At 59.7% G+C, this 55578-nt stretch carries 58 protein-coding genes and 1 pseudogene (1 of these 59 only partly in view); 28 read left to right on the top strand and 31 right to left on the bottom strand.

Going from position 1 to position 55578, the window contains the following annotated elements; all coding sequences use genetic code 11:
• Positions 1 to 218: the 3' portion of a hypothetical protein gene (locus D8U82_RS06670; protein ID WP_016775076.1), read on the top strand. The gene continues 55 nt to the left of window position 1, outside the view; 218 of the gene's 273 nt are visible here — the last part of the coding sequence; the start codon falls outside the window, past its left edge; the stop codon is at positions 216 to 218.
• A 44-nt stretch (positions 219 to 262) separates the two neighbouring features.
• On the opposite strand, the gene D8U82_RS28065 is transcribed toward D8U82_RS06670, so the two are convergent.
• Positions 263 to 406 (bottom strand): hypothetical protein, encoded by a 144-nt coding sequence (locus tag D8U82_RS28065; RefSeq protein WP_024013238.1) that lies wholly within the window; start codon positions 404 to 406, stop codon positions 263 to 265.
• A gap of 129 nt (positions 407 to 535) precedes the next feature.
• On the opposite strand from D8U82_RS28065, the gene D8U82_RS06665 reads away from it, so the two are divergent.
• Positions 536 to 922, top strand: coding sequence for a DUF2784 domain-containing protein (locus D8U82_RS06665; RefSeq protein ID WP_041480792.1), 387 nt, complete (start codon positions 536 to 538; stop codon positions 920 to 922).
• On the opposite strand, the gene D8U82_RS06660 is transcribed toward D8U82_RS06665, so the two are convergent.
• The gene (locus D8U82_RS06660; RefSeq protein WP_130901916.1) at positions 919 to 1446 is read right to left on the bottom strand and encodes a DUF3087 domain-containing protein; all 528 of its coding nucleotides are present in this window, start codon (positions 1444 to 1446) and stop codon (positions 919 to 921) included. The two genes, D8U82_RS06665 and D8U82_RS06660, sit on opposite strands and share 4 nt — an antisense overlap.
• A gap of 222 nt (positions 1447 to 1668) precedes the next feature.
• Here D8U82_RS06660 and ppnN point away from each other — a divergent pair, with 222 nt between their 5' ends.
• Entirely contained in the window at positions 1669 to 3042 is a 1374-nt protein-coding gene (ppnN, locus tag D8U82_RS06655) for a nucleotide 5'-monophosphate nucleosidase PpnN (RefSeq protein ID WP_073471165.1), read from the top strand.
• A gap of 202 nt (positions 3043 to 3244) precedes the next feature.
• Here ppnN and D8U82_RS06650 read toward each other — a convergent pair whose 3' ends face one another.
• Together D8U82_RS06650 and D8U82_RS06645 are read right to left on the bottom strand one after the other, a co-directional pair.
• A complete protein-coding gene (locus tag D8U82_RS06650) occupies positions 3245 to 4648 on the bottom strand; it encodes an FAD/NAD(P)-binding protein (protein WP_130901915.1) in 1404 nt (467 codons plus the stop codon).
• Positions 4649 to 5212 (bottom strand): XRE family transcriptional regulator, encoded by a 564-nt coding sequence (locus D8U82_RS06645; RefSeq protein WP_024013243.1) that lies wholly within the window; start codon positions 5210 to 5212, stop codon positions 4649 to 4651. It abuts the gene before it with no gap.
• An 85-nt stretch (positions 5213 to 5297) separates the two neighbouring features.
• Here D8U82_RS06645 and D8U82_RS06640 point away from each other — a divergent pair, with 85 nt between their 5' ends.
• From D8U82_RS06640 to D8U82_RS06610, 7 genes are all read left to right on the top strand, one after another.
• Positions 5298 to 6233, top strand: a complete 936-nt coding sequence (locus D8U82_RS06640; protein WP_130888762.1) for a DMT family transporter — start codon at positions 5298 to 5300, stop codon at positions 6231 to 6233.
• 170 nt (positions 6234 to 6403) lie between these two features.
• Positions 6404 to 9322, top strand: coding sequence for a monovalent cation/H+ antiporter subunit A (locus D8U82_RS06635; protein ID WP_130888763.1), 2919 nt, complete (start codon positions 6404 to 6406; stop codon positions 9320 to 9322).
• Positions 9322 to 9666, top strand: a complete 345-nt coding sequence (locus tag D8U82_RS06630; RefSeq protein ID WP_016775082.1) for a Na+/H+ antiporter subunit C — start codon at positions 9322 to 9324, stop codon at positions 9664 to 9666. The genes D8U82_RS06635 and D8U82_RS06630 overlap by 1 nt, the downstream gene beginning before the upstream one ends.
• The gene (locus D8U82_RS06625) at positions 9663 to 11342 is read left to right on the top strand and encodes a monovalent cation/H+ antiporter subunit D (protein WP_130901914.1); all 1680 of its coding nucleotides are present in this window, start codon (positions 9663 to 9665) and stop codon (positions 11340 to 11342) included. The genes D8U82_RS06630 and D8U82_RS06625 overlap by 4 nt, the downstream gene beginning before the upstream one ends.
• Positions 11339 to 11827, top strand: a complete 489-nt coding sequence (locus tag D8U82_RS06620; RefSeq protein ID WP_130901913.1) for a Na+/H+ antiporter subunit E — start codon at positions 11339 to 11341, stop codon at positions 11825 to 11827. Before D8U82_RS06625 ends, D8U82_RS06620 begins: the two co-directional genes overlap by 4 nt.
• Positions 11824 to 12102 carry a K+/H+ antiporter subunit F gene (locus tag D8U82_RS06615; protein WP_016775085.1) on the top strand — a complete coding sequence of 93 codons (279 nt, stop codon included), beginning with the start codon at positions 11824 to 11826 and terminating at the stop codon, positions 12100 to 12102. Before D8U82_RS06620 ends, D8U82_RS06615 begins: the two co-directional genes overlap by 4 nt.
• On the top strand, positions 12099 to 12461 hold the full coding sequence (locus tag D8U82_RS06610) for a Na+/H+ antiporter subunit G (protein ID WP_130901912.1): 363 nt from the start codon (positions 12099 to 12101) through the stop codon (positions 12459 to 12461). The genes D8U82_RS06615 and D8U82_RS06610 overlap by 4 nt, the downstream gene beginning before the upstream one ends.
• Positions 12462 to 12575: 114 nt before the next feature.
• On the opposite strand, the gene D8U82_RS06605 is transcribed toward D8U82_RS06610, so the two are convergent.
• From D8U82_RS06605 to D8U82_RS06590, 4 genes are all read right to left on the bottom strand, one after another.
• Positions 12576 to 13016, bottom strand: coding sequence for a DUF3995 domain-containing protein (locus D8U82_RS06605; protein WP_130901911.1), 441 nt, complete (start codon positions 13014 to 13016; stop codon positions 12576 to 12578).
• Positions 13017 to 13108: 92 nt separating this feature from the next.
• Positions 13109 to 14125, bottom strand: a complete 1017-nt coding sequence (locus D8U82_RS06600) for an ABC transporter substrate-binding protein (protein WP_076562406.1) — start codon at positions 14123 to 14125, stop codon at positions 13109 to 13111.
• 125 nt (positions 14126 to 14250) lie between these two features.
• Positions 14251 to 14448, bottom strand: a complete 198-nt coding sequence (locus D8U82_RS06595; RefSeq protein ID WP_016775089.1) for a hypothetical protein — start codon at positions 14446 to 14448, stop codon at positions 14251 to 14253.
• Entirely contained in the window at positions 14445 to 14894 is a 450-nt protein-coding gene (locus D8U82_RS06590) for a hypothetical protein (protein ID WP_024013252.1), read from the bottom strand. Before D8U82_RS06590 ends, D8U82_RS06595 begins: the two co-directional genes overlap by 4 nt.
• 418 nt (positions 14895 to 15312) lie before the next feature.
• On the opposite strand from D8U82_RS06590, the gene D8U82_RS28395 reads away from it, so the two are divergent.
• Positions 15313 to 15585: a hypothetical protein gene (locus tag D8U82_RS28395; protein WP_076562404.1), complete on the top strand. Its 273-nt coding sequence runs from the start codon at positions 15313 to 15315 to the stop codon at positions 15583 to 15585.
• Positions 15586 to 15635: 50 nt separating this feature from the next.
• Positions 15636 to 15875, top strand: coding sequence for a DUF2789 family protein (locus tag D8U82_RS06580; protein WP_016775092.1), 240 nt, complete (start codon positions 15636 to 15638; stop codon positions 15873 to 15875).
• 6 nt (positions 15876 to 15881) lie between these two features.
• Here D8U82_RS06580 and D8U82_RS06575 read toward each other — a convergent pair whose 3' ends face one another.
• The 3 genes from D8U82_RS06575 to D8U82_RS06565 form a co-directional block, all read right to left on the bottom strand.
• Entirely contained in the window at positions 15882 to 16085 is a 204-nt protein-coding gene (locus tag D8U82_RS06575) for a hypothetical protein (RefSeq protein ID WP_130888768.1), read from the bottom strand.
• Positions 16086 to 16194: 109 nt separating this feature from the next.
• Complete coding sequence (locus D8U82_RS06570; RefSeq protein WP_130888769.1) at positions 16195 to 17799, bottom strand: methyl-accepting chemotaxis protein; 1605 nt, start codon at positions 17797 to 17799, stop codon at positions 16195 to 16197.
• Positions 17800 to 18027: 228 nt separating this feature from the next.
• The gene (locus tag D8U82_RS06565; RefSeq protein WP_016775095.1) at positions 18028 to 18432 is read right to left on the bottom strand and encodes a TraR/DksA family transcriptional regulator; all 405 of its coding nucleotides are present in this window, start codon (positions 18430 to 18432) and stop codon (positions 18028 to 18030) included.
• 405 nt (positions 18433 to 18837) lie between these two features.
• Here D8U82_RS06565 and D8U82_RS06560 point away from each other — a divergent pair, with 405 nt between their 5' ends.
• From D8U82_RS06560 to D8U82_RS06550, 3 genes are all read left to right on the top strand, one after another.
• Positions 18838 to 19746 (top strand): MurR/RpiR family transcriptional regulator, encoded by a 909-nt coding sequence (locus D8U82_RS06560; RefSeq protein ID WP_130888770.1) that lies wholly within the window; start codon positions 18838 to 18840, stop codon positions 19744 to 19746.
• A gap of 61 nt (positions 19747 to 19807) precedes the next feature.
• The gene (locus D8U82_RS06555; RefSeq protein ID WP_130888771.1) at positions 19808 to 20413 is read left to right on the top strand and encodes a glutathione S-transferase; all 606 of its coding nucleotides are present in this window, start codon (positions 19808 to 19810) and stop codon (positions 20411 to 20413) included.
• 2 nt (positions 20414 to 20415) lie between these two features.
• Complete coding sequence (locus D8U82_RS06550; protein ID WP_130901910.1) at positions 20416 to 21519, top strand: DNA alkylation repair protein; 1104 nt, start codon at positions 20416 to 20418, stop codon at positions 21517 to 21519.
• A 108-nt stretch (positions 21520 to 21627) separates the two neighbouring features.
• Here the strand turns inward: D8U82_RS06550 and D8U82_RS06545 are convergent, their stop codons facing one another.
• From D8U82_RS06545 to D8U82_RS06520, 6 genes are all read right to left on the bottom strand, one after another.
• Positions 21628 to 22281: a DUF2931 family protein gene (locus D8U82_RS06545; protein ID WP_073471173.1), complete on the bottom strand. Its 654-nt coding sequence runs from the start codon at positions 22279 to 22281 to the stop codon at positions 21628 to 21630.
• Entirely contained in the window at positions 22281 to 23822 is a 1542-nt protein-coding gene (locus D8U82_RS06540; protein WP_125926949.1) for a DUF2235 domain-containing protein, read from the bottom strand. Before D8U82_RS06540 ends, D8U82_RS06545 begins: the two co-directional genes overlap by 1 nt.
• A gap of 148 nt (positions 23823 to 23970) precedes the next feature.
• Positions 23971 to 24669 (bottom strand): arsenical resistance protein ArsH, encoded by a 699-nt coding sequence (gene arsH / locus D8U82_RS06535; RefSeq protein ID WP_071172766.1) that lies wholly within the window; start codon positions 24667 to 24669, stop codon positions 23971 to 23973.
• A gap of 9 nt (positions 24670 to 24678) precedes the next feature.
• Positions 24679 to 25149: an arsenate reductase ArsC gene (locus D8U82_RS06530; RefSeq protein ID WP_130901909.1), complete on the bottom strand. Its 471-nt coding sequence runs from the start codon at positions 25147 to 25149 to the stop codon at positions 24679 to 24681.
• A gap of 27 nt (positions 25150 to 25176) precedes the next feature.
• The gene (locus tag D8U82_RS06525; protein WP_130901908.1) at positions 25177 to 25524 is read right to left on the bottom strand and encodes a metalloregulator ArsR/SmtB family transcription factor; all 348 of its coding nucleotides are present in this window, start codon (positions 25522 to 25524) and stop codon (positions 25177 to 25179) included.
• A 196-nt stretch (positions 25525 to 25720) separates the two neighbouring features.
• A complete protein-coding gene (locus D8U82_RS06520; RefSeq protein ID WP_016775104.1) occupies positions 25721 to 26605 on the bottom strand; it encodes a LysR family transcriptional regulator in 885 nt (294 codons plus the stop codon).
• A gap of 133 nt (positions 26606 to 26738) precedes the next feature.
• Between D8U82_RS06520 and D8U82_RS06515 the strand changes: the two genes are divergently transcribed.
• Complete coding sequence (locus tag D8U82_RS06515) at positions 26739 to 28400, top strand: GMC family oxidoreductase N-terminal domain-containing protein (protein WP_130901907.1); 1662 nt, start codon at positions 26739 to 26741, stop codon at positions 28398 to 28400.
• Here D8U82_RS06515 and D8U82_RS28390 read toward each other — a convergent pair.
• Positions 28354 to 28452, bottom strand: a pseudogene (locus D8U82_RS28390) (metal ABC transporter ATP-binding protein); the annotation flags it as partial. The gene D8U82_RS06515 and the pseudogene D8U82_RS28390 overlap by 47 nt on opposite strands.
• A gap of 80 nt (positions 28453 to 28532) precedes the next feature.
• On the opposite strand from D8U82_RS28390, the gene D8U82_RS06505 reads away from it, so the two are divergent.
• Positions 28533 to 30155, top strand: coding sequence for an MFS transporter (locus D8U82_RS06505; RefSeq protein WP_024013261.1), 1623 nt, complete (start codon positions 28533 to 28535; stop codon positions 30153 to 30155).
• A gap of 51 nt (positions 30156 to 30206) precedes the next feature.
• Here the strand turns inward: D8U82_RS06505 and D8U82_RS06500 are convergent, their stop codons facing one another.
• Positions 30207 to 30569: a DUF427 domain-containing protein gene (locus D8U82_RS06500; protein WP_039763140.1), complete on the bottom strand. Its 363-nt coding sequence runs from the start codon at positions 30567 to 30569 to the stop codon at positions 30207 to 30209.
• Between the two features lie 191 nt (positions 30570 to 30760).
• On the opposite strand from D8U82_RS06500, the gene D8U82_RS06495 reads away from it, so the two are divergent.
• Positions 30761 to 32704, top strand: a complete 1944-nt coding sequence (locus D8U82_RS06495; protein WP_130901906.1) for a DNA topoisomerase III — start codon at positions 30761 to 30763, stop codon at positions 32702 to 32704.
• Positions 32705 to 33247: 543 nt separating this feature from the next.
• Positions 33248 to 33577, top strand: a complete 330-nt coding sequence (locus tag D8U82_RS06490) for a hypothetical protein (RefSeq protein ID WP_041480831.1) — start codon at positions 33248 to 33250, stop codon at positions 33575 to 33577.
• Positions 33578 to 33749: 172 nt separating this feature from the next.
• On the opposite strand, the gene cynR is transcribed toward D8U82_RS06490, so the two are convergent.
• Positions 33750 to 34631, bottom strand: a complete 882-nt coding sequence (cynR, locus tag D8U82_RS06485) for a transcriptional regulator CynR (protein ID WP_130901905.1) — start codon at positions 34629 to 34631, stop codon at positions 33750 to 33752.
• Between the two features lie 120 nt (positions 34632 to 34751).
• On the opposite strand from cynR, the gene cynS reads away from it, so the two are divergent.
• Both cynS and D8U82_RS06475 read left to right on the top strand, forming a co-directional pair.
• Positions 34752 to 35219 (top strand): cyanase, encoded by a 468-nt coding sequence (gene cynS / locus D8U82_RS06480; protein ID WP_130900439.1) that lies wholly within the window; start codon positions 34752 to 34754, stop codon positions 35217 to 35219.
• Between the two features lie 58 nt (positions 35220 to 35277).
• The gene (locus D8U82_RS06475; RefSeq protein ID WP_130901904.1) at positions 35278 to 35937 is read left to right on the top strand and encodes a carbonic anhydrase; all 660 of its coding nucleotides are present in this window, start codon (positions 35278 to 35280) and stop codon (positions 35935 to 35937) included.
• A 119-nt stretch (positions 35938 to 36056) separates the two neighbouring features.
• Here the strand turns inward: D8U82_RS06475 and D8U82_RS06470 are convergent, their stop codons facing one another.
• Together D8U82_RS06470 and glsB are read right to left on the bottom strand one after the other, a co-directional pair.
• Entirely contained in the window at positions 36057 to 37559 is a 1503-nt protein-coding gene (locus D8U82_RS06470) for an aldehyde dehydrogenase family protein (protein WP_130901903.1), read from the bottom strand.
• A 182-nt stretch (positions 37560 to 37741) separates the two neighbouring features.
• Complete coding sequence (gene glsB, locus D8U82_RS06465; protein ID WP_024013269.1) at positions 37742 to 38650, bottom strand: glutaminase B; 909 nt, start codon at positions 38648 to 38650, stop codon at positions 37742 to 37744.
• 138 nt (positions 38651 to 38788) lie between these two features.
• On the opposite strand from glsB, the gene D8U82_RS06460 reads away from it, so the two are divergent.
• On the top strand, positions 38789 to 39277 hold the full coding sequence (locus D8U82_RS06460; protein ID WP_130901902.1) for a GFA family protein: 489 nt from the start codon (positions 38789 to 38791) through the stop codon (positions 39275 to 39277).
• Between the two features lie 99 nt (positions 39278 to 39376).
• Here D8U82_RS06460 and D8U82_RS06455 read toward each other — a convergent pair whose 3' ends face one another.
• The 3 genes from D8U82_RS06455 to miaE all read right to left on the bottom strand — a co-directional run bounded on the left by D8U82_RS06455 (position 39377) and on the right by miaE (position 42115).
• The gene (locus D8U82_RS06455; protein WP_130901901.1) at positions 39377 to 40663 is read right to left on the bottom strand and encodes an ATP-binding protein; all 1287 of its coding nucleotides are present in this window, start codon (positions 40661 to 40663) and stop codon (positions 39377 to 39379) included.
• Positions 40664 to 41371: a winged helix-turn-helix domain-containing protein gene (locus tag D8U82_RS06450; protein WP_130901900.1), complete on the bottom strand. Its 708-nt coding sequence runs from the start codon at positions 41369 to 41371 to the stop codon at positions 40664 to 40666. It lies immediately after the preceding gene.
• Positions 41372 to 41512: 141 nt separating this feature from the next.
• Entirely contained in the window at positions 41513 to 42115 is a 603-nt protein-coding gene (gene miaE, locus D8U82_RS06445) for a tRNA isopentenyl-2-thiomethyl-A-37 hydroxylase MiaE (protein ID WP_016775115.1), read from the bottom strand.
• Between the two features lie 159 nt (positions 42116 to 42274).
• Here miaE and D8U82_RS06440 point away from each other — a divergent pair, with 159 nt between their 5' ends.
• On the top strand, positions 42275 to 43138 hold the full coding sequence (locus D8U82_RS06440; protein WP_016775117.1) for a universal stress protein: 864 nt from the start codon (positions 42275 to 42277) through the stop codon (positions 43136 to 43138).
• Positions 43139 to 43238: 100 nt separating this feature from the next.
• On the opposite strand, the gene D8U82_RS06435 is transcribed toward D8U82_RS06440, so the two are convergent.
• A complete protein-coding gene (locus D8U82_RS06435; RefSeq protein WP_024013275.1) occupies positions 43239 to 43709 on the bottom strand; it encodes a DUF1289 domain-containing protein in 471 nt (156 codons plus the stop codon).
• Positions 43710 to 44176: 467 nt separating this feature from the next.
• Between D8U82_RS06435 and acnB the strand changes: the two genes are divergently transcribed.
• Complete coding sequence (gene acnB / locus D8U82_RS06430) at positions 44177 to 46786, top strand: bifunctional aconitate hydratase 2/2-methylisocitrate dehydratase (RefSeq protein WP_130901927.1); 2610 nt, start codon at positions 44177 to 44179, stop codon at positions 46784 to 46786.
• 166 nt (positions 46787 to 46952) lie between these two features.
• On the opposite strand, the gene D8U82_RS06425 is transcribed toward acnB, so the two are convergent.
• From D8U82_RS06425 to D8U82_RS06420, 3 genes are all read right to left on the bottom strand, one after another.
• Positions 46953 to 48233, bottom strand: coding sequence for an HAAAP family serine/threonine permease (locus D8U82_RS06425; RefSeq protein WP_024013278.1), 1281 nt, complete (start codon positions 48231 to 48233; stop codon positions 46953 to 46955).
• Positions 48234 to 48484: 251 nt separating this feature from the next.
• On the bottom strand, positions 48485 to 48655 hold the full coding sequence (locus tag D8U82_RS28060; RefSeq protein WP_016775119.1) for a hypothetical protein: 171 nt from the start codon (positions 48653 to 48655) through the stop codon (positions 48485 to 48487).
• Positions 48656 to 48707: 52 nt separating this feature from the next.
• Complete coding sequence (locus D8U82_RS06420) at positions 48708 to 48902, bottom strand: hypothetical protein (protein WP_016775120.1); 195 nt, start codon at positions 48900 to 48902, stop codon at positions 48708 to 48710.
• Positions 48903 to 49128: 226 nt separating this feature from the next.
• Here D8U82_RS06420 and D8U82_RS06415 point away from each other — a divergent pair, with 226 nt between their 5' ends.
• The 4 genes from D8U82_RS06415 to D8U82_RS06400 all read left to right on the top strand — a co-directional run bounded on the left by D8U82_RS06415 (position 49129) and on the right by D8U82_RS06400 (position 52673).
• Entirely contained in the window at positions 49129 to 49512 is a 384-nt protein-coding gene (locus D8U82_RS06415) for a tautomerase family protein (RefSeq protein ID WP_016775121.1), read from the top strand.
• A 156-nt stretch (positions 49513 to 49668) separates the two neighbouring features.
• On the top strand, positions 49669 to 50637 hold the full coding sequence (locus D8U82_RS06410; protein ID WP_024013281.1) for a 2-hydroxyacid dehydrogenase: 969 nt from the start codon (positions 49669 to 49671) through the stop codon (positions 50635 to 50637).
• A gap of 163 nt (positions 50638 to 50800) precedes the next feature.
• The gene (locus tag D8U82_RS06405; RefSeq protein ID WP_130901899.1) at positions 50801 to 51868 is read left to right on the top strand and encodes a phosphotransferase family protein; all 1068 of its coding nucleotides are present in this window, start codon (positions 50801 to 50803) and stop codon (positions 51866 to 51868) included.
• A gap of 37 nt (positions 51869 to 51905) precedes the next feature.
• Positions 51906 to 52673 carry an SDR family oxidoreductase gene (locus D8U82_RS06400; RefSeq protein ID WP_024013283.1) on the top strand — a complete coding sequence of 256 codons (768 nt, stop codon included), beginning with the start codon at positions 51906 to 51908 and terminating at the stop codon, positions 52671 to 52673.
• Positions 52674 to 53717: 1044 nt separating this feature from the next.
• Here the strand turns inward: D8U82_RS06400 and D8U82_RS06390 are convergent.
• Together D8U82_RS06390 and D8U82_RS06385 are read right to left on the bottom strand one after the other, a co-directional pair.
• Complete coding sequence (locus tag D8U82_RS06390; protein ID WP_024013284.1) at positions 53718 to 53975, bottom strand: DUF1652 domain-containing protein; 258 nt, start codon at positions 53973 to 53975, stop codon at positions 53718 to 53720.
• 140 nt (positions 53976 to 54115) lie between these two features.
• A partial coding sequence (locus tag D8U82_RS06385; protein WP_130901897.1) for a helix-turn-helix transcriptional regulator occupies positions 54116 to 55578 on the bottom strand: 1463 nt, incomplete at its 5' end.

The following is a 55578-nucleotide window of genomic DNA, read 5'->3' as shown; positions in this document are numbered from 1 at the left end:
CCAAGACAGAACGCCTGGAACTCGACTGTTTTATCGGCCATTACATCAAGACCCGAAACCTGCACAGCGTGCCCGATATCGAACGCACCCTGCGCAGCACCCTCGAGGGTTATCCCGGCCATCCGCCGGTGATGGTCAATGAGCTCAATGCGTGGATCGATCGAACGTTGGGGTATCGCGCGACCTACCCGGACTTCACGCAGCTGGCAGACCTCTGAAACGCGAAGAGCCCCGCTGCTGCGGGGCTCTTCGTATGGGTTGTTCAAGGTTTCAGCGGACGCTCCTGATCGCGGTCCGACAACTCGCGGCTGTCATCGTGCTTCCAGGTTTTTTCCTGCCTCTTTTGCCGCTCGATTTCTTCTTCTGTTGGCTCATCATCTTCCGCACGCGTTTGCTCAGTTGCCATGTGCACCTCACCTCAGAACAGTTGATGATCGTTAAAGGGTAGAACACTTTTGCGCGCCCGAATTCACCAAGGAATTTTGTCCCGCGCGGCGTACCATAGCGCCATCCACCCTTACGTCAGGAAGACGCCATGCTCTACCGAATCGCCGCCGACGGGCTGGTGCTGTTTCACTTGTGTTTCATCTTGTTCGTACTGTTCGGCGGGCTGCTGGTGCTGCGCTGGCCACGTTTGATGTGGTTGCACTTGCCGGCGGCCGCATGGGGCGTGGCGGTCGAGGTATTGCACCTGACCTGTCCGTTGACCTACTGGGAAAACCTCATGCGCCACGCGGCCGGGCAGACCGAATACGCCGGCGGCTTCATTGAGCATTACATCTGGCCGATCATCTACCCGGCCGGTCTGACGCCGCAGATTCAACTGGCCCTCGGCAGCGTGGTACTGGCGGTCAACCTGTTGGTGTACGCACGACTGCTGCGCTCGTGGAAACTGCGCCGCGCCCGGCGCATTCCGTTTTAACGCGAGGCCGGTTTCAACGTTTCCAGCCACTGCGGATCGAAGCGTGGCTGGTCAGAATCAAGGCCCTGCGCCTGCATCCGCGCCTTGTGCTGTTCGACTTCATCACGCAGTTGTCCATGATCGCTGGAGTTGCCGTCCAGCTCATGCATCTGCAGCAGTCCCACGTGGTAGAAACGCAACACCTTCATCGCCGTCGGATCGTTGGTCTGCACCGCCGCTGTTACCTGATGCATCACATTGGTGATGCTCATCAGATTGCGCTTGAGGCGCCAGCTGTACACCGCCGGGGCCATCCAGGTCTGATGCCAGAAACGCCCGCGCAACAGCGCCGCCGTCAGCAGAAACGCCACGAATACGCCGCCGACATTGAAACGCAGGTTATCCCCGTCGGGTTCACCGAACACTGCCACCGCAACCGACGAAAACAGCATGGCCAGCAGCAGAAACAGCACGGCGATGATGATCGTGCTGCGGCGGGTCTGCTGACGAAAGGTAGCGGGGTCCATCGGCTGAATCTCGAACATCGAAAATGACTTCCTTGAGTGGCAAAACGCGCAACGGAAAAAACTCGCCAGCGCATTATCGCATCGCACCGGGTTTTAGCTATGCTGGGGCTCCTTTTCATCTTTTCAAAGTCCAACGGGACATGGCGGTATAACGCAGATCGTGCCATCTTCATTCATGGATACACACTATTCGGATGCCATCCGCTGCGTTGTGGATGACATCGTTTTAAGGATCACTGCATGACCCAACGACACGTAATCAATGCCTCGGTCAGCCCGAAAGGCAGTCTGGAAACCCTTTCTCAACGTGAAGTTCAGCAACTGAGCGAAGCCGGATCCGGCAGCACCTATACCCTCTTCCGCCAGTGCGCCCTGGCCATCCTCAACACCGGCGCGCATGTCGACAATGCCAAGACCATCCTCGAAGCCTACAAGGACTTCGAAATCCGTATTCACCAGCAGGATCGCGGTGTACGCCTGGAGCTGCTGAACGCTCCGGCTGACGCGTTCGTCGACGGCGAGATGATCGCCAGCACCCGCGAAATGCTCTTCAGCGCCCTGCGCGATATTGTCTACACCGAGAACGAACTCGACAGCCAGCGCATCGACCTGAGCAATTCCCAAGGCATCAGCGACTACGTGTTCCATCTGCTGCGCAACGCGCGCACCCTGCGCCCGGGCGTCGAGCCGAAAATCGTGGTGTGCTGGGGCGGCCACTCGATCAATACCGAAGAATACAAATACACCAAGAAAGTCGGCCACGAACTGGGCCTGCGCAGCCTCGACATCTGCACCGGTTGCGGCCCTGGCGTGATGAAAGGCCCGATGAAAGGCGCAACCATTGCCCATGCCAAACAACGCATTCACGGCGGTCGCTACCTCGGCCTGACCGAGCCAGGCATCATCGCCGCCGAAGCGCCGAACCCGATCGTCAATGAGCTGGTGATCCTGCCGGACATCGAAAAGCGTCTGGAAGCCTTCGTCCGTGTCGGCCACGGCATCATCATTTTCCCGGGCGGCGCCGGTACGGCCGAAGAGTTCCTGTACCTGCTCGGCATCCTGATGCACCCGGACAACGCAGGCCTGCCCTTCCCGGTCATCCTCACCGGGCCGAAGCATGCCGCGCCGTATCTGGAACAGCTGGATGCGTTCGTCATCGCGACCCTCGGCGAAGCGGCGAAGCAGCATTACGAGATCATCATCGACGACCCGGCCGAAGTGGCGCGGCAGATGACTCAAGGCCTGAAAGCGGTGAAGCAGTTCCGCCGCGAGCGTAACGATGCGTTCCATTTCAATTGGCTGTTGAAGATCGATGAGGGCTTCCAGCGTCCGTTCGATCCGACCCACGAAAACATGGCCAACCTGAAACTGCATCGCGACCAGCCACCCCATGAACTGGCCGCCAATCTGCGTCGGGCGTTTTCCGGGATCGTCGCCGGTAACGTCAAGGACAAGGGCATTCGCCTGATCGAAGAGCACGGGCCGTATCAGATCCGTGGCGATGCGGCGATCATGCAGCCGCTTGATGCACTGCTCAAAGCCTTCGTCGCCCAGCACCGGATGAAGTTGCCAGGTGGCGCGGCGTATGTGCCGTGCTATCGCGTCGTCGCGTAATTTCAAGTCGTAACGCACACCCAATGTGGGAGCTGACTTGCCAGCGATAGCGGTCTTTCATTCAACAGAGACGTTGAATCAGATGACGCTTTTCGCGAGCAAGCTCGCTCCCACAGGATTTGTGGTGTGGCGCAAATTGTAGTCACAACCTCAATCCCCCTGTGGGAGCGAGCCTGCTCGCGAAGAAGCCCGAAAGAACACTTCAATCTTTCGAGCTATCCACCAACCGCCGAGCCAACGCTTTAGCCTGCGCAGCGACGTCCGTCACTGCCGTACTCTCCCACCACATCCCGCGCAACGGCGGGCCCATGGCAAACAACCGAGCGCTCACCTGCCCTTCGGCATCCACCACTGCGCCGTCCTTTGCTGTGATCCCCAGCGCCAGCGGCCCCGGCTGTACCAGCCCCCGCGCCAGCAATTGCTGCGGCAACGGTCGTGCAACACGCCGCCAGTCGTATTCAATGCCGCTGGAATTGATCAGCGCCGCACCGCTGACCACGCCTGTTTCAGTCTCACCCCGCGGACGGATGCGAATGGTCACAGCATCGCCCGCGCCGGGCTCAATGCCCTTGAAAGACGCGGCGTGAATGCGCAAGCGCCCTTGCTTGTGCAGCCGTTCGATCAACTCGGCGCTCAGTGGCGGCGAACGATGGTGATGACTCTCCCACCATGGCCGTACATGCCGTACGAATTGTCGACGCTGCACGTCAGTCGACTGACTCCACAACCGCGCGATGTGCGCGCGAACCGTATCCAGCGGCGCCTGCCAGTCGATGCCTTGGGCGACTGCGTCGCGACAATGTCGACGCAACTCGCGCAGCAACTGGCGGGGCGTACGAATGTTGTGATCTGCTGCCAGAAAATCCACCCACGCCGGCGGTTGACGGCGCACGTGCGGCAGCAGGCCATGCCGGGAGAACACCTCAATCGGCCCGCGATGCCCGGCCTGCTCCAGCGACACCACGGCATCGACCATGGTCAGACCGGAGCCGATGATCAGCACGGTGGACTGCGGGTCGAGTTCGCGCATGGCCGCCACATCCCAGGGATCGAGCGCTGCGGCGTTAAGGCCACTGGACTGCGTCTGCGGCGTGCGAGCGGCGGGAAACATGCCGGTGGCCAGCACTGCCTGCGCTCCACGCAAAACCTTGCCATCGCTCAGGGTGAGCTGCATTGAGCCGGTCCCGCTTTGCAAGTCAACGGCTTCAGCACAGATGTGTTCTACGCTCGAACCTTGCAGCGCGCCCACCGCCCGGGCCTCAGCCAGACGCTGTTGCACATAGACCCCGAACAGGCCACGCGGCGGAAACAGCTCACTGACCGGCACGTCCTGCTCAGCCGATTCCGGCCAGCCGCCGCCGGCAATATGCGCGGTCAGCCACTGCGTCAGATCATCAGGATTATCCGGGTCGACGCTCATCCGCGCCGCGTTGCCGTTCAGCGTATGTCCCAACTCAACTGCGCTGTAAGCCTCACCACGACCCAGTTCAGCACGCGGCTCGATGATCGCAATTCTTCGTTGCCCAGGCAGGCGTAACAATTGCACCGCCAGCATGGTGCCACTGAGGCCGCCGCCGATGATCAGGATGTCCGCAGGCTGCTCCATTCAGATCACCACATTACGCACGAACCGCGCAGCCACATCGCCATCGTTGCGGTAGGCATGCGGTTGATTGCTGGCGAACATGAAAAACTCTCCTTTATTGATGTGCTGCGCCTGATCGCCGAGCATCAGTGTCAGGCATCCTTCAAATACGTAAATCTGCTCGCTCCAGCCATCGGCGTCCGGTTGCGACGGGTAGACCTCGCCCGGTTGCAGACACCATTCCCATTGTTCGACTTCGCGGCTCGCGGTGGCTTTGGACAGTAGCACGGCTCTGCTGCCGGGAATCGTGCCCGCCCAGGCAACCTCATTGATCCGGCTCGGGTCGCGCGCATCGTGCGCCTGGATCAGATCACTGAAGGCAACGTCAAGCGCTTCGGCGACGCGATCAAGCGTGGTCAGGCTGACATTCTTTTCGCCTGCCTCGATTGCTACCAGCATCCGTCGGCTCACCCCGGATTTTTCCGCCAGTGCGGTCTGGCTCATATCCGCAGCATGGCGCAAGCGTCGAACGTTCTGGCTGACGTGTTGCAGAACGGAGGCTCGCTGAGTCAAATCTTTGTGCACTATATTGCTCACTCAGTGGGGTTGGGCAGTATACTGCGCAACGTTGGCGGCATTGTGCGGCCTCCCTTTTAATGTGCGCAAGGTCATGATGTCGCCAAACAATTCTGCGTCCCCAATCCGCTTCTCCCGCTTCAGCAAAGCCGAGTGCGTGCTGGTGCTGATCACCATGATCTGGGGCGGCACGTTTCTGATTGTGCAACATGCCATGACGGTCAGTGGCCCGATGTTTTTCGTCGGCTTGCGCTTCGCCGCAGCGGCGGCGATCGTGGCGATGTTTTCCTGGCGGCACCTGCGCGAGTTGACCTTGTTCGAAGTCAAGGCAGGGTCGTTCATCGGTGTAGCGATCATGCTTGGTTATGGCTTGCAGACGGTCGGGCTGCAAAGCATTCCGAGCAGTCAGTCGGCGTTCATTACCGCGCTGTACGTGCCGTTTGTGCCGCTGCTGCAATGGCTGGTGCTGGGACGGCGTCCGGGGTTGATGCCAACTATCGGGATCATGCTGGCGTTTACCGGTTTGATGTTGTTGTCGGGTCCCTCAGGGGCGGCGCTGAATTTCAGTCCCGGAGAAATTGCGACATTGATCAGCGCCGTTGCGATTGCTGCTGAAATCATTTTGATCAGCACTTTCGCCGGGCAGGTGGATGTGCGGCGAGTGACTGTGGTGCAACTGGCGGTGACGGCGGTGTTGTCATTCTTGCTGGTGGTGCCGACCGGTGAAGTGATTCCGGAGTTTTCCTGGTTGTTGCTGGTGACGGCTTTGGGCCTGGGCGCGGCGAGTGCGGCGATTCAGGTAGCGATGAACTGGGCACAGAAGAGTGTTTCGCCGACTCGGGCGACGTTGATCTATGCCGGTGAACCGGTGTGGGCCGGGATTGTCGGACGGATTGCCGGGGAGCGCTTGCCGGCAATTGCGCTGGTTGGGGCCGGGTTGATTGTTGCGGCGGTGATTATCAGTGAGCTGAAGACCAAGGGAAGGTCCACCGAGGCAGAAGCTGAGCTGGAGCGGGAAACGCAGGGGTGACCCGCAATCTCTTCTGGCTGCTCGCGAAAGCGCCGCACCATCGTTGCCCCTGAAACAGCGCCAAACACAAATTTCCAGACTACTTTGTAGGATTCTGAGACATCCTCGCGTTTGGTGATCAGGGAGCTGGCACGTATGATGCTTCACAAACTTCCGCAGATTAGAAGCCTATGTCCCTGATAGTTCTACTGCTTCTGCCGTTCATTGGCAGCTGTCTGGCAGCGGTGCTGCCGCACAATGCGCGTAATGCCGAATCCCTGCTGGCGGGCCTGGTCGCTTTGATCGGTACCGTTCAGGTCGCGATGCTGTACCCGCAAATCGCCTACGGCGGCGTGATCCGCGAAGAATTCATGTGGTTGCCGAGTCTGGGGCTGAACTTCGTTCTGCGTATGGACGGCTTCGCCTGGCTGTTCTCGATGCTGGTGCTCGGCATCGGTACACTTGTCTCTTTATATGCCCGTTATTACATGTCGCCGGACGACCCGGTGCCGCGCTTTTTCGCATTTTTCCTGGCGTTCATGGGCGCCATGCTCGGGCTGGTGATCTCCGGCAATCTGATTCAGATCGTGTTCTTCTGGGAGCTGACCAGCCTCTTCTCGTTCCTGCTGATCGGCTACTGGCACCACCGCGCCGATGCGCGGCGCGGTGCTTATATGGCGCTGATGGTCACCGGTGCCGGCGGATTATGTCTGCTGGCGGGGGTCATGATTCTCGGCCATGTCGTAGGCAGCTATGACCTCGACAAGGTCCTGGCCGCCGGCGATCTGATTCGCGCACATGCCCTCTACCCCGTTCTTCTGCCACTGATCCTGATCGGCGCGCTGAGCAAAAGCGCGCAGTTCCCGTTTCACTTCTGGCTGCCCCACGCGATGGCGGCACCGACGCCCGTCTCGGCCTATCTGCACTCGGCGACCATGGTCAAGGCCGGGGTTTTCCTTTTGGCACGTCTGTGGCCGTCGCTGTCCGGCAGTGAGGAATGGTTCTACATCGTCAGCGGAGCGGGCGCCTGTACGCTGTTGCTCGGCGCGTACTGCGCTATGTTCCAGAACGATCTCAAAGGTTTGCTGGCCTACTCGACCATCAGCCATCTCGGTCTGATCACTTTGCTCCTGGGCCTGAACAGTTCACTGGCCGCGGTGGCGGCGGTGTTTCACATTCTCAATCACGCGACGTTCAAAGCTTCGCTGTTCATGGCCGCCGGCATCATTGACCACGAAAGCGGTACCCGTGACATTCGCAAACTCAGCGGCCTGATCAAGCTGATTCCCTATACGGCAACACTGGCCATGGTCGCCAGTGCCTCGATGGCCGGCGTGCCGCTGCTCAACGGTTTCCTGTCGAAAGAAATGTTCTTCGCCGAAACCGTGTTCATCAACGCCACGGCGTGGGTCGAAACTACTCTGCCGATCGTCGCGACCATCGCCGGCATGTTCAGCGTGGCCTACTCCCTGCGTTTCACCGTCGACGTGTTCTTCGGCCCCACCGCCACTGACCTGCCGCACACGCCGCACGAGCCGCCACGCTGGATGCGCGCACCCGTCGAGTTGCTGGTCTTCACTTGCCTGCTGGTGGGGATTTTCCCGGCGCAGATCGTCGGGCCATTGCTCGCCGCTGCAGCGCTGCCCGTAGTTGGCGGGGAGTTGCCGGAATACAGCCTGGCCATCTGGCACGGCTTGAACGCGCCGATGATCATGAGCCTGATCGCCATGTCCGGCGGCATCCTCCTATATCTGTTGTTGCGCAAGCAGTTCAAGCTGGGCCGTTTCAAGTACCCGCCGTTGGTGGGCCGCTTCAACGGCAAGCGTTTGTTCGAGCGCAGTCTGGTCGTAATGATGCGCATCGCCCGGCGCGTCGAGCGGCGACTGGGCACCAAGCGCTTGCAGATGCAGCTGTTCCTGATGGTTTCGGCCGCCGTGCTCGCCGGTCTGATCCCGATGCTGCACAGCACGCTGACCTGGGGCGACCGGCCGAAAATCCCCGGATCCATTGTCTTCGTGACCCTGTGGCTGCTGGCGATCGCCTGTGCGCTTGGCGCCGCTTGGCAGGCGAAATATCACCGTCTCGCCGCGCTGACCATGGTCAGCGTCTGCGGCTTGATGACCTGCGTGACCTTTGTCTGGTTCTCGGCGCCTGATCTGGCGCTGACGCAACTGGCAGTCGAAGTGGTGACCACGGTGTTGATCCTGCTTGGCCTGCGCTGGTTGCCGCGACGTATCGAAGAAGTCTCACCATTGCCGAGCAGCCTGCGCAAGGCGCGTATTCGTCGTCTGCGCGACTTGCTGCTGTCGATTGCCGTCGGCGCCGGCATGGCCCTGCTGTCCTACGCCATGCTCACCCGGCAGACGCCGAACCATATTTCCTCGTTCTACCTCAGTCGCGCCCTGCCCGAGGGCGGCGGCAGCAATGTGGTCAACGTGATGCTGGTGGACTTCCGTGGTTTCGATACCCTCGGCGAAATCACCGTGCTGGCCGCCGTGGCGCTCACCGTGTTCGCCCTGCTGCGGCGCTTCCGTCCGCCGAAGGAAAGCTTGCAGTTGCCGGCCCAGCAACGTCTGCTGGCACCGGACGTGGTCACCGATCTGGTCAACCCGCGTTCGGCCAGCGACACCGCGCTCGGCTTCATGATGGTGCCGGCGGTACTGGTGCGCCTGCTGCTGCCTGTCGCCCTGGTGGTCTCGTTTTATCTGTTCATGCGCGGGCACAATCAGCCGGGCGGCGGTTTTGTCGCCGGGCTGGTGATGTCGGTGGCCTTTATCCTGCAATACATGGTTGCCGGCACGCAGTGGGTCGAAGCACAAATGAGCCTGCGGCCATTGCGCTGGATGGGCACCGGGCTGCTGTTCGCCACTGCCACCGGTCTCGGTGCGCTAGTCGCCGGTTATCCGTTCCTGACCACTCACACTTGGCACATCAGCGTGCCGTTGCTCGGTGATATCCATATTGCCAGTGCGCTGTTCTTCGACGTCGGCGTGTACGCCGTGGTGGTCGGATCAACGTTGTTGATCCTCACCGCCCTCGCCCACCAATCGGTGCGCGGCCACAAGACGGCCTCGCTGCCCAAGTCCGTCGCCAGCAAAGGAGCCGTCTGATGGAAGAAGTCATCGCAATCGCCATCGGCATTCTTGCCGCGTCCGGGGTCTGGCTGATCCTGCGCCCGCGAACCTTTCAGGTGGTCATGGGCCTGTGCCTGCTGTCATATGCAGTCAACCTGTTCATTTTCAGCATGGGCAGCCTGTTCATCGGCAAGGAACCGGTGATCAAGGACGGCGTGACCCAGGACTTGCTGCATTACACCGACCCGCTGCCCCAGGCGCTGGTACTGACGGCGATCGTCATCAGCTTCGCCATGACCGCACTGTTCCTCGTCGTATTGCTCGCCTCGCGCGGCCTGACCGGCACCGACCACGTCGACGGCCGGGAGCCTAAAGAATGATGGCGATGACTCACCTGATCGCCGCACCGATCCTGCTGCCGCTGCTGACGGCTGCGATCATGCTGATGCTGGGCGAAAAGCATCGGCCGCTGAAGGCGAAAATCAACTTGTTCTCCAGCCTCCTCGGCCTGTTCATTTCAGTGATGCTGCTGCAATGGACGCAGACCACCGGCGTACCCGGCTCCATCGGCGTGTATCTGCCGGGCAACTGGCAGGCACCGTTTGGCATCGTCCTGGTGGTAGATCGCCTGTCGGCACTGATGCTGGTGCTGACCGGCGTCATCGGCGTCAGCGCGTTGCTGTTTGCCATGGCCCGCTGGGACGGCGCCGGCTCAAGCTTTCACGCTCTGTTTCAGATCCAGCTGATGGGCCTGTACGGCGCGTTCCTGACCGCGGATCTGTTCAACCTGTTCGTGTTCTTCGAAGTGTTGCTCGCCGCGTCCTACGGTTTATTGCTGCACGGCTCTGGCCGGGCGCGGGTATCGTCGGGGTTGCATTACATTTCGATCAACCTGCTGGCATCGTCACTGTTTTTGATCGGCGCTGCGTTGATCTACGGGGTGACCGGCACGCTGAACATGGCCGATCTGGCGATGAAGATCCCGCTGGTGCCGGAAGCCGACCGTGGCTTGCTGCACGCTGGGGCAGGGATTCTAGCGGTAGCGTTTCTGGCCAAGGCTGGCATGTGGCCGCTGAACTTCTGGCTGGTGCCGGCATATTCATCCGCCAGCGCGCCGGTGGCGGCGATGTTTGCCATCATGACCAAGGTCGGCGTCTACACCCTGCTGCGCTTGTGGACCCTGTTGTTTTCCGGCCAGGCCGGCGCCTCGGCATTCTTCGGCGGCGACTGGCTGATTTACGGCGGCATGGCGACCATGGCTTGCGCAGGGCTGGCGATTATCGCCGCGCAACGCCTGGAGCGCATGGCCAGCCTGAGCATTCTGGTGTCGGCGGGGATCCTGCTCTCGGCGATCGGCTTCGCCCAGCCGAACCTGATCGGCGCTGCGCTGTTCTATCTGGTCAGCTCGACCCTGGCGCTGAGCGCATTGTTCATGCTCGCCGAACTGATCGAGCGCTCGCGCTCGGCCAACGAAATTCCGCTGGAAGACGAAAGCGAACTGCTGCCGCGTCCACAGGAATCGCTGCAACCGCCCAAGGGCATCAACCTCGACGACGAGCAGAAAGCCGTGGTCGGCCAAGTCATCCCGTGGACCATGGCCTTTCTTGGTTTGAGCTTTATTGCCTGCGCGCTGTTGATCATCGGCATGCCACCGCTGTCCGGATTTATCGGCAAGCTCAGCCTGATCGGGGCATTGCTCAACCCGTTGGGACTTGGCACTGCGGCGCCGCTGCCTCCCGGCGCATGGGGATTGCTGGCGCTGTTGATCCTGACCGGTCTGGCCTCGCTGATGGCCTTCTCGCGCCTCGGCATTCAGCGCTTCTGGACGCCGGAAGAGCGCCCGTCACCATTGCTGCGCAAACTCGAATGCGCGCCGATTTTCCTGCTGCTCGGGCTGAGCATTGCCCTTACGTTCAAGGCTGAACCGCTGCTGCGCTACACCCAGGCCACGGCCGATGCGCTGAACAATCCGCAGCAATATGTGTTCGCAGTTCTAGGCACTCGGGCGGTGCCGAGCCCGCAAGCCAGAGCCGACATGCTCGAGGTGCAGCCATGAATCGATTGTTCCCGGCACCGTGGTTATCGCTGGCCCTGTGGATTCTGTGGCTGACCCTGAACCTGTCCGTCAGCCCGGGCAATCTGCTGCTCGGTGCCGCGCTGGGTTTCGCTGCGCCGCTGATGATGCGCAAATTGCGGCCGAAACGTGCGCGCATCCGCAACCCCATGGCCATCCTGCGTCTGTTCTTCCTGGTCGGCCGCGACGTCATCATGTCCAACCTGATCGTCGCCTGGGGCGTAGTCAACGCCGGACGTCGTCCGCCCAACTCATGCTTTATCAAGGTGCCTCTGGACTTGCGCGATGCCCACGGTCTGGCGGCACTGGCGATGATCTGCACCGTGGTGCCCGGTACTGTATGGTCGGAACTGGCGCTGGACCGCAGCGTTCTGTTGCTGCACGTCTGGGATCTGCACGACGAAGCGCAGTTCATCGAGCACTTCAAAAGCACTTACGAGCGACCGTTGATGGAGATTTTCGAATGAGCCCATTGCTGTCGAATGCGATTCTGCTGACGCTGTTTCTGTACTGCGTGGCGATGGCGCTGACCCTGGTGCGCCTTTTCAAAGGCCCGTCAGCTCAGGATCGGGTACTGGCGCTGGATTACCTGTATATCGTCGCGATGCTGATGATGCTGACCCTGGGCATTCGTTACGCCAGTGATACCTACTTCGAAGCGGCGCTGCTGATCGCGCTGTTCGGCTTCGTCGGCTCGTTTGCCCTGGCAAAATTCCTGCTGCGTGGCGAGGTGATCGAATGAATACCGAATTGTCTTTATGGGTCGAGATTCCGGTGGCGGTGCTGCTGGTGCTCAGCGGCGTGTTTACCCTGCTGGGCGCAACCGGATTGCTGCGCATGAAGGATTACTTCCAGCGTATGCACCCGCCAGCGCTGGCCTCGACAATCGGTGCCTGGTGTGTGGCACTGGCGTCGATCATTTGCTTTTCAGCGCTGAAGTCCGGGCCAGTGGTGCATGCCTGGCTGATTCCGATTCTGTTGGCGATCACCGTGCCGGTGACCACCCTGCTGCTGGCGCGGGCGGCGTTGTTCCGCAAACGTATGGCCGGGGATGATGTGCCGGCCGAGGTGAGCAGTCGTCAGACTGAAAGTGGTAACTGATGATTTTGTGGCGCCTGTGATGGCGCCATCGCTACAGTAGGAACGCGCCCTCGATTGTGGGAGCGAGCCTGCTCGCGAAGAGGCCAGTCGGGGCGTCGCCAATTCCGGATCGGCTCAAACCCACGCTACTGCCAACAACCCCGCCCCCAGCAGCGCACACAACGGCGAATACACCCAGGTATCCAGCCGCGCAAATCGCGAATCCTTCACTTCCTTGAAGAACCCGACCAGATTCGAATCACCGATCGCCCGAGCGAACATCAGCAACGCGATCGCGCTGATCACCCATTGCAGTGCCTTGTGCTGCACCGCCGGCACGCCCCAACCGACCCGCATACAAACCAGCGCCGCAATTATCAGCAGCGCAGCGGCGACTGCCAGCGTCAGCCAGCCTGAGGGCTTGAAGGCCGGGCGTACCGTGGCGACGAGGCCCGACACCGGCACCTGCGGCACCACCACCGCAGCCGCCCATTGCCCACCCAACGCCCAATACACATGCATCAGGCCGATTGCCGCGAACACAGTCACCAGCCATTGAGCCAACACAAAGGTCATGGTTGAAATCCTTCAAAGGGATTTGAACAAACCATCGTAGTCGGATTTTTTGGCCGTGCACGACCGGTCGGCGGTGCACGGCGTTGACCGCGTTATTTCAGATCAGCCGTCACCTTGTCGGCCACATCCTTGGGCAGCCACGCCTGCCACACATCCGGATGCGCCTTCATGAACGCGACCGCCGCCTCACGAGGCGCGGTGTGCTTGTCACTCATATCCGCCAATGCCTTGTTCAGTGGCTCGATGGGAAAATCGACCTTGCTGAAGAATTCGGCAATTTGCGGGTTCTGCTTTTGAAACGGCGTAGACACGCCAATCGACAGTTTCGATGCCAGCGAGCGGGTTGGTTTCGGATTGGGATTATCGGCGTCTGTCAGCGTCTTCCACGCCTCGGCATCGAACGGCGGCTCTTCCAGTTGCACCAGTTTGAATTTGCCAAGCAGTGGCGTCGGCGACCAGTAATAGAACAGCACCGGTTTGCCGCGACGGATCGAAGAGCTGATCTCGGCATCCAGCGCAGCGCCGGAACCGCTGCGGAAGTTGGTGTAGTCGTCCTGCAAGCCATACGCCGTGAGCTTCTGCTTGTTTACCACTTCCGAGGTCCAGCCGATCGGGCTGTTGAGGAAACGCCCTTTGCCCGGGCTTTCCGGGTCCTTGAATACGTCCTTGTATTTCTTCAGATCAGTGACACTGCGCAGATCCGGCGCCAACGGTTTGATGCCTTTGGCCGGGTCGCCCTTGATCACGTATTCCGGCACCCACCAGCCTTCAGTGGCGCCCTTTACCGTATCGCCCAGACCGACGACCTTGCCCTCGGCTTCGGCCTTGACCCAGACCGGACTGCGCCCGGCCCACTCCTCGCCAATCACCTGGATGTCATTATTGGCCAGCGCGGTCTCAAGGGTAATCGTGGTACCCGGCAAGGTATCGGTCGGCAAGCCGTAGCCTTTCTCGACGATCACCCGCAGCACCTCGGTGATCAGGCTGCCGCTTTCCCAGTTCAGGTCGGCAAAGTGGATCGGCGCCTGTGCCGCCTGCAGCGATTGCGCTGACGTCAGCAAACCAAAGGTGGCCACGCTGGCGGCCAGTAACCGTCGAAATCCGTTCATGCATCACACCTCGTGCTGTTCACAGCAATGGCAGTTGGCCTGACAGAAACGCAAGCCTCTGAATGACTCAGTCAACTGACTTTAGCCGAGGTTCCTGCTTTTTCCGGGGTCCGCTGCGTGCGAGGTTACGTTTCAGACTTTTCCTGCAGGCTTTGCAGCTCACGTCTGACCATGCTGGCGTATGCCGCCGGTTGCAATGCGTAGAGCTGCGAAGCCACCCAACTCAGCCAGGCACCTTGCAGTTCGGCCTTGCGGGCGAACAGGCGCTGAGCGTCTTCGCGTGCGCTGTCGAGATTTTGCGAATGGAAGTGCGCGCGGCTCACTCGCTGGCCTTGAAGGAAATCAGTTCACCTTTGCGCCATTTGGCAGCCTTGGCGGTGACGGCTTTCAAGGTTTTGGTCAGGCCTTCCTGCAATTGTTCATTGGCGGCGAACACCGTGACGACGCTATGACCTTCCTTGAACAGAATCGCGTGACCGTCGGCCGTACTGACAAATGCGTAGTCGCCCAAGCCGTAAACCGTGAGTTTGATGTCGCGAAAGCGAATGTCCATCTTGCCGCCTTCACGGCTGGGCAACACTGACGCGATGAAATGGTCGCCAACCTTGAGTTTGAGCCCCGGTTTGTCATCGACTACCAATGCACTTTCGGTATCGATTTCGGCGATGTAAATGCCTTCGGCGTTTTGCTCGGTGATGTAAACAAAACGTGATTGGAATTGCTTGACCAGCTTTGCACGCAAATCACCCAGCACGAACAAAGCATGCATATCGAGGTTACTGACTGCCAAAGAAACATCCCCACATTTGAAAAACCGTGCAGCGGAAAACACGCACGGCAAAAAACGGCAATGCCGATGAAAACTGCAAAATCACTCAAAAACCCGAAGCGAGCGAAGCGCTCTTGATCGCAAGGTTCGTAGACTACTGGATTGTCATTAGTGAAACCCGCTCCGAAATCGGCAAACCTTGAAGGAAAAAGCCTCAAGTGCGACTGGAGCAAATCTGACTACGAACTTCAGGGAAATTTCTCACGAAAAAAAGCACTTTTCCGACATATCGCTGGCGAAAAATTGCTTTAGATAAGCCCGGTCGTCAACAGGTACTGGCGATTCTAGAGCAGCGATGCTCCTTACGACTACCCGCAACGGCCGTTAAATCCCGGCCGACTGATGAAAAGGACTTCATATGTGCACTTTGACTCATTTTGCCACGTCGGCCGACGCGCGAATCAACACACCTCTGACGATGAAGGTTGCCGACCTAGACAACCTTCCGACATCTTCTAACAATCATCGAACCCCACACTTTCAAGTGGTGCCAGCGGGTATTGCGTTCTTTCACATCAAGGAGATATCCACGGGACGTGTCAGAGGTTTCCGTGGCAATCACAACGAAGCCTGCGCCCTCGCCCGCTCGCTTGAATCAAAAATCGAACTCCACGCCAGCGCCTGCCTCTGATAAGGGGAGTGAACGAACAAGCCGCACCGGCACCGACCCAGGAGTAGATGATGGAACTGCCAACCGAGCTTAACCTGACCACCCTTTTCGAACAGCTGGGCCTGCCCTCGGATGAAGCGTCGATCAATGATTTTGTCGAAGCACATCCGCTGGATCCGGACACTAAACTCATCGATGCCGACTTCTGGTCACCCCAGCAGGCGCAATTACTCAAGGAATGGCTGCGGGCCGATGGCGAAGAAGCGCCGATCGTCGATGAGCTGAACGTACGTTTGCATCGCGGCAAGTAAGTACGATCAGTGCAGGCTGTCGCCGGGCTCGATGTTCAATTGTTCGAGCCAGGCAGCCTTGCACTCCTCCGCTTCATCGCGACTGGCGAAGGCTGTGCCGCGTCGCTCCCCGTTGAGCAAAACTACCCAGCAAACACTGCGCCCCATCGCACGTAAGCCGGCCGGAACACCGCTGCCGATCATCACTGCCACGTCTATCCTGCACTGCATGTGCCCTCCGAAATAATTAGCTACCTAACTAAGTCGTCAGATTAATGCTTTCCGTCGAGAGGAAACAGCAACCGCCGTGCACAGATTCATTGCGTCACCGGTAATAATCTCAGCGCGGATTCTCAGGTTTATAGCCCAGACGCAACCCGCCCCAGTGTCGGCCATTGATCATGATCGGCACCGATAAATCATGCATCAGCTCACCCGTATCGCGCGTGTAAGTCTGCAACAGCACCGGTTGCTGATGGCTGCCGCAGCGGATACCGGTGCGGTCAGCGAATTTGCGTTTGGTGCGATTATTTACCGTGTCGACCTGCACATCGCCGGTCAATGGCTGGCTGAATGCCTGGTTGTGCGTCGGTACATAACCCTGCTGCGTGCAGGCAATCGCAAAAACCAGCCCTTCATGACGCGCCAATAAAGGTTCTTGAATCGCCGGCAAGACCTGATCGGTGTATCGATCAAAGCGGGTTTGAAATTTGGCTGGTTCGGTGCCCGAAATCAGCTGGTAGCTGCGATCGAACAGGTCATCCAGGCTGATCCGCCCCTGCTCGACATCCGCCTCGAAGCGCGCCGCGATCTGGCTCGCACCTTCGCGCGCCAAGTCATAAATGCGCTGGTGATAGTCATCCAGGCCGACCTCGGCCAGGCGTTCGCTGATGGTTTCCGCCTGTCCTTCCATCTGCACAGCGGCCTCGGCGAGGCGGCGGGTCTGCTGATCGCTGATTGCCAGATCGCTGCGCATTTGCTCGATGGCGATGAACAGCGCATCAAGCTGCTCGCGATTGGTTTGCGCACCACGGGCGATTTCGCTGACCTGGGTTTCCACTCCGGCGGCAAGTCGCGCGATATTTTCCAGATGCTGACCGGTGTGCTCGACCTGTTCGACGCCGGTGTGCAGATCGCTCGACAACTCGCGAATCTGCGCCACCACTTGCGCGGTGCGTTGCTGAATGTCAGCAACCATCTCACCGACCTCACCCGTGGCCGCCGCCGTACGCGCGGCCAGTCCGCGCACCTCGTCGGCGACCACAGCGAAACCGCGACCATGCTCACCGGCCCGGGCTGCTTCAATCGCAGCGTTCAACGCCAACAGGTTGGTCTGGCTGGCAATCGACTGGATCACCAGCGTCACCCGCTGAATGTCGTCGCTGCGCACACTCAGGGCCTCGATCAATTCGCGGCTGGCGTTGGCGCGCTGACTGAGTTGCTGCATGCGCGAAATCGAGTCGAGCAGTTCGCTGCGCCCCGCCGCGCTGCTGTGATGCGCTTCGCTGGCGGCATCCAGCGCGTCGCGACTGAGCTGTGAAGTCGCCTGTTCGGTGGCGATCATCACTTCGGCATTGCTGACGATCTGCGCTGCCGCGTCGAGTTGCGATTCAAGTTTGCTGGCGAGCGCTTTGACCGAAAACGCCACGCCGGCGGCAGACAGTGCGTTGTGACTGGTGGTGTAGGAGAGATCGCGAGTCAGTGCGGACAATGCGCTCGCACTATCGACCGGGACGGCAACAGGAGCGCTGCGCGAACGCAGGCGCGGTAGCCAGACAATCAGTATCGCCAGCGGCATGCCGAGGTAGAGCGACCACTCGGCCATAGCCATGCCGGCCAGCAACAGCATCAGGGCGATGCTTTGCAGGGTCGGCGCGATCCAGCGGTTTTTCGGCAAAAGCACTGGTGCAGGCAGCGCCGCAACCAGAGATCCATCTCTCGTCATCTTGATCACCCCACGTTTGTTCTCATTGTTGTGACTGCATTAAACGCCACTACAACGCCATTATCCATGGTCCGTTAGTCGTGGGGTCTGTGGCAGGTCAATGGAACAACGGGGGAAATAGCGCAGACGAGCAAAAACAAAGATCGCAGCCTCCCGCAACTCCATGTAGAAGCTGCCGAAGGCTGCGATCTCTTGCAGGCGCCCCCCTATTCAGGGGCCGCCATGGAATCAGGCCTGACGCTGGTGCTTGTCGATCTGCTCGTGACGCTCTTGAGCTTCGATGCAGTACTTGGTGGTCGGGCTGATCAGCAGGCGCTTCAGGCCGATGGCCTCGCCGCTGTCGTCGCACCAGCCAAAGCTGTCGTCCTTGATGCGCTCAAGGGCTTGTTCCAGTTGCGGCAGCATGCGCTGGTCGCGATCGATCGCGTTGACCAGCCAAGTGCGCTCTTCTTCAACCGAAGCCGCGTCCGCCGGGTCAGCCGGGGTATCCAGGCTTTCGATGGCGATACGATTTTGCTCAATGCGCTCGTGGGTTTCGACTTTCATGTTCTGCAACAGCTCAGTGAAGAAAGCGTGTTGCTCTGCATTCATGTAGTCATCTGCCGGCATAGCCAGCAACTTGTCCTTTGTCATTGATATCTCTATAAAAAAACGTGCATTAAGGCGAATAAGGGAGCGTTTCGGCGAACCGTGTCGGCCGTCGAAAAGGCATCGTTTTATTGCAAACGCCACCCGGCACTCAATTTACGAGGGGCGGCAGTCTAAGGCCCGATCAAAACCTCAGCAACTGTAAATACAGGGAATTTGTCCGACAGGACCTGGAAACTGCTCTGACACAGGCTTCACACGGCCATCGGAGTGCGTTTATAGCAAGAAATTCAGTCCAGCGGCTGTATATAGAAGACAAACGGCTAACCAACCCGCCAGCGACAGCCGGGATTATTCTCGCAAGGTGCATCGTTTCAGCCCGGCAGAGCTTACGCAGCCCTTCTATTATCAGGCCCACTGCGTGCTCAACTCGCCTGAAGGATGCTGCCCATGCCCCGCCCCGCTCTGCCGGCCACAGACGAAATTTCCTTCGCCAGCCCGCCGGTCAACGCCGAGCGCCTGCTGCAAATGATCAGCGAAGAGTACGACGCCCTGCCGCGCCAGCTCAAACGCGTCGCCAGCTACATCAGCCAGCAGAGCGAGCGAATCATGGTCGAGCGCATCAGCGATATCGCCCGCGAGTGCGAAGTGCATCCGTCAGCCATTGTGCGTTTCTCGCAACGTTTCGGGTTCAGCGGCTTCAGCGAGATGCAGGCGCTGTTCCGCAAGGCCTGGACGCACAAAACCACGCCAGCGCAAAACTATCAGCAACGCATCCGCAGCCTGATCGCCAACAACTCGCAGACCGCCAACAGCGGCGACCTGGCCCGCGAATGCATCGACGCAACGCTCTCGGGCATCGAACGCTTGGGCCGCGAACTGGACGAGGTGACGTTCGATACGGCCGTCGATCTCATCGTCAATGCCGACGACATTTACGTTGTCGGGGTCCGCCGTTCGTTCGCCGTCGCCGATTATCTGGTTTACAACCTGCAGCACACGCAGAAGCGCATTCATCTGGTTTCCGGCATCGGCGGCAGCTATCGCGAACAAATGCGCAGCGTGCGCGCCAACGATCTGGTCATCGCCATCAGTTTTGTGCCCTACGCCAAGGAAACCCAACACTGCCTGCGCTTCGCACAGCAGCAGAACGCCAATGCCCTGATCATCACCGACAGCCCTCTGTCGCCACTGGCAAAACTTGCCAACAGCGTGTTGCTGGTCAATGAAGGCAGTGCGCTGGCCTTTCGTTCGCTGAGTGCGACGCTGTGTTTGTGCCAGGCGCTGTTTGTGGCGGTGGCCTATCGGCTGGAACTGAATGTCGATGAGATTCACGAACAACCCGGATTCGACGACTGACAATTGCCTCTCGCTCGGCTAGGTTATGCGTTCCCACCGGTTCGACTTGAAGGAACGCGTCATGAAACTGATCGGCATGCTCGACTCCCCCTACGTGCGCCGCGTAGCGGTATCCGCCAAATGCTTGGGGATCGACCTCGAACACGAGTCGGTCTCGGTGTTCCGCCACTTCGAACGATTCCAGCAGATCAACCCTGTGGTCAAGGCGCCCACATTGATCCTCGACGACGGCGTGGTCCTGATGGACTCGACCCTCATCCTCGATTACCTCGAAGCCAGCTGCGGCAAAAGCCTGCTGCCAAGCGATCTCAAACAACGCGCTAAGGCCCTGCGCCTGATCGGCCTGAGCCTCGCCGCCTGCGAAAAAGCCGTGCAGCTTTACTACGAACGCAACCTGCGCCCGACCGACATTCAATATCAGCCGTGGGTCGAACGCGTCGAAGGCCAGCTCGCCGCCGCATTTACCGCGCTGGAAAAAGAACTTGAACACAGTGACTTGCCTGTCGACGGCTCCCTCGCCCAGGCCGGCATCAGCCTGGCGGTTGCCTGGAGCTTCACCGAACTCGTCGTACCCGATCAGATCGACGCAACACGCTTTGCGCGTATCGCCGAGTACACCGCCTACGCAGAAGGCACCGATGCGTTCATCAACACACCGATGAACTGATCATGAGCTCCACCGACACCGCCGCCCCGGCGTTAAAGGAAATCTTCAACGCCGAGCGCTTGCAGCACATCGCTGACGAAATGAGCGCGGTGTACCCGGCGTTCAAGGCCAAGGCGTTTCTCAAACACGCCCAGGACGGACTCGCTGAACTATCAGTGATGCAACGCATGGCGCGTGTCAGTGAAAGCCTGCATGCCGTGCTGCCGCTGGACTACGAAGATTCCCTCGAAGTGCTGTTCGAACTCGCGCCACGGCTGAACAGCGGCTTCGTCAGCATGTGCCTGCCGCATTACGTCGCGAGCTACGGCGCCCACGCGTTCGACCCCTCAATGGACGCGCTGAAGTACTTCACCACCTTCGGCTCCTCCGAATTCGCCATCCGCTACTTTTTGCGCAGCGACCTCGAGCGCTCGCTGGAACGAATGCACGACTGGACCCGAGACGAAAACCACCACGTTCGACGCCTAGCCAGCGAAGGCAGCCGCCCTCGCCTGCCATGGTCGTTTCGCCTGGAAGCGGTGCAGGCGGATCCGCTGTTGGCCGCCGGGATACTGGATCGGTTGAAGGCGGACGAGAGCTTGTACGTGCGCAAGTCGGTGGCGAATCATTTGAATGACGTGACGAAGGTGCATCCGGAGTGGGTGCTGGACACGATTGAAGGTTGGTCGCTGGACAACAAGCATACGGCCTGGATTGCCAAGCATGCGCTGCGCAGTTTGATCAAACAGGGCGACGTGCGCGCGCTGACGGTGATTGGCGCAGGGGCGAAGGCTGAGGTTGAGTTGTTGGATGTGCGGGTCGAGCCGGCGGTGGTGAGGTTGGGGGAAGCGATTACTTTGTCGTTTACGGTGAAGTCCATGGTGGCGCACGAGCAAAGGCTGGTGATTGATTATGCGATTGAGTATGTGAAGGCGAATGGCGGGGTTTCGAGGAAGGTTTTCAAGTTGAAGACTCTGGGATTAGCGGGTTTCGGGACTGAGGTAGTGCGACGGAATCAAGTCATCAAGGATTTTACGACGCGCAAGCATTTTGCCGGGCGACATGGGGTGCAGGTGATGGTTAATGGGGAGGTGTTGGGGAGTGCGGCGTTTGAGGTTTTGATTTGAGGCGTGAGTTGTTTATTCACCAAAACAGCCGGTAGCGGATCAGTGCACTGGCAGCCGTGCATCGATATTGAGCGCGGCGGCACAGTGGACGACTAACGGCTTCAGCGCTTACCAACTTCCGTATGGAATGCCGAATTTCTCGATATAGCGCTTGGACTTTTCGCTGACGGGATAGGCGTAGCGTCCTTGGTTCTTACCTTGGCTAGGTCCTAGCGGTTCGATCTCCGCCTGTGCTCTCGCGACTTTTACAGGATGGTGGCATGAGTCTCTGACCCAAACCTGCACAACGCCGCCAGGCGCCAGGCCCAGATAGACCGATGAAATATAGGTACTTCGCCGCTCTGGTGTTTTCGCGCAGCGCTGCGCGACCGAAGTCCGCATCATTTGCCTGGCTTCTTCGGGTATATCTACCCAAGCCCGATAAGTTTGAGGCTCTACGATGGACTGCCAGCGAACAAAAATTCTTTTTGGGAGATCAGCGCCGACCACGGCTTTTGCGGACGCGCCCACTCCGTCCCAACCACGGGCCGATTCGGTGCCGTCTTCAGGTTGCCCGCCCGATGCCGATCCACCACCGGTACGCAGAAATGTTTTTCCCTTTATATCTTCCACAGCAGTGTCTTCAACCCAGACCTTCATGTAGTTGGGTTCGGTGAAACCGAGTTCCCACCAAGGGGATTTAGGGTCGTTTTTTGCTGACAGCGGGTCGGCATTACAACCAGCCACAAAAAGCGTACACAGCAGTACTGTAAATAACTTCATTACCAAAGCGTCCAGTCCGGTACGTGTGGGTGCTTTACTCGGATTGCATCTTCCGTGGGGGCGTTGATGTAAACAGCTCTGATGCCACTCCCATCTCTCCTGCCAAGCGGATGGTTCCAGTTGGCGGATGTGTGAATGTACTTGAGTTTGAGTATTTGCTCCTCCTCTGGCGTGGTGCTGTAGTCGCCGGAGACAAAACGATCACACATGGGCTTGAGTTCTTCAGGAACGGCGAAGTCTGGCGTCTCGGGAATGTCTTCGAAGAGAACGCCTTTGGCTCTGGCGAGTTGATGCATCACGCGCAGGCTCACTCTCGACAGTAATCCACTCACCGGACGCTTGAGTTGGACGGCCGCATAGACTCGCTTGACTCGAGGACTAAGTCGATCCTGAGGGCTGACCGGTAGCAGTAATGGCGGTGGCGTAACGATTTCGAGATTTTCGAGCGGCCAACCCTTGGCTAGCCACTGATTTCTCACATTGATCGCATCCTGGTAGATCGATGTGGTAGCGACGTCAGTATACGTACCGACCTCTAGCGTCTGCATTGGGCTAACGAGAACACACTCTTCAGCGTCCTCAAGGTAACCTCCACCCACATCGGAATGCACACCCGGCAAGACGATTTCCGGATGATCCATCGCTACTCGATTGAGAGCAAAGTTAGCCCTGCATTCATCCCGCGCAGCCAACTGCACAACGTCGGTGAAATAACGTCGGTCGAGATAGAGTTTGACCCCCGTTGCGACGGCGCTTTTTATGTTGCCCAGATTGGACCATCCAGCAATCGACGGTACCGTGTCGAACAGCCCAATGAAGCCCACGTTGATGTCGCTGTGATACTGATCAACAAAGGTCGAACTGAGGGCATCGGACATACTGCGGAGAATGTCGCCTAAAGGCCCTTGTTTGCCACGCACTATCTCGTTGGCGAAATGTCTGGCGGCTGCGGCACCGCGACTGAAGCCAAACGTGTCGAAAGTCAACGAAGCAATTTCACTACCGGGATTTTTGTCCAATACTTCAGTGATACGCTGCTCGATCACCGCGAAACAGGATTGGACTCGCCCTGCAACGCCGGTTTCACCACGTCCTGTACCGGCGCCGAATTTACTGTCTTCTTCACCTGAACGGGTACCTATACCTTCGACGTAGACCATACCGAAAGCTCTCTTTCGTGGCCCTTCTCCCTCAGCGAGTCGTGTTGCTCCATACAGTTCGCTCAGCTTCTTCACATTGCTGACATCGTTACCATAACTACTATCCGGATCACCCATATAAGGCTGGCAACTGGCGGGAATATCTTCAGGCGCAATCGGATGCTGAGCGCCACACAACAACCCCGCAGCAGAGTTGTTCGCATTGTTGCCCGTGCCATCAAAGAACACCCCGATCCTCAACGCAATCCCGATTTTCTCAGGCGCGCGCGCAGGCTCTTTCCCATGCTTCTCATACTCGGCCCAATGCTGGGCGTGTATGTCGACGGGTTTGGCTTCTTCGTAGCGATAGTTTTTCGGCGGGTTTGGAACGTAGCCACTCAATCCTTGATTCCTTCTGATCCTTGAAGAACGGCCAGAAGGGTGACAGCCGGGAGGGGGCGGTGCAAGCCGTGGCGGTGTGCCAGCCACGGAGCGTCAGTGCGAGCAGGCTCACTCCCAAAGGGGAATGAGCCTGGCTGGGGATGGCGGGTCAAATCGACCGCTGATTCACCCGCGCCATCAACTGTTCAGCGCTTTCCTTGCGCTCGGAATAACGATCGACCAGATGCGCCTGCTGCCCCCGCAGCAGCACGGTAAACTTGACCAGTTCTTCCATCACATCCACCACACGGTCGTAGAACGGCGAGGGTTTCATCCGCCCTTCTTCATCGAACTCCATGTAGGCCTTGGGTACAGAGGACTGATTGGGGATGGTGAACATGCGCATCCAGCGGCCGAGGACGCGAAGTTGGTTGACCACGTTGAACGACTGCGAGCCGCCGCAGACTTGCATCACCGCCAGGGTTTTGCCTTGGGTCGGGCGCACAGCGCCGAGTTCCAGCGGGATCCAGTCGATCTGCGCTTTGAACACGGCGGACATCGCGCCGTGGCGTTCCGGCGAGCACCAGACCTGGCCTTCCGACCACAACACCAGATCGCGCAATTCCTGCACCTTGGGATGGTCGACCGGGACGTCGTCGGGCAATGGCAAACCGGATGGGTTGAAGATCCGCGTTTCGGCGCCAAAGTGTTCGAGCAGGCGCGCGGCCTCCTCGACCAGCAAACGGCTGAACGAGCGCTCGCGGGTCGAGCCGTAGAGAAGAAGGATGCGCGGTTTGTGTTCGCCGACATTCGATGGCTTAACAGCGTCGATCAGGCTTGCGTCGAGGTTGGGCAAATGATTTGTCATGAAGCCTCCTTACAGCGTGCCGATGCGATCGAGTTCGGCTTTCAGTTGCTCACGACTGAGCGAGTGAAACGGCAGATCGAAGAAGGCTTGGCAGCGTTCACCGATGCGCATCAGAGTGGCTTGGAATGCAGCGTCGATTGCCGCTTCGTCGCCCTGCACTTCGGACGGATCTTCCAGTCCCCAATGCGTTTTCAGTGCGGGACCGAAATACACCGGGCAGGTTTCGCCGGCGGCTTTGTCGCAAACAGTGATGACGATAGCTGGCGTTTTTTTTGCGAAGGCATCGTTGCCTTTACTGTGCAACCCGTCGATGGCGATACCGTGCTTTTGCAACGTCGACAGGCTGCGCGGCAGGACCTGGCCTTTGGGAAAACTGCCGGCACTCACCGCTTGGAAACCAGCGGGAGCCAGGTGATTGAACATGGCTTCGGAAAGAATGCTGCGGCAGCTATTGGCCGTGCACATGAACAGGACTCGCATCGATGCGCTCCGTAGATAGTGGAAGATTCAGCAGCAGGCGCGTTCGCGCACGGGACGGCCATCCATGTTTTGCAGGCGCGCGGCGTTGTCCTTGAGCCAATCGGCATTGGCCTTGGATGTCAGCTGAAGGATTTCGCCAATCCATGCCGGCAGTTGCGGATTGAGGCGGTAATACACCCACTGGCCCTGACGGCGGTCGAGCAGCAAACCGTTACTGCGCAGCTGCGCGAGATGGCGGCTGATTTTCGGCTGGCTGTCGTCAAGCGCACACATCAACTCGCAAACGCAGAGTTCACCTTGCTCGGCGATGAGCAGGATGGCGCGGACACGGGTTTCGTCGGCGAGGCTTTTGAAGACTTCGGTGGGGGTGATCATGGTGATCGGCTCGCCATATACGGGAAATCGAATATACGGATATCCATATATTTATCAACCCGCGAAAGCAGCCACGGTGAGTAAACGTGTGGGAGCGAGCCTGCTCGCGAAGGCGGTGGGTCAGGCGAGGTTTGCGTATCAGATACACCGCTTTCGCGAGCAGGCTCGCTCCCACAGGGAGACGGGATGCATCTGGTTAACCGCGCAATAGGCCCTGCTCGGCCTCACACAATCCCACCACATAATCCCAGACCACCCGCAGCCGCACGGATTTGTGCAGCTCCCGGCGGGTGCTGATCCAGTAGCTGCGCTCGATGCTTTCATCCGGCAACAGCGCCACCAGATCCGGGTCGGAAGCGGCCATGTAGCAAGGCAACACCGCAATGCCCAATCCTGACCGAGCGGCTTCCTGTTGGGCGATGACGCTGGTGCTGTGAAACACCACGCGCGGGCTGCGGCAGAAGCTGTTGAGGAACATCAGTTCCTGACTGAACAGCAGGTCGTCAACGTAACCGATCCACGCATGCCGGCCCAGGTCTTCGCGGCTGTGCAGTGGCGGTGCGTTGTCGAGGTAGGTTTGGCTGGCGTAAAGCGCGAGCCGATAGTCAGTGAGCTTGCGCGTGACCAGCATGTCGGCGGACGGCCGTTCGAGGTGGATGCTGATCTCCGCTTCACGGTTGAGGATGCTGACAAAGCGCGGCACGGCGACCAGTTCTACTTCCAGCCCCGGATAACGCTCGAACAAGCCAATCATGCGACTGGCGAGAAACTTGATGCCGAGGCCTTCGGTGACGCCGACGCGGATCTTGCCCAGCGGCGCGGTGGACTGGGTGATTTCTTCCTGCGCCAGCAGCGCGACGTTTTCCATCGCCTCGGCGTGCTTGAGCAAGGCCTCCCCCGCCGGGGTCATTTCATAGCCTTGGGCGTGCTGGACGAACAGCGCCGTGCCGAGGCTTTTCTCGATCGATTCAATATGCCGCGCCACCGTCGCGTGGGTGGTATTGAGACGGCGCGCGGCAGTGAGCAGGCGGCCGCTGCGTTGCAGCTCGAGAAAAAAGCGCAGGTCGTTCCAGTCGAACATGGCAGGTCCTTGTCAGCTATCGTCACTTCGGGCTGTTTGAAAACGCACAGCGGGTGCGCAAAAACTAACATTCTTTTAACGAAAGCTAACAACTAGAGTGTCCGACAATAAAAACAAAAAGCGAGGTCAGGGCATGCACACGTCCCTGGATGAATTCGACTACATCGTGGTCGGCGCCGGCCCCGCCGGTTGCTTGCTGGCCAACCGGCTCTCAGCGGATCCCCAACAGCGGGTGTTGCTGCTCGAAGCCGGCGGACGCGACAACTACGCCTGGATTCATATTCCTGTGGGTTACCTGTTCTGCATCGGTAACCCGCGCACTGATTGGTGCTTCAAAACCGAACAACAACCCGGCCTCAACGGTCGCGCGCTGAGCTATCCGCGGGGCAAGGTGCTGGGCGGCTGTTCGTCGATCAACGGCATGATCTACATGCGCGGCCAGGCCGGCGACTATGACGGTTGGGCGGCGGCGGGCAATCCGGGCTGGGCCTGGAAAGACGTGCTGCCGCTGTTCAAACAGAGCGAAAACCACTTTGCCGGCGGCGCTGAATTTCATGGCGATCAGGGTGAATGGCGGGTCGAACAGCAGCGCCTGTCGTGGCCGATTCTGGATGCCTTTCGCAGCGCTGCCGAGCAGAGCGGCATCGCCAGCATCAATGACTTCAACCAGGGCGACAACGAGGGCTGCGGCTACTTTCAGGTCAACCAGAAAGCCGGGGTGCGCTGGAACGCGGCCAAGGCCTTTTTGAAACCGCTGCGCAGCCGAGCGAACCTGACCGTGCTGACCGGCGTCGAGGTTGATCGTGTCTTGCTGGAGGACGGCCGCGCGGCGAAAGTCAGCGCGCAGCATGAAGGCCAGACCAGACAGTTCAAGGCGCGCAAGGAGATTGTCTTGTGCGCCGGCTCGGTCGGCTCGCCGAGCATTTTGCAGCGCTCCGGGATCGGTCCGCGGCCGCTGCTCGAACACTTAGGTATAGGCGTGATTCATGAGCTGCCGGGCGTCGGCGGCAACCTGCAGGATCACCTGCAACTGCGCCTGATCTACAAGCTGGAAAACGCCCGCACCCTGAACCAGATCGCCGGCAGCCTGTGGGGCAAGATGGGCATGGGCCTGCGTTATCTGTACGACCGCAGCGGGCCGTTGTCGATGGCGCCGAGTCAGTTGGGCGCGTTTGCCCGCTCCGGCCCCGAGCAAACCTCGGCGAACTTGCAATATCACGTGCAGCCGCTGTCGCTGGAGCGCTTTGGCGAGCCGTTGCACAGCTTCCCGGCGTTCACCGCCTCGGTGTGCGACTTGCGCCCGCAGAGCCGTGGGCGCATCGAGATCCGCTCCGCCGATCCGCAAGCGGCGCCGCTGATCCAGCCCAATTACCTCAGCCATCCAGAAGACCTGCGCGTCGCCGCCGATGCGATTCGCCTGACCCGGCGCATCGTCAGCGCCCCTGCCCTGCAAGCGTTCAAACCGGTCGAATACCTGCCCGGCGACAGCTTGCAAAGCGAAGAACAATTGCATGAAGCGGCGGCGAAAATCGGCACGACGATTTTCCATCCGGTCGGCACCTGCCGCATGGGCAACGACGGTGACGCAGTGGTCGATGCGCAATTGCGCGTGCATGGCGTGCCGGGTCTGCGCGTTGCCGATGCGTCGATCATGCCAAGAATTACCTCGGGCAATACCTGTTCGCCTACGCTGATGATTGCCGAGAAGGCGGCACAACTGATTTTGTCCAGATCTGCAGATATCTCCCCTGTGGGAGCGAGCCTGCTCGCGAATGCGGTAGCTCACTCAGCCTAGAAGTTGACTGACAAAAAGCTTTCGCGAGCAGGCTCGCTCCCACAGGAATCATCACCAGACTCAGGCATCGCGCATCACCGGACACGCAACACCAGTGGAACAACAAAAACAATCACTGTGAGGGATACCGATATGTCAGAACACGTTCAGCCGCTGGACGCTGCGGGCAGCGCCGAGACCAGCAACGCCACGCAGAAAGTCATCTTCGCCTCGTCACTCGGGACGGTGTTCGAGTGGTATGACTTCTTCCTCTACGGCGCCCTCGCGGCGGTGATCAGCAAGCAGTTTTTTGCCGGGGTCAACGACACCACGGCATTCATCTTCGCGCTGATGGCGTTCGCCGCCGGCTTCATCGTACGGCCGTTCGGCGCGTTGGTGTTCGGCCGCCTGGGCGACATGATCGGGCGCAAATACACCTTTCTGGCGACGATCATTCTGATGGGCGTGGCGACGTTCTGCGTCGGCCTGCTGCCGACCTACGCCAGCATTGGCATCGCCGCGCCGATCATTCTGGTGGTGCTGCGCATGCTTCAGGGCCTGGCGCTCGGTGGGGAATACGGCGGGGCGGCGACCTACGTGGCCGAGCACGCGCCCATCGGCAAACGCGGCTTCCACACCAGTTGGATTCAATCCACCGCGACCCTCGGCCTGCTGCTCTCGCTGCTGGTAGTGCTCGGTTGCCGCTACTTCACCGGCGACCAGTTTGAAGTCTGGGGCTGGCGCATTCCGTTCCTGCTGTCGATCGTGCTGCTGGGTATTTCCACCTGGATTCGCCTGAGCCTGCACGAGTCGCCGGCCTATCTGAAAATGAAGGAAGAAGGCAAAACCTCGAAGGCACCGATCCGCGAATCATTCGGCAAATGGGAAAACCTCAAAGTAGTGCTGATCGCGCTGTTCAGCATCAACGCCGGGCAAGCGGTGACCTTTTACGCCGCGCAGTTCTACGTGCTGTTCTTCCTCACCCAGTTCCTGAAAATGGACCCGGCGGTGGCCAACAGTCTGCTGATCATCAGCGTGGTGATCGGCGCGCCGTTCTTCATCTTTTTCGGCTGGCTGTCGGACAAGGTCGGGCGTAAACCGGTGCTGATGCTCGGCCTGCTGCTGGCGACCGCACTGTACTTCCCGATCTTCAAGTCCTTGGCCCACTACGCCAACCCGGCGATCGATCAGGCCAGCCGTCAGGCGCCGATCACCGTCCTCGCCGACCCCGCCACTTGCACCTTCCAGTTCGATCCGGTGGGCAAGGCTAAATTCGACAGCCCCTGCGACAAGGTCAAGACCTTCCTGGTCAAACAAGGCCTGCCCTACTCCAGCGTCGCAGCACCTGCGGGCAGCGCCGTGCAAGTGAGTGTCGGCGACGTGAAGCTGGATGGTTTCGATGAGGCGGCACTGCGCGGCGCGATTACCCTCGCCGGCTACCCGCAACAAGCCGATATGCAGCAGATCAACAAACCGATGATCGTCGCCCTGATCGTCGCGCTGATCATCATCTCGGCCATGTGCTACGGCCCGCTGGCCGCGTTGATGGTCGAACTGTTCCCGACCCGCATTCGCTACACCTCGATGTCGCTGCCCTATCACATCGGCAACGGCTGGTTTGGCGGCTTCCTGCCGACGGTGTCGTTCGCGCTGGTGGTGTACACCGGGGATATTTTCTACGGGCTGTGGTATCCGGTGCTGATCACCGGGGTGAGCCTGGTGGTGGGGATGATCTGTCTGCGTGAGACGAAGAATATCGATCTCGACAAGAACTGAAAAACCCGCTGCCACAATGGCGAGGGAAGCGATTCTCTCGCCATTTTTTGCTCAGGCGTCCGCCTTGATCACTTCGAATTTCACCTGGTCCGGATAAAACGCCACGTAGTCGCGGATCGGTGCGACGGAGACCTTCGGGTTTTCGTACGTCCACACCGCGTTGGCACCCTCATGTCCGGGCACTTGCAGGCTGAAATAGTTGGCGTCGCCCTTGTACGGGCAATAGCTGGTGTGGTCGGTGCGGGCGAAGTATTTTTCGTCGATGTCTTCGCGCGGGATGTAGTACACCGGCGGATAGTTGGCCTCATTGAGGATCAGCGCGTGGGAGGACGCGGCGACCTGGATGCCGTGGAATTTCACCAGCAGGCAGCCGCTGAGTTGTTCAACGCTGATCACGGGGCTGGGGCTTTTCATGGGGTTCTCCTGAAGACGGCGAAGAGACCGGTTCAGGTATAGCTGATGGTTGCGCAGCTCGACTGGATTACGGCCGAACGGCTAAACCTCCTGCAACGCTTTTATCTGTATATCCATACAGATAAAAGTTGCTCGCGTCGCAGACTCCAGCCATCCTGTGCGCTCCCACAAACCAACCAGCGATGGTAGCTATGCGGCTGTACCTCTGTGAAAAACCTTCCCAGGCCAAAGACATTGCGGCCGTGCTCGGCGCCAGGCGTCGCGGCGACGGCTGCTGGTTGGGGACGGACCTCACAGTGACCTGGTGCATCGGCCATTTGCTCGAAACCGCGCCGCCGGATGCCTACGACGCGCGCTACAAGCGCTGGGTGCTGGCTGATCTGCCGATCATTCCCGACAAATGGAAAATGACCGTCAAGCCGCGCACCGCCAGTCAGTACAAAGCGGTGAAACGTCTGCTTGGCGAGGCCAGCGAACTGATCATCGCCACCGACGCCGACCGCGAGGGCGAGATGATCGCTCGGGAACTGGTCGAGCACTGCCGCTATCGCGGGCCGATCCGCCGCTTGTGGCTGTCGGCGCTGGACGAGGCATCGATTCGCAAGGCCTTGGCCGCGCTGAAACCGGGAGCCGAAACCTTCAGCCTGTATCACTCGGCGCTGGGCCGTTCACGCGCGGACTGGCTGATCGGCATGAACATGAGTCGACTGTTCACCTTGTTGGGCCGGCAGTCGGGTTATCAGGGCGTGCTGCCTGTGGGCCGAGTGCAGACGCCCACCCTGCGACTGGTGGTCGACCGCGACCGCAGCATCGCCGATTTCGTCCCCGTACCGTTCTGGGCAATCGACGTGGATTTGCTGCACAACGGCACGACGTTTAGCGCGCAATGGCGCGCACCATCAGACGTTTGTGATGATCAGGATCGCTGCCTGAATCAGGCGTTGGCGCAACAAGCAGCAGCGGCGATCAACAGTGCAGCCAGCGCCCGAGTGATCAAGCTGAAAACCGATCGCATGCGTGAAGTGGCGCCCCTGCCCTTCGATCTCGGCACCTTGCAGGAAGTCTGCTCGAAAAAGCTTGGCCTCGGTGCGCAGGAAACCCTCGACATCGCTCAAGCCCTGTATGAAACCTACAAAGTCATCACCTATCCGCGCAGTGACTGCGGCTTTCTGCCATTGAGCCAGCACAGTGAGGCGCCATCGATCCTCACAGCGTTGCGTCAGGCCGATCCGAGCCTTGAACCTTTGCAGAGGCATCTCGAACCGCAGCGGCGCTCGCGGGCCTGGAATGACGCGAAGGTCAGCGCTCACCACGGCATCATCCCTACCATCGCCGCGAAGAACCTCGAACGCCTGACCGGCAAGCATCGCGCGGTGTACACGCTGATTCGTGCGCGCTACCTGGCGCAGTTCCTGCCCAATCACGAATACGATCGCACCCAGGCCGATTTCGATTGCAACGGGCAGGCGTTGCGCGCGGTCGGCAAGCAGATCATCGAAGCGGGCTGGAAGCGCGCATTGCCCGAAGCACTGGCACCGGCCAGGGGCCGCGAAGCCCCCGCGCCGCAAACCTTGCCGACCCTCAGCCAAGGCGTCGAATGCGCTGTGGCGAAAGTGAATCTCAAGGATCTTTGGACGCAGCCACCAAAACCCTACACCGAAGGCGATCTGATCAAGGCGATGAAGAACGTCGCCAAACTGGTCGAGGACCCGCTGCTCAAACAGAAACTCAAGGACACCACCGGCATCGGCACCGAAGCTACCCGCGCATCGATCATCCAAGGGCTGCTGGATCGTGGTTATCTGGTGAAGAACGGCAAGGCGCTGGCGGCTACACCTGCGGCATTCAGCCTGATCGATGCAGTGCCGCGCGCGATCGCCGATCCTGGCACTACGGCGATCTGGGAACAGGCGCTGGACATGGTGCAGAGCGGCGAGATGAGTCTGGAAGAATTCGTCACCAAACAGGCTGCGTGGATGAGCAAGCAGGTCAGCCGCTGCTCAGCTCTCAGCCTGACCATCAGCGGCCCGCCGCCAGCCGGCAAAGCCGCAGCGCCGTGGAAGAAAAAGCGCAAGTCGACGGCCAGCAAAACCGCCGGTACGCGCAAACGCACGGCGCGTCCGACGACTCGCTGAATCCCTTGAGGTTCCCTTCTCTACGTTGCTGAAACGGATCTTTTCTCATTCCAAAACAGCTTTGTCCGACAATATGTAGTGCTTGAAAATAATCACTACAAAACCGTTGACGGCATCGTTTTGCTTTTGCATGATGAAGACGTTCCCCGATCGGGAGCACTGGTAACACGCTTGAGCAAACTCGTCTGACCGCCGAGTTGTTTTTTCCGGATACACGCTGCCCACAAGGCAGATTGAAGAAGCTGACCTGGCCTGAACGTCCAGTACAAGGACGAGAAGCGCTGGCGAAAATTCTCAAGACGCCTTGTGGCCGACACTGGATTGTCGTCAAGGAGCCTCCCGGTTTTCGCTGCTTCTCCTCGTTGTGACGCTATTGCGTAGCAGTTATTCAACACGACTACATGCAACAGATGCATGACCCCGTACTTCATATGGGCGAGCGCTGACGTCCTGGTTTCGGTGCCAGGGATCAACTAACCGATAGGCTACCTGTATTAGCGAATCAACTTTGAAAGATCACCAGACTGGTCAAGGGGCATAACAATGAATCTGAACAATCAACCCACCATTGAAGAACTGGCGCGTATGTTCGCGGCGCAGAAAGACAGCCACGACAGCCATATTCTCTGGATCAGCAAGTCGGGCCAGGTACACATCGACTGCCTGTCGCCCCATGCTGGCGAGGAAGAGTTCGACCGCAACCACCAGAACCTGCTGGCCCGCCTGAAGATGTACCGCCGCGGCCACGGTTATGTCGGCAAGAAGGCTGCGGCCGACAAGGACTTCATTGGAAGTGTGCTGCAGACGCTGAAACAGGCGTGGGATTCGATGCAGAATCAGAATGAAGTTCGGGTGATTGATCGGTTGTATTGAATAACGCTTCAGTAAAAAAGGGCCTGCTTCGATAAGAAGCAGGCCTTTTTACATCCGGAACTCACCCTGCAACTTTGTGGGAGCGAGCCTGCTCGCGAATGCAGTCTTCAGGCGCAAACATCAGTGTCTGACACAGCACATTCGCGAGCAGGCTCGCTCCCACAGGTCTTGTTCATGTCGTACGCGTTTGCAGAACAAGATCAACAAACGCCAACGCCGCCGCACTGTGATAATTATTTCTGCGCCGCAACAACGCCGCGCCACGCTGTGGCGCCTCGCCTTCGACCCGCAAGCGGCGCAACGCGCGGTCTTCGCTGGCAATCGCCTCGGGCAGCATGGTCGCCAGCGGCGCATGCCGCACCACTTCCAGCAACGTACTCACCGAATTCACTTCAATCCGCACCTGCGGCGTAATCCCGTGCTCACGGAAATACTCATCCACCAATAACCGCGTAATGAAGCCCGGCGCCAGCAAGGCGAAATCCATTGAAGCCAATTCCGTCGACGTCAACACCGAAGGGCTGTCATAGAGCGGATGCCCAGGCCCGACCATGATCCCCAGCGTCTCGGTAAACGCCGGTATGCATTCGATATCGACATTGCGCACCGGCGTAAACGCGATCGCGACATCCAGCGAGTCATCCGCCAGCCCGGCCTCGATGTCGTCCATCGACAACTCGAAGATCTCCAGACGAATCCCGGGAAACCGTGCCCCGTAGTCGCGCACCAGTGGCCCGACCAGATACGCCATGAACGTCGGCGTCATCGCCAGGCGCAGCGTGCCGCGGGACAAGTCCTTCACGTCGTGCAAGGCGCGCTGCCCGGCCTCCAGCTCCACCAGCACGCGCCGCGCGCACTCGATGTAAGCCACGCCGGCATCCGTCGGCTTCACCGTGCGCGAGGTGCGATCGAACAGGCTCACGCCGAGGGTTTGTTCCAGTTGCCGAATCTGTTGCGACAGGGTCGGCTGCGACACATGCAGCGCTTCGGCGGCGCGGGTGAAGCCGCCGTGATCGGCAACGGCGAGCAGATAACGCAAATGTCGCAACAGCATGAACACCCCATCTATAGGCCGGACTTATGCGAAGCATTGTATATCGGTCTTGGACGCTATGGATTGGCCGGCGCAACATTGCTTCCACACAGCAAGCCAAACCTTGAAAGGAGTGACACCATGCAACAGTCCCACGCCTACAACGACAACAGCCTGGCCCTGACCACCCGCGTTCTCGACGCCAAGGCGAAAAAAGATCTGTCGTGGCAGGATCTTGCTGACGGCGCCGGCCTCAGCCTGGCCTACGTCACCGCCGCCCTGCTCGGCCAGCATCCGCTGCCGGAAAACGCTGCTCGAGTGGTCGGCGACAAGCTTGACCTCAACGCCGATGACGTCGCCGCTCTGCAGATCATTCCTTTGCGTGGCAGCCTCAGCGGCGTGCCGACCGATCCGACCATCTACCGTTTTTACGAAATGATCCAGATCTACGGCACCACGCTGAAAGCACTGGTTCATGAACAGTTCGGTGACGGCATCATCAGCGCGATCAACTTCAAACTGGACATCAAAAAAGTCGAAGACCCGGAAGGCGGCTCCCGCGCCGTGGTGACCCTCGACGGCAAGTTCCTGCCGCTGCGTCCGTTCTGATACGCCCGGCCCGCACCCTGCGTGCGGGCCATCTCATTTCTGCCACGAGGACACGCCCATGAAAGCCCTGATCGACGGCTTCCTGAAATTCCAGAACGAAGCCTTCCCGCAACGCAGCGAACTGTTCAAACATCTGGCCACGACTCAGCAACCCGGCACGCTGTTCATCACCTGTTCCGACAGTCGCGTGGTGCCTGAGCTGCTGACCCAGCAAGAGCCCGGCGAACTGTTCGTGATCCGTAACGCCGGCAATATCGTGCCTTCCTACAGCCCGCATCCGGGCGGGGTATCGGCGACAGTGGAGTATGCGGTGGCGGTACTGGGGGTGACCGATATCGTGATTTGCGGCCACTCCGATTGCGGCGCAATGACGGCGATTGCCCAGTGCAAATGCATGGATCACCTGCCCGCCGTCAGCGGCTGGCTGCAGCATGCCGAGTCGGCGAAGGTGATGAACGAAGCGCGCGTGCATGGCAGCGACGCGGCGAAATTGAGTTCGATGGTGCGCGAGAATGTGATCGCGCAACTGGCGAATATCCAGACCCACCCGAGTGTGCGCCTGGCCCAGGAGCAAGGGCGGCTGAATCTGCATGGCTGGGTGTATGACATCGAGACCGGCTCGATCGACGCGCTCTCTTCCGATCGCCGCACCTTTGTGCCGCTGGCCGAGCGGCCTGAGACTTGCGCGATCAGCGCGCAAGCCAGCCACGCTGCCTGACTCCCCACCGTGATCGTTCCCACGCTCTGCGTGGGAATGCCTCAAGGGACGCTCTGCGTCCAGTGACGCGGAGCGTCACGGGCTGCATTCCCACGCGGAGCGTGGGAACGATCAACAGATCAGCGTTTCACCGTGAGATCAACCTGAGTCATCCGGCTACGCACGGTAAACACGCCATCGCCGGAAAGAATGGCACTGCGCGCAAACAGGCGCCCGCTCTCCCAATTCGAAAGGCCCAGTTCCGGCTTGTTCAACGCGTACTGGCCATCAACCCAACGGGTGATGCCGTTGCCTACGAACGGGGCATTCACCGCGTTGTAGAAACGTTCCTGAACCGCCGCATCCTCGCTGATCAACGACACGGTGAATTGCGGGCTGTAACGGTTGAAGAGCGCAATCGCCTGATCCAGATCGTCAACAATCATCAGGCTGACTTCCGGGGTTTCTTCCCATTCCCACTCGCGGCCCAGGTCCGACTCGGGCAAAGACTCGGCCAGCGCTTCGGTCTGGTAACCCTCGGCGCGATAAACTTCGACCGTTGCGTTTTGCCATTCGCTTGGCAGGCAACTTTCACTGCCCGCGACGATGTGCAATTTGCAGCCTTGGCCGCGCGCAGTACCGGCGTCTTTCAAGGCATCGAGGAACAGCGGCACCAGCTCATCGGCGCGTTCGCGCTGAATCAGGCAGACGTTCAGGGTGTTGCAGACCTTGCGGTCCAGCGAGTTGCGCACCACTGCCGCGAAGCGAGTGGCGTCGGCGTCACGGTCGGCGATCAGCCACGCGCCGCCGGTGCCGTGCAGGCTGACGGCAGTGCCGGCCTGCTGGGCGATGCTGCCCAACTGACTGACCGCACGGCCCGAGCCGCGCGCCACCGCCAGCGACAGACGCCGGTCGGCAAACATCGCCCAACCGGCGGCGTGATTGACGCTTTCAACCAACGACACCGCCCCCACCGGCAAGCCGGCTTCGGCCAGTGCCGGGTTCAAGGCGTGAGTGACGATGGCTTGCGCAGTGCCCAACGCATCGCTGCCGATGCGCAGCACAGCCGTATTACCGGTGCGCAACACCCCGGCGGCGTCGGCAAATACGTTGGGTCGGCCTTCGAAGACAAAGGCTACGATGCCCAGCGGCGAGACCACTTGCTCAACCTTCCAGCCATCGTGCTCGACACTGCTGATCACTTTGCCCCGGGTCGGTGGCGCATCACGCCAGGCGCGCAGCCCGGCGATCATGTCGCGGCGCATGCGTTCATCAGCGAGCAAGCGTGTGGTCGAGCGGCCGCGCGCCTTGGCTCGCTCCATGTCGGCGCGGTTGGCGGCTTCGATGTGCGTCCAGCATTCAGGACTTTCCAGGCGCTGAGCGAACAGATCGAAAAACTGGCTGATGGCTTCATCGGAGACCGCTGACAACGCTGTGAATGCCGCAGCCGCACGCTCGATTGCCACCGAGGCGGCCTGTTGATCGGCCACGGGGATCAGCAACAACTCGCCACTGACCTGCTCGACCAGCAGATGGTCACCGGGCTGAAACCGCGCGGCCAGTTCGGGGCTGACCACGGTGACTCGGTTACCAGCGAAAGGGATCGGCGTGCCAGCGACTAGACGTTCGAGCGCAAGAGACATGAAGCGGATTCACCATGCAGAGGGCGGCCGGAAAATGTATAGAACACGATCCTGCAAAGCAACACTGCACCCGGGGGGAGCGAGCCTGCTCGCGAAAGCGGCCAGTCAGACGACATCGATGCTGAATGTACCGGCCTCTTCGCGAGCAGGCTCGCTCCCACACTGGAAATCGTGGTGTGTCTTCAGAACACCGACCAGCCAATCCTTGAGCTCAGCAGTTCCAGCGCCGCCATCCCCGCCAGCGAGTTGCCGGCCGCATTCAACTCCGGCGACCACACGCACACGCTGAACTGCCCCGGCACCACCGCAACGATGCCGCCGCCGACCCCGCTCTTGCCCGGCAGGCCGACGCGATAAGCGAAGTTGCCCGCCTCGTCATACAGACCGCTGGTGGCCATGATCGAGTTGACCTGTTGGGTCTGGCGGCGCGTCAGGATCTGCTCGCCGCTGTGCTTGCAGAACCCGTCATTGGCCAGAAAGCAGAACGCCCGGGCCAGATCGATGCAATTCATCCGCAGCGCGCAATGGCTGAAATAGCTGCGCAACACCGCCTCGACATCGTTGTGAAAGTTGCCGAACGATTGCATCAGATAGGCCATCGCCGCATTGCGCGCGCGGTGCTGGTATTCGGAGTCGGCGACCTTGCCGTCGATCATGATCTGCGGATTGCCCGACAGACGCCGGACGAAGTCGCGCATCGACAGTGTCGGCGCGGCGAAGCGCGACTGGTTGATGTCGCAGATCACCAGCGCCCCGGCGTTGATGAACGGGTTACGCGGGCGGCCGCGCTCGAATTCCAGTTGCACCAGCGAGTTGAACGGCTGGCCAGAAGGCTCGTGGCCAAGCCGTTCCCAGATCGCTTCGCCGGAGTGATCGATGGCCTGCACCAGGCTGAACACCTTGGAAATACTCTGCACCGAGAACGGCGTTTCAGCGTCGCCGGCGCAATACATTTCGCCGTCGTTACTGTACACGGCGATGCCCAACTGGTTGGCCGGCACCGTGCCGAGGGCGGGAATATAGTCAGCAACTTTGCCCTGCCCGATCAGGGGCCGGACGGCGTCAAGGATCTCGTTCAACAGCGCTTGCATGCCGGGTTCCGAAAGTCTCGCCCCATGGGATCGCGGGGACACTGGGGCTAGACGCTGCGCCCGCCGGTCGCATCACACCGGCAAGCATCAGGCAGAATGTTCTAGGCTGAAGCGGACCATTAGACACGGGAGAGCACCATGCACCTCGAAGGCTCCTGCCATTGCGGCGAAGTCACGTTCAGCCTCGACAGCGCCCATCCTTATCCCTATCAACGCTGCTATTGCTCGATCTGCCGCAAGACCCAGGGCGGTGGCGGTTATGCGATCAACCTTGGCGGCGACGCGACCACTCTCAAGGTTCGCGGACGCAAAAACATCAGCATCTATCACGCGAAGATGAAAGCTGAAGGCGATAAACGCGCCCATCGCAGCAGCGCCGAGCGCCACTTCTGCTCACTGTGCGGCAGCGGCCTGTGGCTGTTCAGCCCGGAGTGGCCAGAGCTGATTCATCCATTCGCCTCGGCGATCGATACGCCGCTGCCGGTGCCGCCGGAACGCACACATCTGATGCTAGGTTCGAAAGCGCCGTGGGTTGAAGTCGAGGCGAAGCCGAAGGATCAGCAGTTCGATGAATATCCCGAAGAATCGATCGCCCAGTGGCATGAGCGACTCGGCGTGACTCGCTGAACACCGCGCCCTTCGCGAGCAGGCTCGCTCCCACATTTGGATTGCGATTACCTGTGGGAGCGAGCCTGCTTGCGAAGGGGCCGGGTCAGGCAATATCAATCAGTCCAGATGCGCCCAAGTCATCCTGAACAGCGCCCCACCCCACACCGAATCGCCAACTTCAACCTGCCCGCCATGGGACTGCGACACCCGCCGCACCAGCGCCAAGCCCAGTCCGAACCCCCCGGTGCGCCGATCCCGGCTGGCGTCCAGTCGGGAAAACGGTTCGAAGATTTTCTCCCGTCCCTCCAGCGGCACGCCCGGGCCGTCATCGCTGACCCGCACTTCATAGTCATCGCCATTGCGCTGCAGCGACACCTCAACGCGCTGCTCGGCATAGCGAATGGCATTGCGCAAAAGGTTGATCACCGCCCGCGCCATGAAGCGCGGTTCGATGCTTACCGTGTCGACCTGGCAACCGGCGATCGACAACTGCACCCCCACTGCTTCGGCTTCAAGCGCCACACTGCCGACGACGCTGTCGAGCCAATCGGCTGCGTGAATATTTTCCCGTTTGATCACCGTCGCGCCATGCTCCAGGCTGGCGTAGGTCAGCAATTCCGAGACCATCTCCTCCAGCTCACCAAGGTCGGCATACATGTCGGCGATCAGCTCGCGGTTCTCGCTGGCGTCCGGTAGCTGTTTGAGCTGATCAAGTTCGAACGACAGCCGCGCAATCGGTGTGCGCAATTCGTGGGACACGGCGTTGGTCAATTCGCGCTGGTTGGCGATCAAGCCCTCGATGCGCGCCGCCATCAGATTGAAGTGCTCGGCCAGATCGCGGATGTTCGAGCGCCGCGACAACTGAATGCGCACCGAAAGATCGTTGTCGCCGAAACGCTCGGCCGCCAGCCGCAGCTTTTCCAGATCGCGCCAGTGTGGACGCACCCAGAAAAACAGAACGATGCCGATCAGCACTGCGAGCATCATGTAGGCTGCGGTGATGTAGAACGGCATCAGGCTCGGCTCCGGCGGCAGCTTGATGCTGAGCAACTGCGAGCCACCATCGATGTTGCTGATGAACTGCGTGTAATCGTCGCGGATCACCAACAGGTTCCGCGCGAGCTCGGCTTTTTCCTGCGGTGTCAGGGCCAGTTGATCGGCCTCGACCAGACTCAGCGACAGACCATAGTGCGCGCGCAATGAATCGAGTTTCTGTTCACGCTCGGCGCCTTGGCGGCCTTGCAGATGATCGACCAGCGACCACGCCTGACCACGCACGGCTTCACGGTTGTAATCCTGCGTCTGGCTGTCGAGCAACGCGTTGAAGGTGTGCTCGACCGCCTGCAAGGCCAGCACCAGACCCACCGTCATCACCAGAAACAGGCCGAGGAACAAGCGCAGCATCTACAGCTCCCACGCGAACGGATTGAACAGATAGCCCTTGCCCCACACGGTCTTGATGCACACCGGCTCGCGGGGATTGTCCTTGAGCTTGTTGCGCAATTTGCTGATGTAGACGTCGACGCTACGGTTGAGGCCGTCGAAGGCAATGCCGCGCATGCGATTGAGAATGTCATCGCGGGAAAGAATCTTGCCTGCCGCGCTGGCAAGCAACCAGAGCAATTCGAACTCCATGGTGGTCAGCTCGATCAGCTCACCGGTCAGGCGCACTTCCCGGCAACTGCGGTCGATGCTCAATTGCCCGAACTCGAGAAAACTCACCACGCCGCTGTCCGGCGTCTGCCGCCGTTGCAACGCCCGCAGCCGCGCGAGCAATACCGGCGGTTTGATCGGTTTGATCACGTAATCGTCAGCGCCGGACTCCAGACCGAGAATGTGATCGAGATCGTCTTCCTTGGCGGTGAGGATCACGATCGGCGTGTCCGAGACACTGCGAATTTCCCGGCAGACCTGCAAACCGCTCTGCCCCGGCAACATCAGGTCGAGCACCAGCACTTTCGGCTTGAATTCCAGGAACGCAGCCATGGCCAGATCACCGCGATGTACCGTGCGCACCTCGTAGCCGTGTTGTTCTAGAAAGTGTGCGATCAGTGCGGCGAGACGCTCATCGTCTTCGACCAGCAGAACTTTGCCGAAACCCAGGTTATCCATAACAACCGTTGCCAAGCCAAACGTGGAAGGGCCGATATTATGCTGGCATTCATCGAACAGGCGATGACGGCAGACAGCAAAAACCGGCCACTCGGGCCGGTTTTCGGTGATGTTTCATACTCTTAAGAGTTTTTAACAAATTCAGGCGGGCACACCGCTGTGGAAACGGAATTCCTCGTCCGGCGATTCGATCAGTTCCTGCTCGGCCGCACGGACGCGCTCGATCACCTGCGCGACATCCTTGGCATCACCATACTGATAGGCCAGTTTCAGATAACCCTGAAAGTGCCGCGCCTCGCTTTTCAGCAAACCGAAATAGAACTTGCCCAGTTCTTCGTCCAGATGCGGCACCAATGCTTCAAAGCGTTCGCAACTGCGCGCTTCGATGAAAGCGCCAACCACCAGCGTATCCACCAGTTTCACCGGTTCGTGGCTGCGCACCACTTTGCGCAGGCCCGAGGCGTAGCGGCCGGCGTGCAGCTGACGCAACTCGATCTTGCGCCGTTTCATGATGCGCATGACTTGCTCGTGGTGCACCAGTTCTTCCCGGGCCAGGCGCGACATCATGTTGATCAGGTCGACATGGGCGTGGTACTTGGCAATCAGGCTCAGCGCCGTGCTGGCGGCCTTGAACTCGCAGTTCTTGTGATCGATCAGCAGGGTTTCCTGATCGGCCAGTGCCGCCTGGACCCAGGCGTCGGGCGTGCGGCAGCCAAGGAATTCGTGGATTTCGGGAAGGATCATGGGGCTCACGGTAAAAGGTGTTCGAGCGAAGGGCGCCGATTATACCGGCCTGCCCGCAGACCACCAGCGGCGGCTGTTGATATGCATCAAGTCGCAGACGTTCGGGTAGCAACTATAGTTGTGCAACGCCGTGCCTTTTCTTTGCTGGAGACTCCGCTCATGCAAGCCATTCGCAGCATTCTGGTGGTCATCGAACCTGAACATGCAGAAAGCCTGGCGCTCAAGCGCGCCAAGCTGATCGCCGGTGTCACCCAGGCCCATCTGCATCTGCTGGTGTGTGACAAGAAGCATGACCACGCCGGCCTGCTCAGCGTGCTCAAGGCGGCATTGCTCGCCGAAGGCTACAGCGTGACCACCGAACAGGCGTGGAACGAGAGCCTGCACGAAACCATCATCGATGTGCAGCAGGCCGAAGGTTGCGGTCTGGTGATCAAACAGCACTTCCCCGACAGCTCGCTGAAAAAGGCCCTGCTGACCCCGGCCGACTGGAAGCTTCTGCGCCACTGCCCTACCCCGGTGCTGCTGGTAAAAACCGCCGGTTCGTGGAAGGACAAAGTGATCCTGGCTGCGGTCGATGTCGGCAATGCCGACGGTGAGCATCGGCATTTGCACAGCACCATCATCGATCACGGCTATGACATCGCCAGTCTGGCCAAAGCGCACCTGCATGTGATTACCGCGCATCCGTCGCCGATGCTCTCGGCGGCAGACCCGACGTTTCAGCTGAAATCGACCATAGAAGCCAAATACCGCGAGCAGTGCCGGGCGTTTCAGGCGGAGTTCGATGTCGATGACGAGCACCTGCACGTCGAGGAAGGCCCGGCAGATGTGCTGATCCCGTTCATGGCGCACAAGCTGCAGGCGGCGGTGACGGTGATTGGCACGGTGGCGCGCAGTGGTCTGTCAGGCGCGTTGATCGGCAATACCGCTGAAGCGGTGCTGGATACGCTGGAAAGCGATGTCCTGGTGCTCAAGCCGCAGGAGGTTGAGGATCATCTGGTGGAACTGACGGCAAAACACTGAGGATTGCCATGCCTGACTGGCGCTTTCGCGAGCAGGCTCGCTCCCACATCTGGAATGCATTTCCCTGTGGGAGCGAGCCTGCTCGCGAAGCTTTTGCTGTTCAGGCGCCGAAGGCGTCTTTCAGAAAGCCCGGGGCGATGTAGCGCTGATAATGCGCTTCCGACAGCAGGAAGAATTCCCGATCAATGGCATCGCGCAGTTCCGGCAGGTTCCAATCGCGGAACTCCGGCAGCAACACCATCCCATACGCCTCAAGATTAATGATCACCCGCGCGCCCCGGGCAATCAGCTGATAGGCCCAGCAATATTCCGACTGATGCGGTACGAAGCGGATCTTGCGCTGTTCGAGCTGCTCGCGCAGGCGCGCCGGATCGAAGATCTCGACCTTGCTTGCCATCACTTGTGACAGCAACTGCTCCAGACGCAGCCACACAGCACGCTTTTCCTCCTCGTTGTACCCGTTCCAATGGATCACTTCGTGGTGGAAACGCTTGCAGCCACGGCACACAAGGTCACCGTAAACGGTGGAGCAGAGGCCGACGCAGGGGGTCTTGATGGTCTGATTGGGCATAAATGGGCAGAACACTGAAACGCGGAACAGGCCGGCATGTTAGCCCTTTGTCGGGCATTGATCACCCCTCAAACAGCAAGGTCTCGCCGGCGTCGCAAGTTTGCTCCGGCCGCGCTGATTGCCACGAAAGTCCAATAGAGCGCGACTTACCTTTAAATTTTTTTTGCCGTAGAATCAGCCAGCCTTTTAAGGCGCCAATGTCCGTTAGAAGCTGTTTTCAAAGCGTCACGAGCACAGTCGTTCCTTCAGAGCGGTGTTGGCGAAGGGTTTTTCCAGCGGGGAAAAGCCCAACGCCAACCCTCATCAGCTCCCCGTTCTGCAGGCGTAAAACTTTGAAAGCAGCTTCTGTAAGGAATTGCCGGTAATTCTGGCCGAACGACCCACAACGTCGTGAGGCGCATGAGTACGGCAATTTCGGGATGAGCGTCCCGGACACCCATTTGGGACCACTGATGAGGGTAATAACTGTGCTTGAAGCCTACCGCAAACATATCGAAGAGCGTGCAGCCCTGGGTATCGTTCCCCAGCCGCTTAACGCCGAACAAACAGCAGGCCTGATCGAGCTGCTGAAGAACCCTCCGGCTGGCGAAGAAGCTTTCCTCGTTGACCTGATCACCAATCGCGTACCACCTGGAGTGGACGAAGCCGCTTACGTCAAGGCCGGTTTCCTGTCTGCCCTGGCCAAGGGCGAAGCCACCTCCCCTCTGCTGGACAAGAAACGCGCTGTAGAACTGCTCGGCACCATGCAGGGCGGCTACAACATCGTCACCCTCGTTGAACTGCTGGACGACGCCGAGCTCGCGCCAGTCGCCGCCGAAGAACTCAAGCACACCCTGCTGATGTTCGACGCCTTCCACGACGTCGCTGAAAAAGCCAAGAACGGCAACGTTCACGCCAAGGCCGTGCTGCAATCCTGGGCTGACGGCGAGTGGTTCAAGAAGCGCCCGGTCCTGGCCGACAAGATCAGCCTGCGCGTATTCAAGGTCACCGGCGAAACCAACACCGACGACCTCTCCCCTGCGCCAGACGCCTGGTCGCGTCCTGACATCCCGCTGCACGCCCTGGCCATGCTGAAAATGGCCCGTGACGGCATCGTTCCGGACGAGCAAGGCAAGACCGGCCCGATGAAGCAGATCGAAGAAATGCGCGGCCAGGGCTTCCCGATCGCCTACGTCGGTGACGTGGTCGGTACCGGTTCCTCGCGTAAATCGGCGACCAACTCGGTGCTGTGGTTCTTCGGCGACGACATCCCGTACGTGCCGAACAAGCGCGCTGGCGGTTTCTGCTTCGGCAGCAAGATCGCTCCGATCTTCTACAACACCATGGAAGATGCCGGCGCCCTGCCGATCGAGTTCGACGTGTCGAACATGAACATGGGCGACGTGATCGACCTGTACCCGCACGCTGGCAAAGTCTGCAAGCACGGTACCGACGAAGTCATCACCACTTTCGAAATGAAAACCCCGGTGCTGCTGGACGAAGTCCGTGCCGGCGGTCGTATTCCGCTGATCATCGGCCGTGGTCTGACCGAAAAGGCTCGCGCCGAACTGGGTCTGCCAGCGTTCGATCTGTTCAAAAAGCCTGAAGCTCCAGCTGAAAGCACCAAGGGTTTCACCCTGGCGCAGAAAATGGTCGGCAAGGCCTGCGGTCTGGCAGAAGGCAAGGGCGTGCGTCCTGGCACCTACTGCGAACCGAAGATGACCACCGTGGGTTCTCAGGACACCACCGGTCCAATGACCCGTGACGAACTGAAAGACCTGGCGTGCCTGGGCTTCTCCGCTGATCTGGTGATGCAGTCGTTCTGCCACACCGCGGCCTATCCAAAGCCGATCGACGTGACCACCCACCACACCCTGCCTGACTTCATCATGACCCGCGGCGGCGTCTCCCTGCGTCCGGGCGACGGCATCATCCACTCGTGGCTGAACCGCATGCTGTTGCCGGACACCGTCGGTACCGGTGGTGACTCGCACACCCGTTTCCCGATGGGCATCTCGTTCCCGGCCGGTTCCGGTCTGGTCGCGTTCGCTGCAGCCACTGGTGTAATGCCACTGGACATGCCGGAATCGATCCTGGTGCGCTTCAAGGGCAAGATGAAACCTGGCATCACCCTGCGTGACCTGGTTCATGCCATTCCGTACTTCGCTATCCAGAACGGTCTGCTGACCGTCGAGAAGAAAGGCAAGAAAAACGCCTTCTCCGGCCGCATCCTGGAAATCGAAGGCCTGGAAGGTCTGACCCTGGAGCAGGCGTTCGAACTGTCCGACGCCTCGGCCGAACGTTCGGCTGCCGGTTGCACCATCAAGCTGTCGAAAGAGTCGATCACCGAGTACCTGCAGTCCAACATCACCCTGCTGCGCTGGATGATCGGCGAAGGCTACGGCGATGCGCGTACCCTGGAACGTCGTGCTCAAGCGATGGAAGCCTGGATCGCCAATCCTGAGCTGATGGAAGCCGATGCCGACGCCGAATACGCCGAAGTCATCGAAATCGATCTGGCCGAGATCAACGAGCCTGTGCTCTGCGCGCCGAACGATCCGGACGACGCCCGTCTGCTGTCCAGCGTTGCTGGCGAGAAGATCGACGAAGTGTTCATCGGTTCGTGCATGACCAACATCGGTCACTTCCGCGCTGCCGGTAAACTGCTGGATCAGGTCAAGGGTCAGCTGCCAACCCGTCTGTGGCTGTCGCCGCCGACCAAGATGGACGCTCACCAACTGACCGAAGAAGGCTACTACGGCATCTACGGCAAGGCTGGCGCTCGCATGGAAATGCCAGGCTGCTCGCTGTGCATGGGTAACCAGGCACGCGTTGAGCCGAACAGCACCGTGGTCTCCACGTCGACCCGTAACTTCCCGAACCGTCTGGGCGACGGCGCGAACGTCTACCTGGCCTCGGCCGAGCTGGCGTCCGTTGCTTCGATCCTGGGTCGCCTGCCGACCGTCGAGGAGTACATGGAATACGCTGGCAAGATCGACAGCATGGCGGCCGATGTCTACCGCTACCTGTCCTTCGACCAGATCGCCGAGTTCCGTGAAGCTGCTGCGAACGCCAAGATACCGGTCGTTCAAGCCTAACGCTGCAAGGCAATAAAAAACGCCGCCCATCGTGAGATGAGCGGCGTTTTTTTTGATCGTTCCCACGCTCCGCGTGGGAATGCAGCCCCGGACGCTCTGCGTCCCCAAGCGTGACGCAGAGCGTCACAAGAGGCATTCCCACGCAGAGCGTGGGAACGATCAGTCATTACACAGCCAGCTTGTAAACCAGCGCCGAAATCGCCACCAGCCCGACTGCCGTAACAAATACGTTCGACGCCTGACCGCGATAGCGCGCCATCGCTGGCACCTTGCGAATCGCGTACATCGGCATCAGGAACAGGATTGCCGCAATCACCGGCCCACCGACGGTTTCGATCATGCCCAGGATGCTCGGATCAAGCGTTGCGACGATCCAGCAGATCACCAGCATGAACGCCGCCACGATGCGATCCAGCGCCTTGGCGCCCGGACGTCTGCCGCTCTTGACGATCAGGCCCTTGAGGCCTTCGCTGGCCCCGATGTAATGACCGAGGAACGACTTGGATATCGCCACAAACGCAATCAACGGCGCCGCAAACTCGATGGTCGGGTTGCTGAAGTGGTTGGCCAGGTACGACAGGATCGAAAGATTCTGCTCTTTCGCCTCAGCCAGTTGCTCCGGCGACAGGGTCAGCACGCAACTGAATACGAAGAACAGCACCAAAATGACCATCAATGCATGAGCGCGCGCGAGGATCTGTGAGCTGCGCTCGTCGGCGTGCACACCGTAACGACGCTTCTGGTCCATCGCGAACGCCGAGATGATCGGCGAATGGTTGAACGAGAACACCATCACCGTAATCGCCAGCCACAGCGTGTGCAGCAGCGCTGACGGCGCCGGCACTTGCGACGCGGTGGCGAGGATGCCGCCATTCCAGTGCGGAATCAGGTACACGGCAAGGAACAGCAGCGCAACGATGAACGGATAGACCATCAGGCTCATGGCTTTGACGATCGCCTGCTCACCGCAACGCACCACGGCCAGCAGGCCGAGAATCAGCACGAACGACAGCAACGCGCGCGGCGGCGGCGTGATGTGCAGTTGGTGTTCGAGGAAACTGGCGACCGTGTTGGTCAGGCCGACACTGTAGATCAACAGGATCGGGAAGATGGCAAAGAAGTACAGCAGCGTGATCAAGGCACCGGCCTTGATACCGAAATGCTGCTCGACCACTTCGGTAATATCGGCACCTTCGCGACCGGACAGCACAAAACGGGTCAGGCCACGGTGCGCGTAAAACGTCATCGGGAAGGCCAGCAGCGCGAGGATCACCAGCGGCCAGAAGCCCCCCAGCCCTGCGTTGATCGGCAAAAACAGGGTGCCGGCGCCAATGGCCGTCCCAAACAGTCCCAGCATCCAGGTGGTGTCCTGGCGATTCCAGCTCGAAAGTTCAGCGGGTGCTGCTGCGTCGAAGCGCTTTTCGAGGCTATTGGCCTGATCATTCATCCGGTCGGATCTCCGCATTCCGGTCACTTGCCACTCGGTCAGGACGCGTCGGAAAAAACCGACAGACATGCTCCGGCCGAAACAGGGGCGCGATTCTCCGTGATAAATCAATGCAAGCAAAGACTTAGCTGAGGAATGGTTGTGCGGAGCAGACCGATGGGGAGTCGTTTTCGGAATGCTTTTTGCCGTTTCCAGCTACGCTGCATGTCGTTTTCTGGCAGTTTTTCCGGCACCGTGCGCAGCCGGAACGATCAGATCAATCGAGCGACCAGAAAGCCAAACGACATGCAAAGCAAGGCAAGACTCAGCAATGCAAGGATCGGAACGATGTCGCCTCGCTGCTTGAGGCGTAACCTTTCTACGTACTCGTCGTGCTCTCGATCGGAACGGTCAATCATGGCTTGGCGGTCGAACGTACTCATGGTGATTTCCTTTTTCGCGGGTAACGGGTTGGATAGAGCGAAACGCGCACATTCATAACTTGAGCGAAAGGCCGATCAAGGCCGCTGTGGCGGTCAACATTCCGGCCACTACCGCAACCGGGTAGAAATAGGTTTCCCATTTCATCTTTTTTTCTTCCGCCACAAGTTTTTTCCTCTCGGCCACAAGCTTGCGTATTTCATTCATCAGCTTGTCCAGTTCGAGGTTTTCCCGGTCGTTTTGAAGCATTCGCCTTCCCTGGCTGGTGGCAGCTATCGCGCAAGCTGCTCTGAGGCGTGATGATTTCGCATCCATACGGGTGCTGACCAGCAGACGCATCTGCCATTCCCGTAGGCAAAATCCGCGAGTCACGTAAGCCGCCTCATACACGGAATTTGCAATATTCCAGACCAATTACCTGCCAGAACCCTGACCTTGATCTAGCGTGTGAGAAGCCATAACCCAAGGAGCCCCCATGCCACTGGTCCGCGTCGACATCCAGCAAAATCCCGATCCCACTTTCGCCAGGCGCATCGGCGAACAGATCTACGCCGCTCTGCGCAGCTGTATCGATGTGCCCGAGCACGACAACTTCCAGATTCTCAACGAACATGACGCCCAGCATTTCGTTTATGACCCGCAATACCTCGGCATCCAGCGCAGCGACGGCGTGGTGTTCATCCAGATCACCATCAGCGAAGGGCGCAGCGTGGAAAAGAAACAATTGCTGTTCAAAACCATTGCCGAGCGCCTGCATGCGCAACTGGGTATTCGCCTGGAGGATGTGTTCATCAATCTGCTGGAGGTAAAGAAAGAGAACTGGTCGTTCGGTAATGGTGTTGCGCAATACGTCAGCTGATGGGTCGTGCGCCATGCCTGCGTACTTGCTTGTTCCACGAACCCGTCCAGAATCAAAGCACCACTGCTTGAATGCAACGATTGCCAAGCCGCTGCGGATTCAGCACTCTGAGTCGACTTTCGCGACCCACCCGCCGCCAATCACAGGAGCCGCGCAATGCCCGCAACCGTTCTGGTACTGGTTGAAACGATCAATGACTATCTGCCGATTCTTGAGCATCAGGGATTCCACCTGATCCTTGCACCAACGCCAGCCGAACGCGCGCAAGCCATCGCCACCCATGGCAGTCGCATCGACGCCGTGCTCACTCGCGGCCCACTGGGCCTGACTGCGCAAGAGATCAGCGCCCTGCCCGCCCTGAAAATCATCACGGTGATCGGCGCCGGTTATGAACAGGTCGACCTGCAAGCGGCCAGCGACCGCGGGATCACCGTCACCAATGGCGCCGGTGTCAACGCCTCGTCAGTGGCCGATCATGCGATGGCATTGCTGCTGGCATTGGTCCGCGACATCCCGCGCTGCGATGCCGCCGTGCGCCGCGGTGAATGGCCGAAAATCATGCGCCCGTCGCTGGCCGGCAAGCGTCTGGGCATCCTCGGGCTGGGCGCCGTGGGCATGGCGATTGCCAAGCGTGCGGAGCTGGGTTTCGACATGCAGATCAGCTACCACAACCGCCAGGTGCGCAGCGACGTCGCTTATGCGTTCTGCTCGACACCGACCGATCTGGCGCGAGCTTCGGACTTTCTGGTCGTTGCCACGCCGGGTGGCATTGCTACTCAACATCTGGTCACGCGAGCCGTGCTCGATGCCCTCGGCCCCAAGGGTTTTATCGTCAACATCGCCCGCGCCAGTGTTATCGCTACGGCAGACCTGATCACCGCACTCGAGCAACGTCGTATAGCCGGCGCAGCGCTGGACGTGTTCGATCACGAACCGGAAGTGCCTGATGCCCTGAAACACCTCAGCAACGTTGTGCTGACTCCCCACGTCGCCGGGCTCTCCCCCGAAGCCACCCAAGGCACCGTTGAACTGGTGGGGAAGAACCTGATGGCGTTTTTCTCCGGGCAACCGGTGCTGACGCCTGTCGCCCTGCCGCCAAAACTGAGTAACCAGCGCGTGCATTAACGGGCGCGGCATCGTCGAACCGCGCCGATCTTTGCCCCATTCTCAAAGTTGATTATCCAGCAACACGCTAACCTATAAGACCGACCCGCGCTTGTGAGCACCCGAGCGCGCCATTAGATTAGCCAATGATGTCTGGCCTCCAAAATAAGCAGAAGGGATAAGCATGGCGCTTACTGACCAGTCCACCCGGATCCGCGCGGGCGAAGAACTCGATGCCAGCCTGATCGATCCGTACCTCAAGGCGCACATTCCCGGCCTGACCGGCACTCCGCAGATCAGCCAGTTTCCCGGCGGCGCGTCGAACCTGACCTACCTGCTGGAATACCCTGAGCAAGAATTCGTTCTGCGCCGTCCGCCGTTCGGCCACAAGGCCAAATCCGCCCACGACATGGGCCGTGAGTTCCGCATTCTCAACCAACTGCGCGACGGCTTTCCGTATTGCCCGAAGGCCTACGTCCATTGCACTGACGAGGCCGTCATCGGCGCCGAGTTCTATGTGATGGAACGGGTCAAAGGCATCATCCTGCGCGCCGAACTGCCGCCGGAACTGGGCCTTGATTCGGCGAAAACCGAAGCACTGTGCAAAAGCTTCATCGACCGCTTCGTCGAACTGCACCGGGTCGATTACAACGCCTGCGGCCTCGGCGACCTGGGCAAGCCCGAAGGCTACGTCGCGCGGCAGATCAAGGGCTGGAGCGAACGCTACGAAAAAGCCCTGACCCCGGACGCGCCGCACTGGGAAGCAGTCAAAGCCTGGCTCAACGACAAGATGCCGGCCGACCACCCGACCTCGAGCATCGTCCACAACGACTATCGCTTCGACAACGTCATCCTCGACCCGGCCAATCCGATGCAGATCATCGGCGTGCTCGACTGGGAACTGACCACCCTCGGCGACCCGCTGATGGACCTGGGCAACACCCTCGCCTACTGGATCGAAGCCGGCGACCCGGCACCGGTGCAACTGATGCGCCGCCAGCCAAGCCACGCACCGGGCATGCTGACCCGCCGCGAATTCGTCGACTACTACGCCGAGCGCGCGGGCATCCGCATCGACAATTTCGACTTCTACTACACCTACGGCCTGTTCCGCCTGGCCGGCATCGTGCAGCAGATCTACTACCGCTTCTACCATGGCCAGACGCAGGACAAACGCTTCGCGCAGTTCATTCACATGAACAAACTGCTGGAGCAGATGAGCCTGCAGGTCATCCAGAAATCCAGCCTCTGATCCGGGCCAATAACAAGACTTCCAACAAGGGAAACCCATGTCCAAGACTCAGTTGTTCGACCTCGACGGCAAAATCGCTTTCGTCTCCGGTGCCAGCCGTGGCATCGGTGAAGCCATCGCCAAACTGCTGGCCCAGCAAGGCGCCCATGTGATCGTCTCGAGCCGCAAGCTCGAAGGCTGCCAACACGTCGCCGACGCCATCACCGCCGCCGGCGGCAAGGCAACAGCCGTGGCCTGCCACATCGGTGAGATGGAGCAGATCAGCCAGGTCTTCGCCGGGATCAAGGAACAATTCGGCCGCCTCGACATCCTCGTCAACAACGCCGCGACCAACCCGCAATTCTGCAACGTACTCGACACCGATCTGGGCGCGTTCCAGAAGACCGTCGATGTGAACATTCGTGGCTATTTCTTCATGTCGGTCGAAGCCGGCAAGCTGATGCGCGAAAACGGTGGCGGCAGCATCATCAACGTCGCCTCGATCAACGGCATCTCCCCGGGTATCTTCCAGGGCATCTATTCGGTGACCAAAGCGGCGGTCATCAACATGACCAAAGTCTTCGCCAAGGAATGCGCGCAATTCGGCATCCGCTGCAACGCCCTGCTCCCCGGCCTGACCGACACCAAATTCGCCTCGGCGCTGGTCAAGAACGATGCGATTCTGAAACAGGCACTGACCCAGATCCCGCTCAAACGCGTAGCCGACCCAAGCGAAATGGCCGGCGCGGTGTTGTACCTAGCCAGCGATGCGTCGAGCTACACCACTGGCGTGGCGCTGAATGTGGATGGCGGATTCCTGTCCTGATACCTGTCCCGTGTGGGAGCGAGCCTGCTCGCGAAAACGTTGTGTCAGTCAGCTATGTTTTGACTGATACCACGCCTTCGCGAGCAGGCTCGCTCCCACAGGGTCACTGCTGGGTTCCAGGCCTCGTGCAATCGAGGAATCGCGAGTGTTATTGGGTTATGCAACGGGTAGTGGTGATGTGGCGCGTCACCTGCCCATCGACATACATATCTCCGGCAACCTCAGTATTCTCCAGCACCTCACACCGACGTTCCGGCGGAGGCGGCGGCGCGACAGGCGCAGGGGGTGGAGGACTGGCACAACCGGTTAACAACACTGCAAGAAAAGCCAACGGCAATACGCGTTTCCCAGGATTATTCATAGGACGACCCGCGGTAAAGGGAGACAAACTCCCGCAACCCAACCGGCCGCGGAAGACCTGACCACTCATTCTTTATAGCTGAGCGCCTTGTTAGCGCCAGTGGATTGGGGAGATTGGCTGGGATTGGCTGTCGGTTTTGCGGGGATTTTCCGGCAGAGGGCTGGATTGAGATCATCGTTGCAGGCAAAGGTCGCATCGCGAGCAGGCTTACTCCTACAACAAGACTGAGTACAACCTCAAGAAACAGGTCGGCTGACAGGCCGCCTTCGCGAGCAGGCTCGCTCCCACAGAAAATCAAAATCAAAAGATCGCAGCCTTCGGCAGCTCCACACGATGAGCGTTAGCTCGAGTAAAGCTTTTGATCCTGGAGCCCGTCGGCAGGCTGAGTGGAGGGATTGATCCGGGCGTGGGAGCGCAGCGACCGTACGACGCAGTCGTACACAGCGGAAGGAGGTGCAGCGAAGCAAACCGTAGCCGCTGCGCCCGGATCAGTCCCGGAGCGAAGGAACCCGAGCCTGCGAGGGCCGAACGCAGGAGCAAGCCTTTTCGGTTACCTTTTCGGCGTCTGGAAAAGGTGACTCGCCGTAAGGGCGAAACCGCCAGCCGCAACACCCGCAGAAACGGATATACACCCAACCCCCCAGAGCATGGCCGGCCCAAAGGCCGCCAAGACCAAAGCGCGCTTAAGCCAAATCCGGATCCCGCGAAGAACGCAAGGAATTGCTCTCAAGCTCATACCGCAACTCATCCACCAACGCCTCGACCGCCCCAGGCGTACGCAGCGAAGCCAGATCCAGCCCGCTGATCACCAGATCCACCTGCCCCGAATCCCGGTGATACAACTTGACCGTCAGCGAATGATCACCATCCACCGAACACTCACAAGCCAGCGGCGCAAAACTGTGCTCGAGCCGAGCGCGCAACTGCGCAAGATTCATCATTGACGTTGTTCCTATGACTGTTTCAGAAGGGGCACGATCGCAAACCCGAAATGGTCTACACCGCACCCCACCAGCCTAAGAACACAACGTCTTGGCCAATACATGAATTTGCACCCTTGTAACTAGTGCATTTGCACCCCTCAGCGCTGGCCCTTGGTGCCCCACTCTCCCGAAAACAAACCGCGCTCCCGAGCCCAGACGATCGCCTCGCTGCGGCTATGCACATCGATTTTCGAGTACACAGTGGCAACATGATTGCGCACGGTATTGGGCGCCAGTTTCAACCGCGCGGCGATCTCCTTGTCCGCCAGTCCTTCACAGATCAAGCCCAGCACATCGCGTTCACGGGCCGTCAGGTCAGTGAACGAGGCACTTGGCAGCTGCGGCGAGTTGATCTTCTTCACATTGGCCAGCTTCTCGATCAGCGTCCGGCTGAACCACGACGCATCCTTCATCACCTCTTCGATCGCCGCGACCAGCTCCAACTCAGTGCGCTTGCGCTCGGTCATGTCCATCAGCACCAGCAAATAGCAGGACGTGTCGTGAATGTTCACGGTGTCGGCCGAGACCGCACATTCCAGCAACTCCTCGTCCTTCTTGCGCACCGGCACATCTACCCGATCCACCCGACCGTTCTTCGCCAACGCCGACAATAACCGGGTGCGCGCGCCGTCATCGTGGATGAAGCTCAATTGCGTCACGGTTTTGCCGAGTACGTCATCGCTGTCATAGGCCAGGGTATCGAGGAATGCCTGGTTGACGTCGATGACCTCCTGCTTTTCAGCGGTGCAGATCAGAATCGGCACCGGAGTCAGACGAAAAGCCTTGGCAAAGCGCTCCTCGCTCTGACGCAAGGCCACTTCGACCCGGCGCCGGGGCTCCATGTCGACGAAAGAGAACAGCATGCAATTCTCGTCGTTGAGCAGCAACGGCTGACCGGCAACGATCACCTGTTTACTGCCACCGTCGGGGAGCCGCAGTTCCGCCTGCATCTGCGGAATGGTCGCGACATCGCGCAAGCGCTGAACAGCCAGATCGCGCTGATCGGCCTGCTCGAAGATATCGATTTCGTAAGCCGAGGTGCCGATCACCTGATCGCGGGTATAGCCGGTCATTTCCAGAAAGCCCGGGTTGACCTTGATGTAGCGCAAATCGCTGAGACGACAGATCACTGCCGGCGCGGGGTTGGCGTTGAAGGTTTTTTCGAAACGCTGCTCGGCGTTGGCCCAGTCGGTAACGTCGCTCATGATCAGCACCAGCGACTCGGGCTGGCCGACGCGGTCGGTCAGCACCATGCTGCGCACGCTGTGCACCCAGACCCGCTCCGGGTCGTCCACGGACGAGACTTCGATCAGCACATCATTGAACGCCTCGCAGCGGGCGACACGGCTGATCGGGTAGTTGTCCGGCGGCAAAACATGATTGTTGCGATAGCGCAGCGTGAAGCGTTTGGCATACTCGTCGGCGTTGCTGCCCAGATCACCGATGGTGCTGACACCGTGCATGGTCAGCGCCGCTTCGTTGGCCCAGAGAATGCTTTTGTCGAGTTCCAGCAGAATCACCCCGTCCGACAGCCCGGCGATGATCTGCTGCAACTGGCGAC

It is taken from the genome of Pseudomonas sp. Sample_23, assembly GCF_004307595.1.
GTDB classification, from domain to species: Bacteria; Pseudomonadota; Gammaproteobacteria; order Pseudomonadales; family Pseudomonadaceae; genus Aquipseudomonas; species Aquipseudomonas atacamensis.
The sequence above is the reverse complement of the archived record's forward strand: the minus strand, read 5'-3'. Positions and strand labels throughout refer to the sequence as shown.

Excerpts from the sequence above, each read along its gene's own strand:
- D8U82_RS06630 (WP_016775082.1), top strand. The coding sequence starts at position 9,322 with ATGGAAGAAGTCATCGCAATCGCCATCGGCATTCTTGCCGCGTCCGGG.
- D8U82_RS06650 (WP_130901915.1), bottom strand. The coding sequence starts at position 4,648 with ATGGAGCAGCCTGCGGACATCCTGATCATCGGCGGCGGCCTCAGTGGC.
- D8U82_RS06400 (WP_024013283.1), top strand. The coding sequence starts at position 51,906 with ATGTCCAAGACTCAGTTGTTCGACCTCGACGGCAAAATCGCTTTCGTC.
- D8U82_RS06575 (WP_130888768.1), bottom strand. The coding sequence starts at position 16,085 with ATGCAGTGCAGGATAGACGTGGCAGTGATGATCGGCAGCGGTGTTCCG.
- miaE (WP_016775115.1), bottom strand. The coding sequence starts at position 42,115 with ATGATCCTTCCCGAAATCCACGAATTCCTTGGCTGCCGCACGCCCGAC.
- D8U82_RS06420 (WP_016775120.1), bottom strand. The coding sequence starts at position 48,902 with ATGCTTCAAAACGACCGGGAAAACCTCGAACTGGACAAGCTGATGAAT.
- D8U82_RS06495 (WP_130901906.1), top strand. The coding sequence starts at position 30,761 with ATGCGGCTGTACCTCTGTGAAAAACCTTCCCAGGCCAAAGACATTGCG.
- D8U82_RS06440 (WP_016775117.1), top strand. The coding sequence starts at position 42,275 with ATGCAAGCCATTCGCAGCATTCTGGTGGTCATCGAACCTGAACATGCA.
- D8U82_RS06660 (WP_130901916.1), bottom strand. The coding sequence starts at position 1,446 with ATGTTCGAGATTCAGCCGATGGACCCCGCTACCTTTCGTCAGCAGACC.
- D8U82_RS06425 (WP_024013278.1), bottom strand. The coding sequence starts at position 48,233 with ATGAATGATCAGGCCAATAGCCTCGAAAAGCGCTTCGACGCAGCAGCA.
- D8U82_RS06600 (WP_076562406.1), bottom strand. The coding sequence starts at position 14,125 with ATGAACGGATTTCGACGGTTACTGGCCGCCAGCGTGGCCACCTTTGGT.
- D8U82_RS06475 (WP_130901904.1), top strand. The coding sequence starts at position 35,278 with ATGAAAGCCCTGATCGACGGCTTCCTGAAATTCCAGAACGAAGCCTTC.
- ppnN (WP_073471165.1), top strand. The coding sequence starts at position 1,669 with ATGACCCAACGACACGTAATCAATGCCTCGGTCAGCCCGAAAGGCAGT.
- D8U82_RS06490 (WP_041480831.1), top strand. The coding sequence starts at position 33,248 with ATGAATCTGAACAATCAACCCACCATTGAAGAACTGGCGCGTATGTTC.
- D8U82_RS06520 (WP_016775104.1), bottom strand. The coding sequence starts at position 26,605 with ATGTTCGACTGGAACGACCTGCGCTTTTTTCTCGAGCTGCAACGCAGC.
- D8U82_RS06525 (WP_130901908.1), bottom strand. The coding sequence starts at position 25,524 with ATGATCACCCCCACCGAAGTCTTCAAAAGCCTCGCCGACGAAACCCGT.
- D8U82_RS06565 (WP_016775095.1), bottom strand. The coding sequence starts at position 18,432 with ATGACAAAGGACAAGTTGCTGGCTATGCCGGCAGATGACTACATGAAT.
- D8U82_RS06550 (WP_130901910.1), top strand. The coding sequence starts at position 20,416 with ATGAGCTCCACCGACACCGCCGCCCCGGCGTTAAAGGAAATCTTCAAC.
- D8U82_RS06390 (WP_024013284.1), bottom strand. The coding sequence starts at position 53,975 with ATGATGAATCTTGCGCAGTTGCGCGCTCGGCTCGAGCACAGTTTTGCG.
- D8U82_RS06605 (WP_130901911.1), bottom strand. The coding sequence starts at position 13,016 with ATGACCTTTGTGTTGGCTCAATGGCTGGTGACTGTGTTCGCGGCAATC.
- D8U82_RS06640 (WP_130888762.1), top strand. The coding sequence starts at position 5,298 with ATGATGTCGCCAAACAATTCTGCGTCCCCAATCCGCTTCTCCCGCTTC.
- D8U82_RS06615 (WP_016775085.1), top strand. The coding sequence starts at position 11,824 with ATGAGCCCATTGCTGTCGAATGCGATTCTGCTGACGCTGTTTCTGTAC.
- D8U82_RS06610 (WP_130901912.1), top strand. The coding sequence starts at position 12,099 with ATGAATACCGAATTGTCTTTATGGGTCGAGATTCCGGTGGCGGTGCTG.
- D8U82_RS28395 (WP_076562404.1), top strand. The coding sequence starts at position 15,313 with ATGTGCACTTTGACTCATTTTGCCACGTCGGCCGACGCGCGAATCAAC.
- D8U82_RS06405 (WP_130901899.1), top strand. The coding sequence starts at position 50,801 with ATGGCGCTTACTGACCAGTCCACCCGGATCCGCGCGGGCGAAGAACTC.
- D8U82_RS06505 (WP_024013261.1), top strand. The coding sequence starts at position 28,533 with ATGTCAGAACACGTTCAGCCGCTGGACGCTGCGGGCAGCGCCGAGACC.
- D8U82_RS28060 (WP_016775119.1), bottom strand. The coding sequence starts at position 48,655 with ATGAGTACGTTCGACCGCCAAGCCATGATTGACCGTTCCGATCGAGAG.
- cynR (WP_130901905.1), bottom strand. The coding sequence starts at position 34,631 with ATGCTGTTGCGACATTTGCGTTATCTGCTCGCCGTTGCCGATCACGGC.
- D8U82_RS06470 (WP_130901903.1), bottom strand. The coding sequence starts at position 37,559 with ATGTCTCTTGCGCTCGAACGTCTAGTCGCTGGCACGCCGATCCCTTTC.
- D8U82_RS28065 (WP_024013238.1), bottom strand. The coding sequence starts at position 406 with ATGGCAACTGAGCAAACGCGTGCGGAAGATGATGAGCCAACAGAAGAA.
- D8U82_RS06515 (WP_130901907.1), top strand. The coding sequence starts at position 26,739 with ATGCACACGTCCCTGGATGAATTCGACTACATCGTGGTCGGCGCCGGC.
- arsH (WP_071172766.1), bottom strand. The coding sequence starts at position 24,669 with ATGACAAATCATTTGCCCAACCTCGACGCAAGCCTGATCGACGCTGTT.
- D8U82_RS06530 (WP_130901909.1), bottom strand. The coding sequence starts at position 25,149 with ATGCGAGTCCTGTTCATGTGCACGGCCAATAGCTGCCGCAGCATTCTT.
- D8U82_RS06555 (WP_130888771.1), top strand. The coding sequence starts at position 19,808 with ATGAAACTGATCGGCATGCTCGACTCCCCCTACGTGCGCCGCGTAGCG.
- D8U82_RS06415 (WP_016775121.1), top strand. The coding sequence starts at position 49,129 with ATGCCACTGGTCCGCGTCGACATCCAGCAAAATCCCGATCCCACTTTC.
- D8U82_RS06500 (WP_039763140.1), bottom strand. The coding sequence starts at position 30,569 with ATGAAAAGCCCCAGCCCCGTGATCAGCGTTGAACAACTCAGCGGCTGC.
- cynS (WP_130900439.1), top strand. The coding sequence starts at position 34,752 with ATGCAACAGTCCCACGCCTACAACGACAACAGCCTGGCCCTGACCACC.
- D8U82_RS06450 (WP_130901900.1), bottom strand. The coding sequence starts at position 41,371 with ATGGATAACCTGGGTTTCGGCAAAGTTCTGCTGGTCGAAGACGATGAG.
- D8U82_RS06460 (WP_130901902.1), top strand. The coding sequence starts at position 38,789 with ATGCACCTCGAAGGCTCCTGCCATTGCGGCGAAGTCACGTTCAGCCTC.
- D8U82_RS06590 (WP_024013252.1), bottom strand. The coding sequence starts at position 14,894 with ATGCATGCTTTGTTCGTGCTGGGTGATTTGCGTGCAAAGCTGGTCAAG.
- D8U82_RS06560 (WP_130888770.1), top strand. The coding sequence starts at position 18,838 with ATGCCCCGCCCCGCTCTGCCGGCCACAGACGAAATTTCCTTCGCCAGC.
- D8U82_RS06545 (WP_073471173.1), bottom strand. The coding sequence starts at position 22,281 with ATGAAGTTATTTACAGTACTGCTGTGTACGCTTTTTGTGGCTGGTTGT.
- D8U82_RS06455 (WP_130901901.1), bottom strand. The coding sequence starts at position 40,663 with ATGCTGCGCTTGTTCCTCGGCCTGTTTCTGGTGATGACGGTGGGTCTG.
- D8U82_RS06635 (WP_130888763.1), top strand. The coding sequence starts at position 6,404 with ATGTCCCTGATAGTTCTACTGCTTCTGCCGTTCATTGGCAGCTGTCTG.
- D8U82_RS06570 (WP_130888769.1), bottom strand. The coding sequence starts at position 17,799 with ATGACGAGAGATGGATCTCTGGTTGCGGCGCTGCCTGCACCAGTGCTT.
- D8U82_RS06410 (WP_024013281.1), top strand. The coding sequence starts at position 49,669 with ATGCCCGCAACCGTTCTGGTACTGGTTGAAACGATCAATGACTATCTG.
- glsB (WP_024013269.1), bottom strand. The coding sequence starts at position 38,650 with ATGCAAGCGCTGTTGAACGAGATCCTTGACGCCGTCCGGCCCCTGATC.
- D8U82_RS06435 (WP_024013275.1), bottom strand. The coding sequence starts at position 43,709 with ATGCCCAATCAGACCATCAAGACCCCCTGCGTCGGCCTCTGCTCCACC.
- D8U82_RS06625 (WP_130901914.1), top strand. The coding sequence starts at position 9,663 with ATGATGGCGATGACTCACCTGATCGCCGCACCGATCCTGCTGCCGCTG.
- D8U82_RS06620 (WP_130901913.1), top strand. The coding sequence starts at position 11,339 with ATGAATCGATTGTTCCCGGCACCGTGGTTATCGCTGGCCCTGTGGATT.
- D8U82_RS06580 (WP_016775092.1), top strand. The coding sequence starts at position 15,636 with ATGGAACTGCCAACCGAGCTTAACCTGACCACCCTTTTCGAACAGCTG.
- D8U82_RS06665 (WP_041480792.1), top strand. The coding sequence starts at position 536 with ATGCTCTACCGAATCGCCGCCGACGGGCTGGTGCTGTTTCACTTGTGT.